Annotated in this window: 45 protein-coding genes (2 of these 45 only partly in view); 29 read left to right on the plus strand and 16 right to left on the minus strand. The window is 41.5% G+C overall.

All coding sequences use genetic code 11. The annotated features are described in order from the left end of the window. From NSQ57_RS02935 to NSQ57_RS02965, 7 genes are all read left to right on the plus strand, one after another. Positions 1 to 609, plus strand: the 3' portion of a protein-coding gene (locus NSQ57_RS02935; protein WP_340954055.1) for a metalloregulator ArsR/SmtB family transcription factor. 45 nt of this gene lie to the left of the window's left edge; the window shows 609 of its 654 coding nt (coding positions 46-654); its start codon lies off the left edge, out of view; it ends in the stop codon at positions 607 to 609. Positions 610 to 1,164: 555 nt separating this feature from the next. Further along, positions 1,165 to 2,661 (plus strand): MFS transporter, encoded by a 1,497-nt coding sequence (locus NSQ57_RS02940; protein WP_340954057.1) that lies wholly within the window; start codon positions 1,165 to 1,167, stop codon positions 2,659 to 2,661. 253 nt (positions 2,662 to 2,914) lie between these two features. Further along, on the plus strand, positions 2,915 to 3,337 hold the full coding sequence (locus NSQ57_RS02945) for a thioredoxin family protein (RefSeq protein WP_340957543.1): 423 nt from the start codon (positions 2,915 to 2,917) through the stop codon (positions 3,335 to 3,337). Positions 3,338 to 3,585: 248 nt separating this feature from the next. Then, the gene (locus NSQ57_RS02950; protein ID WP_341038640.1) at positions 3,586 to 4,677 is read left to right on the plus strand and encodes an FAD-dependent oxidoreductase; all 1,092 of its coding nucleotides are present in this window, start codon (positions 3,586 to 3,588) and stop codon (positions 4,675 to 4,677) included. Between the two features lie 165 nt (positions 4,678 to 4,842). Then, positions 4,843 to 5,805 carry a zinc-binding dehydrogenase gene (locus NSQ57_RS02955; RefSeq protein ID WP_340954059.1) on the plus strand — a complete coding sequence of 321 codons (963 nt, stop codon included), beginning with the start codon at positions 4,843 to 4,845 and terminating at the stop codon, positions 5,803 to 5,805. 478 nt (positions 5,806 to 6,283) lie between these two features. Then, positions 6,284 to 7,054, plus strand: a complete 771-nt coding sequence (locus NSQ57_RS02960) for an SDR family oxidoreductase (protein ID WP_342425607.1) — start codon at positions 6,284 to 6,286, stop codon at positions 7,052 to 7,054. A gap of 104 nt (positions 7,055 to 7,158) precedes the next feature. Then, the gene (locus NSQ57_RS02965) at positions 7,159 to 7,737 is read left to right on the plus strand and encodes a TetR/AcrR family transcriptional regulator (protein ID WP_340954062.1); all 579 of its coding nucleotides are present in this window, start codon (positions 7,159 to 7,161) and stop codon (positions 7,735 to 7,737) included. Between the two features lie 379 nt (positions 7,738 to 8,116). On the opposite strand, the gene NSQ57_RS02970 is transcribed toward NSQ57_RS02965, so the two are convergent. Beyond that, positions 8,117 to 8,785, minus strand: coding sequence for a metalloregulator ArsR/SmtB family transcription factor (locus tag NSQ57_RS02970; protein ID WP_340954064.1), 669 nt, complete (start codon positions 8,783 to 8,785; stop codon positions 8,117 to 8,119). 446 nt (positions 8,786 to 9,231) lie between these two features. Here NSQ57_RS02970 and NSQ57_RS02975 point away from each other — a divergent pair, with 446 nt between their 5' ends. From NSQ57_RS02975 to NSQ57_RS03005, 7 genes are all read left to right on the plus strand, one after another. Next, entirely contained in the window at positions 9,232 to 9,519 is a 288-nt protein-coding gene (locus tag NSQ57_RS02975; protein ID WP_340954066.1) for a hypothetical protein, read from the plus strand. Positions 9,520 to 9,822: 303 nt separating this feature from the next. Further along, complete coding sequence (trxB, locus tag NSQ57_RS02980; protein ID WP_340954068.1) at positions 9,823 to 10,749, plus strand: thioredoxin-disulfide reductase; 927 nt, start codon at positions 9,823 to 9,825, stop codon at positions 10,747 to 10,749. Positions 10,750 to 10,853: 104 nt separating this feature from the next. Next, positions 10,854 to 11,342, plus strand: coding sequence for an OsmC family protein (locus NSQ57_RS02985; RefSeq protein WP_340954070.1), 489 nt, complete (start codon positions 10,854 to 10,856; stop codon positions 11,340 to 11,342). 26 nt (positions 11,343 to 11,368) lie between these two features. Further along, a complete protein-coding gene (locus NSQ57_RS02990; RefSeq protein WP_340954071.1) occupies positions 11,369 to 11,710 on the plus strand; it encodes a thioredoxin family protein in 342 nt (113 codons plus the stop codon). Positions 11,711 to 11,995: 285 nt separating this feature from the next. Further along, positions 11,996 to 12,334, plus strand: a complete 339-nt coding sequence (gene ytxJ / locus NSQ57_RS02995; protein ID WP_340954072.1) for a bacillithiol system redox-active protein YtxJ — start codon at positions 11,996 to 11,998, stop codon at positions 12,332 to 12,334. A gap of 127 nt (positions 12,335 to 12,461) precedes the next feature. Continuing rightward, the gene (locus NSQ57_RS03000) at positions 12,462 to 13,025 is read left to right on the plus strand and encodes an OsmC family protein (RefSeq protein WP_340954073.1); all 564 of its coding nucleotides are present in this window, start codon (positions 12,462 to 12,464) and stop codon (positions 13,023 to 13,025) included. Between the two features lie 151 nt (positions 13,026 to 13,176). Then, entirely contained in the window at positions 13,177 to 13,851 is a 675-nt protein-coding gene (locus NSQ57_RS03005) for an SDR family NAD(P)-dependent oxidoreductase (protein WP_340954074.1), read from the plus strand. Between the two features lie 161 nt (positions 13,852 to 14,012). Here NSQ57_RS03005 and NSQ57_RS03010 read toward each other — a convergent pair whose 3' ends face one another. Together NSQ57_RS03010 and NSQ57_RS03015 are read right to left on the minus strand one after the other, a co-directional pair. Next, positions 14,013 to 14,888, minus strand: coding sequence for a DMT family transporter (locus NSQ57_RS03010; RefSeq protein WP_342425608.1), 876 nt, complete (start codon positions 14,886 to 14,888; stop codon positions 14,013 to 14,015). A gap of 15 nt (positions 14,889 to 14,903) precedes the next feature. Further along, positions 14,904 to 15,683, minus strand: a complete 780-nt coding sequence (locus NSQ57_RS03015; protein ID WP_340954076.1) for a PhzF family phenazine biosynthesis protein — start codon at positions 15,681 to 15,683, stop codon at positions 14,904 to 14,906. A gap of 113 nt (positions 15,684 to 15,796) precedes the next feature. On the opposite strand from NSQ57_RS03015, the gene NSQ57_RS03020 reads away from it, so the two are divergent. Further along, on the plus strand, positions 15,797 to 17,227 hold the full coding sequence (locus NSQ57_RS03020; protein WP_340954078.1) for a PLP-dependent aminotransferase family protein: 1,431 nt from the start codon (positions 15,797 to 15,799) through the stop codon (positions 17,225 to 17,227). Positions 17,228 to 17,519: 292 nt separating this feature from the next. Here NSQ57_RS03020 and NSQ57_RS03025 read toward each other — a convergent pair whose 3' ends face one another. Beyond that, entirely contained in the window at positions 17,520 to 18,527 is a 1,008-nt protein-coding gene (locus NSQ57_RS03025; RefSeq protein WP_340931276.1) for a hypothetical protein, read from the minus strand. Positions 18,528 to 19,672: 1,145 nt separating this feature from the next. Further along, positions 19,673 to 20,683, minus strand: coding sequence for a LacI family DNA-binding transcriptional regulator (locus tag NSQ57_RS03030; RefSeq protein WP_029515929.1), 1,011 nt, complete (start codon positions 20,681 to 20,683; stop codon positions 19,673 to 19,675). 1,300 nt (positions 20,684 to 21,983) lie between these two features. On the opposite strand from NSQ57_RS03030, the gene NSQ57_RS03035 reads away from it, so the two are divergent. Together NSQ57_RS03035 and NSQ57_RS03040 are read left to right on the plus strand one after the other, a co-directional pair. Continuing rightward, the gene (locus NSQ57_RS03035) at positions 21,984 to 25,796 is read left to right on the plus strand and encodes a GH32 C-terminal domain-containing protein (protein ID WP_340931277.1); all 3,813 of its coding nucleotides are present in this window, start codon (positions 21,984 to 21,986) and stop codon (positions 25,794 to 25,796) included. An 883-nt stretch (positions 25,797 to 26,679) separates the two neighbouring features. Next, positions 26,680 to 26,922: a hypothetical protein gene (locus NSQ57_RS03040; protein ID WP_069010903.1), complete on the plus strand. Its 243-nt coding sequence runs from the start codon at positions 26,680 to 26,682 to the stop codon at positions 26,920 to 26,922. Positions 26,923 to 27,159: 237 nt separating this feature from the next. Here the strand turns inward: NSQ57_RS03040 and NSQ57_RS03045 are convergent, their stop codons facing one another. After that, positions 27,160 to 28,155, minus strand: a complete 996-nt coding sequence (locus NSQ57_RS03045) for a carbohydrate kinase (protein WP_029515926.1) — start codon at positions 28,153 to 28,155, stop codon at positions 27,160 to 27,162. 22 nt (positions 28,156 to 28,177) lie between these two features. Further along, positions 28,178 to 29,212 (minus strand): LacI family DNA-binding transcriptional regulator, encoded by a 1,035-nt coding sequence (locus tag NSQ57_RS03050; RefSeq protein ID WP_029515925.1) that lies wholly within the window; start codon positions 29,210 to 29,212, stop codon positions 28,178 to 28,180. A gap of 506 nt (positions 29,213 to 29,718) precedes the next feature. Here NSQ57_RS03050 and NSQ57_RS03055 point away from each other — a divergent pair. The 4 genes from NSQ57_RS03055 (at position 29,719) to NSQ57_RS03070 (ending at position 34,806) form a co-directional block, all read left to right on the plus strand. Next, the gene (locus NSQ57_RS03055; protein WP_230584986.1) at positions 29,719 to 30,603 is read left to right on the plus strand and encodes an ABC transporter permease subunit; all 885 of its coding nucleotides are present in this window, start codon (positions 29,719 to 29,721) and stop codon (positions 30,601 to 30,603) included. 14 nt (positions 30,604 to 30,617) lie between these two features. Next, a complete protein-coding gene (locus tag NSQ57_RS03060) occupies positions 30,618 to 31,499 on the plus strand; it encodes a carbohydrate ABC transporter permease (protein ID WP_029515923.1) in 882 nt (293 codons plus the stop codon). Positions 31,500 to 31,517: 18 nt separating this feature from the next. Beyond that, positions 31,518 to 33,137, plus strand: a complete 1,620-nt coding sequence (locus tag NSQ57_RS03065) for an ABC transporter substrate-binding protein (RefSeq protein WP_029515922.1) — start codon at positions 31,518 to 31,520, stop codon at positions 33,135 to 33,137. A 97-nt stretch (positions 33,138 to 33,234) separates the two neighbouring features. After that, positions 33,235 to 34,806, plus strand: coding sequence for a glycoside hydrolase family 32 protein (locus tag NSQ57_RS03070; protein WP_081317544.1), 1,572 nt, complete (start codon positions 33,235 to 33,237; stop codon positions 34,804 to 34,806). 2,266 nt (positions 34,807 to 37,072) lie between these two features. Here the strand turns inward: NSQ57_RS03070 and NSQ57_RS03075 are convergent. From NSQ57_RS03075 to aiiA, 5 genes are all read right to left on the minus strand, one after another. Continuing rightward, complete coding sequence (locus NSQ57_RS03075) at positions 37,073 to 37,684, minus strand: TetR/AcrR family transcriptional regulator (RefSeq protein WP_069010905.1); 612 nt, start codon at positions 37,682 to 37,684, stop codon at positions 37,073 to 37,075. 158 nt (positions 37,685 to 37,842) lie between these two features. Next, the gene (locus tag NSQ57_RS03080; protein WP_069010906.1) at positions 37,843 to 38,034 is read right to left on the minus strand and encodes a hypothetical protein; all 192 of its coding nucleotides are present in this window, start codon (positions 38,032 to 38,034) and stop codon (positions 37,843 to 37,845) included. Positions 38,035 to 38,063: 29 nt separating this feature from the next. Then, positions 38,064 to 39,452, minus strand: a complete 1,389-nt coding sequence (locus tag NSQ57_RS03085) for an amidase (protein WP_341038648.1) — start codon at positions 39,450 to 39,452, stop codon at positions 38,064 to 38,066. A gap of 45 nt (positions 39,453 to 39,497) precedes the next feature. Continuing rightward, on the minus strand, positions 39,498 to 40,820 hold the full coding sequence (locus NSQ57_RS03090) for an MFS transporter (protein ID WP_342425609.1): 1,323 nt from the start codon (positions 40,818 to 40,820) through the stop codon (positions 39,498 to 39,500). Positions 40,821 to 40,834: 14 nt separating this feature from the next. Next, positions 40,835 to 41,593, minus strand: coding sequence for an N-acyl homoserine lactonase AiiA (gene aiiA / locus NSQ57_RS03095; RefSeq protein ID WP_029515914.1), 759 nt, complete (start codon positions 41,591 to 41,593; stop codon positions 40,835 to 40,837). A 1,096-nt stretch (positions 41,594 to 42,689) separates the two neighbouring features. Between aiiA and NSQ57_RS03100 the strand changes: the two genes are divergently transcribed. The 3 genes from NSQ57_RS03100 (at position 42,690) to NSQ57_RS03110 (ending at position 45,866) form a co-directional block, all read left to right on the plus strand. Next, on the plus strand, positions 42,690 to 43,847 hold the full coding sequence (locus NSQ57_RS03100) for a serine hydrolase domain-containing protein (protein WP_342425610.1): 1,158 nt from the start codon (positions 42,690 to 42,692) through the stop codon (positions 43,845 to 43,847). Between the two features lie 81 nt (positions 43,848 to 43,928). Beyond that, positions 43,929 to 45,263, plus strand: coding sequence for an erythromycin esterase family protein (locus NSQ57_RS03105; protein WP_069010912.1), 1,335 nt, complete (start codon positions 43,929 to 43,931; stop codon positions 45,261 to 45,263). 324 nt (positions 45,264 to 45,587) lie between these two features. Continuing rightward, positions 45,588 to 45,866, plus strand: coding sequence for a 3'-5' exonuclease (locus tag NSQ57_RS03110; RefSeq protein WP_080658578.1), 279 nt, complete (start codon positions 45,588 to 45,590; stop codon positions 45,864 to 45,866). A 460-nt stretch (positions 45,867 to 46,326) separates the two neighbouring features. Here the strand turns inward: NSQ57_RS03110 and NSQ57_RS03115 are convergent, their stop codons facing one another. Together NSQ57_RS03115 and NSQ57_RS03120 are read right to left on the minus strand one after the other, a co-directional pair. Beyond that, entirely contained in the window at positions 46,327 to 46,899 is a 573-nt protein-coding gene (locus NSQ57_RS03115; RefSeq protein ID WP_165148181.1) for a DinB family protein, read from the minus strand. A gap of 452 nt (positions 46,900 to 47,351) precedes the next feature. Continuing rightward, positions 47,352 to 47,513 (minus strand): hypothetical protein, encoded by a 162-nt coding sequence (locus NSQ57_RS03120; protein ID WP_250273189.1) that lies wholly within the window; start codon positions 47,511 to 47,513, stop codon positions 47,352 to 47,354. Between the two features lie 129 nt (positions 47,514 to 47,642). On the opposite strand from NSQ57_RS03120, the gene NSQ57_RS03125 reads away from it, so the two are divergent. The 4 genes from NSQ57_RS03125 (at position 47,643) to NSQ57_RS03140 (ending at position 52,631) form a co-directional block, all read left to right on the plus strand. Then, positions 47,643 to 48,626 (plus strand): LacI family DNA-binding transcriptional regulator, encoded by a 984-nt coding sequence (locus tag NSQ57_RS03125; protein WP_029515909.1) that lies wholly within the window; start codon positions 47,643 to 47,645, stop codon positions 48,624 to 48,626. Between the two features lie 199 nt (positions 48,627 to 48,825). Continuing rightward, positions 48,826 to 50,061: an MFS transporter gene (locus tag NSQ57_RS03130; RefSeq protein WP_029515908.1), complete on the plus strand. Its 1,236-nt coding sequence runs from the start codon at positions 48,826 to 48,828 to the stop codon at positions 50,059 to 50,061. An 11-nt stretch (positions 50,062 to 50,072) separates the two neighbouring features. Then, a complete protein-coding gene (locus tag NSQ57_RS03135; protein WP_340954108.1) occupies positions 50,073 to 51,554 on the plus strand; it encodes a sucrose-6-phosphate hydrolase in 1,482 nt (493 codons plus the stop codon). A gap of 651 nt (positions 51,555 to 52,205) precedes the next feature. Then, the gene (locus tag NSQ57_RS03140) at positions 52,206 to 52,631 is read left to right on the plus strand and encodes a MarR family transcriptional regulator (protein WP_039270457.1); all 426 of its coding nucleotides are present in this window, start codon (positions 52,206 to 52,208) and stop codon (positions 52,629 to 52,631) included. Between the two features lie 271 nt (positions 52,632 to 52,902). Here the strand turns inward: NSQ57_RS03140 and NSQ57_RS03145 are convergent, their stop codons facing one another. Beyond that, positions 52,903 to 53,877, minus strand: coding sequence for a bile acid:sodium symporter family protein (locus tag NSQ57_RS03145; protein ID WP_029515905.1), 975 nt, complete (start codon positions 53,875 to 53,877; stop codon positions 52,903 to 52,905). 115 nt (positions 53,878 to 53,992) lie between these two features. After that, positions 53,993 to 54,874 (minus strand): helix-turn-helix domain-containing protein, encoded by an 882-nt coding sequence (locus NSQ57_RS03150; protein WP_165148193.1) that lies wholly within the window; start codon positions 54,872 to 54,874, stop codon positions 53,993 to 53,995. 136 nt (positions 54,875 to 55,010) lie between these two features. On the opposite strand from NSQ57_RS03150, the gene NSQ57_RS03155 reads away from it, so the two are divergent. Beyond that, positions 55,011 to 57,671, plus strand: the 5' portion of a protein-coding gene (locus tag NSQ57_RS03155) for a DUF5107 domain-containing protein (protein ID WP_342425611.1). It continues 696 nt past the right edge of the window; 2,661 of the gene's 3,357 nt are visible here — the first part of the coding sequence; the start codon lies at positions 55,011 to 55,013; the stop codon falls past the right edge of the window.

A 57,671-nucleotide genomic window follows, 5' to 3' on the forward strand; every position in this document is an offset into this window, starting at 1 on the left:
CAGCAATATGCCCGTATCGGAAAATGTTTGTCCAGTGACAAGCGGCTCGAGCTTTTGGATTTACTTTCCAACGGCCCTAAATCTGTTGAGCTTTTAGCCCAACATACGGGTATGAGTGTTGCCAACGTATCACGGCATCTTCAAATCTTGTTGGATTCGCGCCTAGTGAAATTCAGAAAAGAAGGGACCTACGCGATTTATAGTCTAGAAGATCCTGTAGTGACCGAGTTTTTAGTTGTCTTATGGAAGCTCTGTGAGAATCGGCTTTCCGATATACCTCGTATTAAAGAAGACCTGCTTCATCAATATGAAGGTATTCAGACGATTGCAAAAGAAGAATTGATCAAAAGAATGGCTTCAAACTCGATCGTTGTTTTGGATATCCGTCCTAATGACGAGTATGAGGCAGCGCATATAAAAGGTTCAATATCGGTACCGATGGAAGAACTCGATGCATACCTTCAAACGCTGCCTAAGCAAATAGAACTTGCAGTGTACTGTAGAGGTCCCTATTGCGTGAATACAACGGAAGCTGTGGAACATATAAAGAAGAAAGGATTTACTGCTTATAGGATTGATGAGGGGGTACAGGAGTGGAATTTGAATTAAATATTATTTGTGATGAACTAATTCAAAAAAGGTACTGGCTACAATATGAACAATCATTACCGATTCTTTTGAAGAACTAAATTTAAGGGAATTTTGAACACTTCGCCCATCTCAATAGGGATTGATATATTAATAGAATCACTTAACCTTGCTTGACATATGGAATACCTAACACTATAATTCAATTATTCAATTGAATATTTCGATATATTAAAAAAATAAAACATGAACAAGTCGATGATTTGATTGAAGGAATAGGTTCTGAGGACTGACGCAGCTATTTTTCTGTCTATTGCAAATATAAATCTACTCGTCATTAAAGATAGAGAACCTGAGCAGGCGATTAACCACAACGACGGAAATTAGAACTCGAATAGATGGACAACATGCAAAACAGACCGAATGCATAAACTTCCCTCTATCTTCAATATGAAGTGTTTTTTCAGAGATTCGTGAAATTTGGGATCAGCTTAACTTTGTTTCAACATAAAGGTGGAAATTATGGATGTGATGATAGAAAGTTGACATCCACAACGGAGAAAAGGAAGTGAAATAATGTCAAATCAAAAATATAGAATTGATAAATCCATTATCAATGAAGAAAGGCAAATTAATCGTTCTGAACATTCTAATGAGACGCAAGAACATGGAACGATATGGAGCGTTAGGACATGGATACTCCTTTTGGTCGTATCTAGTGCACTTTTCCTTGACGGAATCGACCTATCGATGGTCAACATTGCTCTGCCCTCCATCGGAAGTGAACTACACCTTTCAACGGGAACACTACAATGGATTGTTAATGCGTATATCTTGGGTTACGGAGGATTTCTTCTCCTGGGCGGACGAGTTTCAGACTTAATCGGACGTCGCCAAGTTTTTCTCATCGCTGTTGCTGTATTTGGGTTAGCCTCGATCGTTAGTGCATTAATGAGCAACGAGATGACACTCATCGCTTTGCGACTCGTAAAGGGGATAGCAGCAGGATTCACGGTACCTGCGGGAATGTCGATTGTTAGCACAACGTTTGCCGAGGGACCCGCCAGAATGAAAGCACTAAGTATTTATTCGATTTTCGGAACAACCGGTTTTGCACTAGGCCTTGTACTCGGGGGTGTTCTCACTGAACTCGGCTGGCGTATTACTTTATTTGCTCCTGGGCCACTTGCTATCATCATTTTCCTTTTAGGATTGCGATTGATTCCACGTTCAACACGGGAACGTGTCACTTTTAAGCAATTTGATCTTTGGGGAGCACTTACTATTACAGGATCTTTACTGCTATTAGTATACGCCCTCGTTGAAGCTCCAATTCAAGGTTGGACGAGCTTTTGGACGATTGCATTACTTGTCGCAAGCGTAGCCCTGATGGTGGCCTTCGTTCTGGTAGAACGAAAACATCCTCACCCCCTCGTCCGGATTGGCATTTTACGGTCAGCAACACTTCGCAACGCGAATTTGGCGGCGATGACCTTGCTTGGTAGCTTTATGGCATTTCAGTTCATCGTGACCATTTACCTCCAAGATTCGCTGCGGTGGGCGCCGCTGTGGGTAGCTTTGGCCTTTCTGCCATCAAGCCTATTCCAGGTCGTTTTTGGTCCTCGAATCGATAAAGTAATGAAACGTCTTGGAACCGTCGTTGCGATACTGATTGGTCTGACATCGGTTTCCGTAGGTTATCTCCTGTTCTTCCGAGTTGATCCGTCGTTACCGTACTGGAACTTCCTTCTCCCAACGATGATCTTAATTGGTATTGGATTCGTTTTGGCCTTCCCTGCGGTGAACGTGCAAGGTACATTCGGGGTAGCCCCACAAGAACAAGGTCTTGCTTCTGGTCTAGTTAACACCAGCTTGCAAATTGGCGGAGCGGTTTCCTTAGCTATTATTACAGCTGTTCTTAACAGTTCGAATGAATCTACTCAGCAGAATCAACTACTGCCTAACATGCATACCGCAATGGCCATTGTTGCAGGCTTGGCATTACTGGGTGTGTTAGCAACGTTAATCCACCTGTTGAACTCATCGAGAGAAAATAAAAAAGAAATAAAATAAAACGAATTTGTGAATGTAATACTACACACCATTTTAAGGCGTCTGTATCGATTTAGGCAAACAGACATTTGGTTAAAAATTTTAAAACAAATCTATTTTGTTATTATTTGATATGTAGGAGAAAAACGACGGTTTTAATTAGACAAACCGTCGTTTTTTAAAATAATTTTCTTGATTGGATATAGTAGCATTATCGAATAGAGAAACCGCAATTTGCTTGGGTCGTCGTGTGACAGGACGGAATAGATCTGTGATGAAATCCATTATTTCTATAGGAAAAAAAGCTTTTGAATTAAATATGGATCGAATTCCACATACAGCAAGGGGATTAGAGATGAAGGATGTCCAAGAAATAACTTCAACGAAAGAAATAGATACGTTTATTCAAAGTAATCGATTAAGCATGTTATATGTATCGCAGGAGGAATGTAATGTATGCCATGCGATTTATCCCAAACTAAAAGAATTACTCAGTAATTATCCAGAAATAAAGCTTGCGCACATTAATGCCACCCAGGTAGAAGAGGTTACAGGTAAATTGTTGACTTTTACAGTTCCCACGATCATGTTGTTTTTTGATCAGAAGGAACATCTCCGCGAAGGACGATTTGTTCAATTTGAACAATTAGAAATAAGATTACAACAACTTTGCAATGCAATAAAACAAAATGATTAAAATAAAACGAATTTTAAATATACATCTCCTAAATTGGAATCATTTGCTTTCAGATTCTCTTTAGTAAAGATGCTATAGATATGATGATTTCCTTCAAAATTTCTTCTATCAAATATTAGAGAAAAAGAAGATCCACACTTGACTTAAAAAGCATAACGACCTAATATTCAATTGTTCAATATAATATTTGAAAAAAGTTTTGATACTCAACATGAACTTAAAATTATCTACAGGAATGGAGAACAGAAATGGAAAATCCGGTGATTATTATTGGCGCTGGTTTAAGTGGTTTGCGAGCTGCCACTTTACTTACAGCACAAGGTATTGAATGTAAGATTTTAGATGCTAGAGATAGGATTGGTGGGAGAGTTTTAAATGCTTTTCATCCAGACAAACCTGAAATGGGGAAATTTGATCTAGGACCCACTTGGTTCTGGCCGAGATATGAGCATGCTATCGCCAATCTCGTTCAGGAGCTAAACCTCGAAACTTTCGATCAGCACACCGAGGGGGCTATGTTATTTGAGCGATACGAGAACCAAGCACCTGAACGCCATATCCTTCCTGCTCACTCAATGGAGAGATCATCACGGTTTACAGGAGGAGTGCAATCTTTAATTGACGCATTATATAGTAAGTTACCACCTGAAATCTTTGATTTGGAAACACGTGTAACGACAATTAAATTAAACGATCAAAACTCTATCACGATAAGTGCAGTACTTTCAGATGGAAAAACAAAAGAATTTATCGCTCGGGCTGTTATTTTAGCATTACCGCCTCGTATTGTTGCACGACATATTACTTTTATCCCTGCATTCTCTCCTGAAATGAACCTAAACCTTATCAACAAACCAACCTGGATGGCAGGGCAAGCCAAAGCTATAGCTGTCTATGATGAGCCTTTTTGGAGAAAAGATGGACTTTCAGGTTTCGTATCGAGTTGGGTAGGCCCTTTGCAAGAAATTCATGATGCTTCTCCCCTTACAGGTTCAGGTGCATTATTTGGTTTCTTTGGTATGCCCTCGAAAGTCCGTCATCATTTAGGGGAAAAGCAGGTTTTAAAGCAGGTTAAAGAACAATTAATTAGGCTTTTTGGCTCTTCGGCAGAAAAAGTAAGGACTATTTTATACAAGGATTGGTCTGTGGACTCTGATACGGCTATATATGAGGATAGTATTCCACTTCAAGACTTCCCGAATTATGGAGAAATACCTGTAGTTGGTGAATGGAAAAACAATATTGTATTCGCTGGAACAGAAACAAGTACTGAGTTTGGTGGACATCTAGAGGGTGCTCTTCAGTCAGCTGAACTTGCAGTCTTAAAAATTATCAATTAAAGAATAAATTAGATGTTCTCAATAAACGATGAATTTCACATTCGTTATCAGGACATAGTAATAAAAAAATATTTATTCAATTATACAATTAAATAATAGAATAAATATTTTATTTGTTTTATACTAATGAAGTTCCGACATTTTAAAATTATAGGGGGTCTATTCATGAAGATGATGAGAGCTATGCAAGTACCGGCTAAAGGGGAAAAAATGAAACTGGTTGAGATTCCAGTTCCGCAACCTGCAGAAGGACAAGTGCTGATTCGTGTTGAGGCTTGTGGTGTATGTAACGGAGATTCGATGGCCATTGGAGGCGCTGCCTCGGAGTATCCTCGGATTCCTGGACATGAAGTGGTTGGAATCGTTGATGCGCTTGGAGCAGGTTCATCAAAGTGGAAGGTTGGAGAGCGTGTCGGGATTGGGTGGCATGGAGGACATAGCCATGTAACTGGATTAACAATTGACGGTGGTTATGCTGAATACATGGTCGCTTATGAGGATAATTTGTCCAGTATTCCAAGTGAAGTTTCGTCGATGGAAGCTGCTCCACTAATGTGTGCTGGGGAAACGACTTTTAGCGCTATCAAAAATAGTAAAGCTCGGCCTGGTGATCTGGTAGCTATTCAGGGAATTGGCGGTCTAGGTCACCTTGCTGTTCAGTATGCAAACAAAGCTGGATATCGTACCGTTGCCATATCCCGGGGAAGTGATAAAGAAACGCTTGTACGTCAACTTGGGGCACATCTGTACATTGATTCTGAAAAAGAAGATCCCGCTGCGGTTTTACAAGCTTTGGGAGGAGCCAAAGTCATTCTGGCTACAGCACCAAACGCTAAAGCCATTTCTTCACTGATAAACGGACTGGGTCAAGACAGTGAATTAATCATAGTAGCCGGTTCGGGCGACCAATTGGAATTGTCGGCAATGGACTTCTTGAAAGGTCCCAATACAGTAAGAGGTTCTTTTACAGGCGGAGCGAAAGAAATTCAAGCAACGATTAATTTCAGTGTTCTTACAGATATTCGCCCCATGATTGAAACATTTCCTTTAGAGCGTGCTGATGAAGCATACGATAAAATGATGTCAGCATCGACAAGATTTCGTGCTGTTTTGAATATTTCTGAATGATATAACTATGATGACCAGAGCATAATTTTGATTCCTTTTTGGTCTCCGTGATCATTAATAAATCACAGAATTCGTCCCCGTTAACTAATAAAATAAGCTCAAAACCGGCAATACCTATCGCATGGTGTAGCCGGTTTTGTAGTTATGAAATGAACATGCAATATTACGTAGTTGGATTCAATTACATTCTACAGGATGAGTCTTCACTTTTATCGATAGCGATCTTACCCTTAGTAAGGGACTCTATTGAACAAGAAGCTACTATAGAATAAAAAATACACTTGACTATCTACCTACTAGAAGGTAGAATTAAATCAATCCAGTGAGGTTCTTCTGGACTTGAAAATGATTTTAAGCTGTTTTTAATTCTGGGACTCAGAGTAGGTGGAAAAATAACAATTATTATCACAGGTGGCGGAAAAGACAAGACGAAGCTTTGAAGGATTTAAAATAACATGGATGAAGGAGATGTAACACAATGAAATTTGAAAATAAAACAGTAATCGTCACTGGCGGAGGAGCCGGTATTGGTAAGAAAACAGCACAACGATTTTTTGAAGAAGGTGCAAATGTGATCATCAACGGTCGTCGACAAGATGTATTGACGCAAACAGCTTTGGAGATTGACCCTTCAGGTAAGCGAGTACTGGCCGTATCCGGTGATATCAGTCTGCCCGAAACCTCGAAGAAACTGGTTCAAACCGCTGTGGATGCATTTGGTGGAATTGATGTCCTCGTGAATAACACAGGTAAATTTGTTCCAACTCCTGTGCTTGAGCATACACCTGAAGATTTGCAATCCTATTTGGATACGATCGTGAAGGGAACATTCTATCCATCTCAAGCCGTCATTCCGGAAATGAAGAAAAGAGGAGGAGGCGCCATCGTAAACACAGGTTCGATGTGGGCAATCCAAGCGGTTGAGTCAACGCCTTCTTCTGCTTATTCTGCTGCGATGGCAGGACGCCACGCTTTAACTCGCAACTTGGCTGTGGAACTCGCGGGTGATCAAATTCGGGTGAATGCTGTAGCACCTGCTGTAGTTGAAACACCGATTTACAACAGCTTTATGACGGAAAAAGAGGTTGCTGAAGTGCTGCCAACCTTTAATGCGTTCCATCCTATTGGACGTAACGGAACTCCGGGAGACGTTGCTGAAGCTATTCTCTTCCTTGCCAGTGACTCTGCTTCATGGATTACAGGTATTGTCATGCCGTTAGATGGCGGAGTTACAGCTCGCTTGAGATAAGTGGTTTCTTATGGGTCAATCACATCATGTGGTTGACCCTTTCTTAAACAGTAAAAGGAGGTAGCTGCCTTGACAGTATACTTACTGAATGGTAGATTGCTTTTATGAATACAAAAAAAAACACATTGCAAGAGATTATGGATGTAGGGCTTACATTAGTCCAGGAACGGGGCTATAACGGTTTTAGCTATGCAGATATCGCGGAGGCTATAGGTATTCGCAAAGCAAGCATCCATTATCACTTTCCTTCCAAACAAGATTTAGTGCAAGCCGTCCTTCTCCGATATCGCAAAGATTTTGTGGGTAGGCTTCAGGAAGTTACTGATCAAACGCTTAGTTCAATGAAAAAAATTCAACTTTTTTTTGGTCTATATCGCGAAACGTTGGAGAATAACACCAAGCTTTGTTTATGTTCAATGATGGCAGCAGAATTAAATTCTTTTCCACTGGAGATCCGCGAGGAGCTTAATTTATTTTTTGATGCAAATACGGCTTGGCTGGAACATGTGCTTGATCAAGGAAAAAAATCTGGAGAATTCACTTTTTCTAATGAGGCTCTTGAACAGGCCCAAACGCTTATTGCATTTGTTCAAGGTGCACAGTTATTATCTAGATCCTCTGGTGAAATTGGGTATTACGACTCGCTTGTTACTAATTATATGTCGATTCTGCGCCCAGTTTAATCTTTTACTCAACGAATATAACTTAACCTCATACGATACTATTCAGTGGTAGCGTAAGTTAGGGATCGTATCAAACACATGACGTATCCTAATTGCTTCCGTTCTAGCATTTCGAGGGCTACAACGAGGGTTAATGAATGGCTTAAGGCTCATCAACGTATCTACCGCAGCTTCACCAAAAAGAGTCATTCGACGTGTAAGCAGCTATGAATGATATTCTGTTAGAGGTTATTTTACGTTTAAGAATAATTGTCTTACATAAAAAAGACTTCAAAGCCCCTTAGTAATGGGTCTCGAAGTCTTTTTTATTACCTAATTGGAAAGTTGAGATTGTCTGAATGGGATAATTTTAGATTCAAATTAGTACCTAGAAATCAGTTTAATGCACTTGAAAATGTTCCTGCCACTCATTTAAGCCTTCCTCCATGCGATAAGCAGTGAACCCCTCCGATTGTAATTTTTGTGCTGCCAGGGCTGAATATACGCATAAAGGACCTCTGCAATATGCGATAATTTCCGCGTCTTTGGGCAACTCGCGCATCAACACATCCAACTCTTCCATCGGCAGCGAAATTGCTCCCGCAATATGCTCCCTTTCATACTCTTCTTTCGGACGCAAATCCACCAGAATCAAGGAAGAACTATTAAGTTTGTCCATAACCTCATCCATTGTAAGCGTCTGGACGTCATCAAGGTTGTTTAAGAAATCATCTTTCATCCTACTGATATCCGGAAGTTGCTTCTCACTGATCCGCCATAAGGACGAAAGAAATCCTGTAATTTCAGGATCAGCCAATGAGTAAATGACGTAAGTTCCTTTTTTCGTGAATTTAACAAGTTTTGCATCGAGTAGAATTTGAAGATGGCGAGATACATTTGCAATATTCATATCTGTGCAAGTGGCTATTTTTTCTACTGTTTTAGAACCATTGGATAACACATTCAAAATTTCAAGACGCTTGTCACTGGATAAACATTTTCCGATTCTGGCTAATTGTTTATATAAATCTTCCTTGAAAATTTTTGCAGAGTTCAGCATTTCCTCCATTATGATCAACCTCAATTCTTTTTCAAATTTAAAGAAAGGAATTCCTATGTTAACTATACCCTCTAAATCGATTTAAACAATGATTCATAACTGTTAAACATGAGTAGGAATTCTATTTTAGCGTTTTCCGAAAGCAATGTGTTCAATGATATTATCTAACTTCCATATTCAAAAGTTGACTTTGCTCCTCAAAAAAAGAAGTGTTAAGTCATTCAATTGATTAATAGAATTTTAACATGTACCTCAGTATAGTCAAGTAGAAATAATGTAATTTGATCAAATTACTAGGAATGAAATAGTTGACAAAATTATGAACATAGCCATCTGCTAGAGATTAAAATATCAGATATTGACTTGACGACTAGAAGTTTATTGTATAAGATTCAATTGATTGATTGATCATTTGATTTATTGATCATATAAAAAAAACTGGAGGTACAAATCCTATGCAAAAAGCTTATCTTCAAATTACATTGAAAGTGAATGTATCCGAACGCGAGGCAGCAGCTAATGTTTATACAACCTTTAAAGAGCCTTTTCTTTCAAAGATCGCTGGTGCTTTGTCAAAAGAATTACTAGTACGTGAGGAAGACGTTCAAGTTCTGCACGGCTTCAGTAGTGAATCTGACGCTAAAGCCTATCTGGAAAGTGATCTATTCAACAAGGATGTTGTCGTTGGTCTGAAAGATTTGCTTCAAGCTGACCCCGAAATTCGTATTTATAGCGCATTCTAAGAATGGTCAATATTGTTTGAAAAATGCAATTTAACCCATATGAAAAATCAATTCTCTTGTAAAAGCCGACACTGCAATATTGCTTTGTCGGCTTTTTCTCAAATTTATGTATGTTAGTTAGTCTTCCACATTTCTAATCTATACCCTCCCGAGCTAAAGTCTTTCTCAAGATCATTTCAAATAAATGTATAGACATATTACTAAACTTTAACTGACGTGTTGACGAAAAGATAATACAATGATACAATTCAATTATTCAATTGAATATTAAATGAAATATCATAAACTTTGGAGGGGTAGAGAATGTATAAATCCGTAATTGTTGGAACTGGTCCAGCCGGGCTAACTGCAGCGATCTACCTGGCTCGTGCAAATATGAGTCCTCTCGTTATTGAAGGACCTGAACCAGGTGGACAGCTTACAACTACAACCGAAATCGAAAATTACCCAGGATTTCCTGAAGGCATCATGGGCCCTGAATTAATGGATAACATGCGGAAACAAGCAGAGCGTTTTGGAGCTACATTTTTAACCGGTTGGGTAGAAATAGTAGATCTTGAGAAACGGCCGTTTAGATTACAAGTGCAAGGCAAAGGTGAGGTTGTTACTGAAACGTTGATCATCTCTACCGGTGCTAGCGCGAAATATTTAGGCATACCTGGAGAAGCGGATAACGTAGGGCGTGGAGTGAGCACTTGTGCTACGTGTGATGGATTTTTCTTTCGGAATAAGGAGCTGATTGTGGTGGGAGGTGGTGATACTGCGTTGGAAGAAGCAAGCTTCTTAACGCGATTTGCCTCTAAAGTGACTGTTGTCCATCGTCGAGAGGAATTGAGAGCCTCAAAAATAATGCAAGATCGCGCACGCTCGAACCCTAAAATTGAGTGGGCGTTTAACAAGACACCCCTCGAAGTTGTTGCAGAACCAAATGGCGTAACAGGATTAAAAGTCCAAAACAATATCTCGGGCGAAGAGGAAATCCTGCCTGCACATGGTGTTTTTGTAGCTATTGGCCACCATCCGAATACTGAATTTTTGAATAATCAAATTGAAACGGATGAAAACGGCTATATTGTAACAGTACCGGGTACATCCATGACAAACATCTCAGGTGTATTTGCTTGTGGAGATGTACAGGATCATCGCTATCGTCAAGCTATTACTGCTGCTGGAAGTGGGGCCATGGCAGCCATGGATAGCGAAAAGTTCATCGATTCTTTGGAACAATAATCACTTGAGGTATTCCAGAAGTAAAACGAATGTATCAAAGTTTCAAGCAGTTGCGTTTAAGCAGCTATAGTATAAAATAACATATTCAAAAGGAGTAGATTTAAATGGCAGATCAAAAAATTAATATGAATACGGTTTGGTACAAAGATGCAAAAGGCGATGGTCGTATAAAAAGTGACAAATTACAAACCCAAATTGCTATCCCTGCACCTAAAGGAGGAAGTGGAGAAGGGGCTGAACCCCAGCAACTCCTCATGTCCTCAGCTGTCGCTTGTTATACGATGACACTGGCATACATGCTCGATCGCAAGAAAGTACCCGTTACCGGACTCTTTATGGATACCGAGGGCAATATAACGAAAGGCGATCATCTAAGTATCACACATCGTCCGCACGTTGTGTTATCCTCGGGATCCTCCAATGAGGATATCACTATGGCAGAAGCCTTGATTCTACAAGCTGAAAAAGACTGCCATATCGGTCAATTGCTTATAAAAGCAGGGGTTCCTGTTGATACCGAGGGGAAAGTAACGATTGACTCCGGAGATGATGTGACAAGCAACTATATTGAAGAACACCAATTACAATGGTAAATCATTTTTGAAGAGGAGCAAAGAACATGAAAAAAATTTCATCGAAATCTGAGTTTGATGCAGCAATTAACTCTTCAAAACTCACGGTCGCTGTTTTTAAAGCAGACTGGTGTGGTGACTGCAAGTTTATTGATCCATTCATGCCTGAAGTGGAAGATAAATTTGCAAATGATTTGAATCTGGTCGAGGTGGATGTTGATCATGTAGGCACTGTCAGTGAAGAACAAAACATTATGGGTATTCCAAGCTTTGTCGCCTTCGCTGGCGGTGAAGAGCTTACCCGTTATGTCAATAAGATGCGTAAATCTCAGGAAGAAATCGAGCAATTTCTGCAACATGCAGTTGAAATAGGGAATATACGTTCTTGATAAACGGTGAGCTATGCTATCATATCATCTCTTAACAGCGAATCCTAGAGTGGAAGGAACAGATCATGTTGTAGGATAAGAATAAAACCGCTTCGTAAGCCGCCTGAATGGCGGCTTTTTCACCAAAACAATCTAGGAACATGGTTCATAGGATTCCGTTCTCTTCTCACGTAAAAAAGTGCTTGACTGAATTAATGAACTAATTTATTATTCAAATTATCAATTGAATAATTTTCATGGCATATACAACTAATAGTACATTTATTTGGAAGGAGGTAACTGAAGATGGAATGGAGAGAAGTTACGACTTTGGAGGATTGGGCTACTATTTTTGAAGAATCCATGGAACGAGGTCAAGTTGTTTTAAAGCACAGTACATCTTGTCCCGTCAGCGCAAATGCCCTTAAGGAATTTGAACAATATCTGAAAGAGATGCCTAATCGCAAAACGGACTACTTTCTTGTGAAAGTGATCGAGTCCCGTCCTATATCGAATAAGATTGCAGAAGATTTAAACGTTAAACATGAATCCCCACAAATTATTTTAATAAAGGATAAAGCAAAATACTGGGCAACTTCACACTGGGCAGTCACAACTGAACATATAAGAGCGGTATTGGATTAAATTGATTTGATATCGAAGAAAGATGTTTTAATCCGAATTTAAGCATGATACAAAACTACCTTCTAGTAGGTAGTTTTGTATAGTCTATTGCTATTTATAAAAGGAAAGAAAGATGAGGAGATATCCAATGAACAACAATAATCTCGAAACTATTAACGGACTCAACATAGGCGCTCTGAAACAGTTTGCAGGAGCTGTAGAGCAGAATTCAAACGATGGGATAGCGAAATTTCAAGTGACAACGGAGTGGACTGGGGGGACAAAGTCAGCCACGTCCGTTAAGGAAATGAAGCTTGGTGAGCAACAGCTTGAGAGGGATTTTGAGATTTTAATCGATGAACCAGCTGAGTTATTAGGTGAGAACCAAGCTGCTAACCCACAAGAGTTTCTCATGGCAGCACTGAACGCTTGTATGATTGTTGGGTATGTTGCAGCAGCTTCTTTAGAGAATGTCCACTTGAAATCGTTGAGGATTGAAACGAAAGGACAATTGGATCTTCGCGGCTTCCTGGGTCTGGATGAGAATATTAAACCTGGATATGAAGAACTCCATTATAAAGTGGTTGTGAATGGCGACGGGACGCAAGAGCAATGGAATCGAATTCATGAAACCGTCTTACGTACATCTCCTAACCGCTGGAACATTGCCAATGCGATCCAACTGAACAGCGAATTTGTTGTTGAATCATAATTAGGATACTGGTTCCAGAGTTCCCGCCAAGCAGCATAGTATTCTGCTTGGCGAGAATCACGAAATAAGTTTCAATACTTTCGACTAGTCCATTTCACAAAAAAGTTGTATCACAAAGTGGACTACGTCTTAATAAGAGGAGAATGATTCAATGAAGACAATGGTTATAGTTGGTGCTGGGCCTGGTCTTGGTTTCTCACTGGCCAAGACTTTTGGGAAGCACGGGTTTCGTATTGCTCTGATTTCAAGAACACAGGAGAAGCTCGATCAATATGCTCAGCAGCTAAATCAGATGGGGATTGAAGCAAAGGGGTTTGCTGCCGATATCACAAACAAAATGCAGCTAACTAGTGCATTTCAACAAATTAAAAATAATTATGGTACAATAAATGTTTTAGAATTTAGTCCTCATAATGGAAATGCCTCTGTGACACCTGTGCTGGATACGACAGATGAGAGCGTTATTCAAATTTTCAATAATGTGGTCATCGGAGCCATCAACTCTGCAAGACAAGTCATTCCAGAAATGATTGAACGAGGTGAGGGTGCGCTTCTTTTCACAAGCGACCTTTCAGCCATGAGTCCAAGCGCCATGTTCGGAAATTCAGGGATAGCCATGTCTGGATTGAGAAACTACATCCTTACTTTGCACGAACGTTTGCTTCCTATGGGGGTATTTGTTGGTCATTTATCCATCAGTCCTTTGATCAAGAAGGGCACGGGTTTTGATCCAGACCAGGTAGCGGAGGCTTGGTACAATATATATGAGAAAAGAGCAGAAGCAGAAGAAACTTTCCCTAAGAGTATTATGCAAGTATTGAATTAAATTAATTTTTTTGAAGACCAATCTATTTTTCAAATAGGAATTCAGGAAATGTCGACATTTTAGGGTTTTATTGTTTTAACGAAAAAATCAAGTTCTTTTCCCTCCTCTGAGGACAAGAACTTGATTTTTTTTGTTACTATTAAGATGAACAATAATAAACATTATTTGATACTTGCCAAAACTGCACCCATGAGTGCAATGAGGCCACCTACAAAAGACATAAAGGACACATGTTCTCCGAGTAAAACAATACCTAGAATCACAGTCCACACGGGAAGTAGGTTAATAAAGGGGGCTGCTCTAGAAGCACCAATCAGTTTAACCCCTACATTCCAGGCAAAATAGGCTGCTACGGAAGCAAACGTGCTTACGTACAGAATGCACACCCATGCCGTAGAGTTCATGTGTATGGTATCAACATTTACGTTGCCTATACAGCTAATGGCACTAAATATGCTTCCATATACAGCAGCTCCAGCGGTTAGGGTCAGCGGGCCTGTAGACTCTCCATATTTCTTTCCTTGCACCGTGTAGAGACTCCAGGCCACACATGACAGAAGTATCATTATATCCCCTGTAACTGATGTGTCGCCGGCTGAGTTAGAGGCTTTACCTTGAAATAATATAATAATCCCGACAATCGATACCGCTGACCCAATCCATGCCAGAGGTTTAACTTTCTCTTTCAATATCAGAGGTGTGCAAATGAGAATAAGGATCGGAATAATCGCTGAAATCATACCCGCTCTGGAAGCACTAATCAACTTCAGTCCCTCATAATTAAGCGTAGAAAAAGCAAATATACCCAGAAATCCAAGTACAGAGAACTCTTTCCATTTCGAAAAGAGCGGAAGCTGTTGTTGTCTGAATTTCACCAATCCCCACAGAATGATAGCTGAAAGAAACCAGCGTATCGTATTAAGAAGTGTTGCTGGTAGAGTTGGACCAAGATATCGACCACAGATGTAATTTCCAGCCCAGAATGACGTGGCGGTAAACAGTAAGATTAGACCTTTATTTATATTAGATTGCATCATGTTTTCACAAGGTGGTTAATTGATTTGTAATTCAGCTATGGAGTACAGGACTGCCGTTCCGCTGATTTTCACTCTTTCTTTTTGCAGTTGGCAGTAAAGTATACCTCCACGTGAAGACCATTGCTTTGCTACCATTTCCTGCTTACCCAAGCGCTCTTCCCAGTATGGAATCAAGTTACAGTGTGCTGAACCGCAAACGGGATCTTCATTTACATTCAGCTTAGGGAAAAAGCTCCTAGATACAAAATCATAATTAGAGCCTTTAGCCGTTACCGTCACTCCTAACCCATCCGCTAAGCTCTTTAACTTGGAGAAGTCCGGTTTCAGGTCCCGAACCTGATCCTCAGTCTCCAGTACAAACATCAGATCTCTGCTTAGATATGTCTCCACTGGGGTAACGCCAAGAGCCTCTACCATATCAGGAGTTAATGTGGCCAACGCCGGCATCCGGCTTGGGAAGTCCATCTCATATAACTCGCCCTTTTTAATGACAGTCAATTCTCCGCCTAGACTGTGGAACGTAAAGTGCTCCGAACCAGGTTCATAAAAATTGGCTATGACATAAGCGGTAGCTAGGGTGGCATGACCACAAAGCTCAATTTCTTCTGCGGGCGTAAACCATCTTAGACGGTAATGATCTCCTTCTTTAACAGCAAAAGCAGTTTCGGAAAGGTTATTTTCTATTGCGATGTGCTGCATCAAGTCATTCGAAATCCAGTTCTCCATAATGCATACACCTGCAGGATTCCCCTCAAAAACCTTCTGTGCAAATGCATCTACGACATAATATTTCATCTTTTTTGCCCTCCCTGCTGATAGTTTGTTGACTGATATGCACCACTGTAACACTATATATTGTATGGCTACAATGTTAAAATTGTATGTAAGACAATCTTTGGAGGATGCTTATGCCTGTGAATTCGTTTGAAAATTATCCGATGAGTTGGACACCGGTTCGCAAAAAGCTTAGTTCACCTATTTACCGCTCTATTGCCAGTCTACTGGAGTATGACATTATCAATGGATTTCTGGCACCGAATACTAAGCTGCCGCCTCAACGTGAACTGGCAGATTATCTGGATGTGAATCTGAGCACAATTACGCGTGCTTTCAAGATATGTGAAGTCAAAGGGCTGATTTATGCTGTAACAGGTAGAGGGACTTTTGTAACGCCTCATGTTCGTAACGCTATTTTTCTCGAAGAGCATGTAGAACGCAACCAGTATATCGAAATGGGGATTATACAGCCGTTAGATCATTGCAATGACCAGGTAGCTGAAATGGTTAAACAAGTTGCGAGTAAAGATTATCTGACGACCCTGCTGGATTATAGGCACCCGCTTGGAATTCCCTATCATCAAACCGCAGCAAGAACATGGATGCATCAGTTTGGAATGGAAGCCGAGGCAAAGAACATCATGATTGTTTCCGGCGCACAGAATGCACTTGCTCTAACACTAATGTCCCTGTTTCATCCAGGCGACAAAATTGCCGTAGATATACACACCTATCCTAACTTTATTGAACTAGCAAACCTTCTGAATATTCAACTTGTGCCTATAGATGGAGATACAAGTGGCATGCTTCCAGAAAGTTTGGAGAAGTCTTGTAATACTAATCATATTAAAGGAATTTATCTCATTCCATCCTGTCATAACCCTACGGCGATCGTCATGGACATGGAGCGTAGACAAAATCTAGCCAAGATCATCAATCAACATGGAATCATTTTAATTGAAGATGATATCTATTCATTTTTGTCTCCTAGCGGTTTTTTGCCGGTTTCTCACTTCGTTCCGGATCACTTTGTGTATATTCTGAGTACTTCGAAATCGCTCAGTTCAGGATTGAGGGTAGCGTATATGACATGCACAGAGTTACTAAAGGAAAAGATGCATTACGGGGTATTCAACGTGAATATTAAAACGTCTTCACTTAATGCAGAGATCATAACTGAAATGATACATTCAGGAATCGCTGAAGAAATCATCAGGCAAAAGCGGGCAATCGCCTTGGAACGGAGCAAGCTATACCAGAGTTATTTTCATCAGTACACGCAAACTGAGAATCCACTCAGCTTCTATAGATGGTTACCATTATCTCATCATTACCAACTAAAAGAACTGGAAAATAAGGCTATGGATTATGGAATTCATATTTATCACTCGGCACGTTTCTTAACAAGGAAAGATAACGGGGATCAGTTTCTGCGAGTTTCTTTATCCTCGTCGCTGGATCAACTGGAACTAGTCATTGGACTCCAGCGTTTGCAAAGGTTACTATCGAATATCGAACCTGAAAATCAATTTATCAAAATGAGTAACAGTATAAATAGATAAAAGATCGTTGATGATAAATTAAATAAGAGTTACTAGAAGGATGTATAGTAACTACAAGAAAAATTCTTAGCTGTAAAATGAAAAAATAAATATATTCAGATAGATAAGTCGCCAAAATGGCGGCTTTTCTTGTTTTAACGATATAAGTTTTTGTCTTTAGCATGTCCTTAAGGAATTTTAACTCCATTTCATAATCAATGAATGGGAGATATTATAATTGATGCAGTTAAACAGCCAGACGAGGATGGCCACTACGATCCTATTCCTAATAAAGTGCCAGCTCCTGAGCCACCTACTGTATTAAGTAAACCTGCACCTGTAAACAGCCCAACCTGATTGTTTTAGATGGTAATTTCTCAGCCCAAGTATTTGCATTATTAGCATTAAAGTATTCCTGTATTAAATTAGCTTCTGGGGGTAAATCACCAATAAACTCCTTGAATTTTCTACTATTTTCATATATAGATATATACTCTGAAAAAGTCTTTTCCCCGGAATTCAAAACTCCTCTAACATTTCCAGTTTTCAGTACAAAATTATTAAATGTTTCTATACTATTACTTCCACTAACGATTTTGTTATAAAGGGAATCAAATCTGTTCGCAATTAAGATAGAAGATGATGGGCTTAATTGGAAATCCGATGAGTGCTTTGACCATACTTCAAAGCTAGAAAAAGTCGAAAAATAACTTCCTAGAAATGAGAGAGGGTCAATTATCTCTTTACTAATATTATGTTCTAATTCATATCTTTTTAAAAGAGCATCATCTTCTATGATGTGTAATTTTAACTTAATATCTTTTGGAAGTTTCTTTAAAAGTAAAGGATTGGTCTTTATAAGGAAATTTTCTAAGTAATTTATGATTTGTTCTTCAGATTCCATTTCTTCTGCATACTTTTTTGTTGTTTCAAAATAAATATCATCTCTACTCATTAATCTGTAAAGTTTTCTTGCCAAAGGTAAGTCTGTAAAATGCCCATTAGGACTATTCAACCCACCTTTTTCCCACAAGTAATCTAAGTATGGGTCTACATCATCTTCATCCATTGAGGTAAACATTATTTCTGTTTTATCATCGTGGTGGAAAGTTCTAGTAACTGGTACAACCCAGAAATAAACTAATTCAATATTTTCTTTATGTTCTTCTAAAAATGGAATAAATTCAGCGGGATGGACTTGTGAAAACAAACGATTTAACAGATTCTCATTGACGATTATTTTTACCTTATCATAAAAAATTGCTTTCTCTGCTATTGTCCCTAAATCGCAATCACTAGAAACACATATACTTTCAAACATTACAGCAACCTCCATATAATCCACATGGTATAATCTACCATTACTAATCTGCTGCATTAATTCAAGTACATTTATTCACAATCCATATAGTAATTTTAACATAAAGACTCAATAATAAATCACTCCCCCCTTATGAGGGATCAATATTTTTAACAATGCTACAACCATACTAGTTATTGAAATCTCATGGTTAACCTATCTGTCCGTTAGCTTAATGAAGCATCGTCAGTCTCTCTATTCCCTCAGTCTACAACTTTATTTGCTGAGTCTAACACTTTATTTTTTAGTCTAGAACGTTATTTTCTCCTGACAATTAAAATGCGCTGATGTTATTGAGTATTGTGGTACTACTGATTCTTTGGGATGGCTAATGAGTACAACAGGTTCAATACTAAAAGAAGCCAGGAGAATGATGGGCTCGGAGTCTTAAGTAGGATAAGAAAGTAAATAATATGTAATTTCTCCGAATAGGTAGGTTCAATTGCGAACCTACCTTTTTTCATTGAATACAGTTATAGCTATTTCTATAAATAAAAAAATTATTTGTATTATGCGACATAAGGACAATTTATTTTTAAATATATCTTTTAAGAAAATCTAATATAAACGTATTATTTATATCAGATTCATTTAAGTATAAACTGCTACTTATAAGCCTAACTTTACGCAAATGCAATAATTAGAAAGGAGATAGGGCTGAATTGTGAAGAGGTTTTTCGTCTTTTTAAAAATGAGATCTACGCTAAATGCTTCTCTTAACTCATTTTAATTTAGTTACCAAAATACCTTCTACAGTTCGGGCGCTTACTCATCTGAAAAATTCATTACACATCAAAACTTAATTAACGCGAAAAACATAACTTATTTGGAGGAATATCATTGAAAATCAAAGTGCTGATTCAATTTCTTATTTATTTATTTATGTCTATATTGTAATGATAGAAGTACACTATGGTTATTAACTATAAGGAGCAAAAAAATAAAACATAAGAATGTGAGAAAGATTAATTTTTTAGTTTTGCTATCTCTCTCATTCATACTACCTTGGTATCTGAAAATCTTATTCATCTTACCTTGCTTAAAAATAACAGTGTATATGCTCTGAATAAAAATGGTTCCCTGTATCTTTGTTACATACAACTTGATTAGGAAGACTTCGTGGAGCCTCTATGAACGATGCATGTCTCAAGATGAATGGTCTCATTCCGTCGATCCGGCTGCTCCAATCGAGCCAACAAGGACTCAACGACGCGTGTACCGAGTCCGTACGGATAAGTATGTACGGTCGTGAGCGGAGGATCGATAATCTTGGCATTAGCAATATCGTCAAAACCTGTTACCTCGATTTGTCCAGGAACATCGATGTGCAACTCCTTTAGCGCACGAATAACCGAAATTCCAATATCATCGTTGGCACAAACAAATGCTGTCGGAAGCTTTGGAAGCTGCTTCAACTGTTCAAGCATCCACTCAACAGATAGATAAGGATTGTTGTCCTCAAGCTTGATGCTGAACGTCTCTCCAGATGAAGCGCGATGCATCCGGAGGGCTTGATCGTAACCAAGCCAACGCTCATAGAAGCTTCGACAGTGATTGTGGTCTCCGATAAATCCAATCTCCGAATGGCCGCGTCCAATGAGAGAACGAGTAAGATTGTATGTCGTGCGGTGATTCTCCATCAAGAGGATGTCGAATTTGTGTGGAGAGTTCAACGACTCTGGCAAAAAATCGATAAATACCGTTGGAATGCCCGTGTTTAGAATAGTTTCAATATAGGCTTCTTGGAAGATCTCAATACAAACAATTCCGTTCACATTTGATTGGTTAATATTGGAGGGCAGTGTGCATGAATGGATATCCTCAGGATTGACAAGAGATAAGATCAGATTAAAGCCTTCAGCGCGCAGGGAGGTTTCCATTCCTTTAATCGTTTCAGAGTAGAAGCTGATGGCGTTAATGTCCCCTCGTGTAAGAAGAGCAATATTGCCTCCATTCATAAAACTGTAGTTTTTGTATTTCATCTCCGCTGCTTTTTGGATTACTCTCTTTTTTGTGCCCTCTGGAATTTGCGGATGGTTGTTGAGGGCTTTGGATATGGTATTTCGAGACAGCCCCATTGCATCCGCGATGTCTTGAACCGTTACTTTCTCAGCCATAATAAGCTCCTTTTTATCCTGCTTCATAAAATCTTAAATGATAAACAAAAATTTATTCAAATGTAAATGTGAATGTGGTTTTTAGCTTGAAAACAATTCTTTGATCTTGCATACTGCTAATAAACATTCCCCTCTTATACTACACTACTCTTTGCCTTTTTTGTAGTAAGAGTTAGATAAAAAAGATTCTATACTATTAGGATAAATCGGTGTTCTTCTAAGAAAAGAAAGAGAGCTAGACCCCTTCTCGTGAGGGTTTGCTATCAAGGAAATATATAAACTTAAACAAGTAACAGAGTGAGTGGGATTTTCATTGCTTTTTATTTTTGAAAGCGCTATACTTTTGGTTATATAAATTAATGTTTATAAATATTGATTATAAATGTAAACTTGATGAACAATTAAATGCACAAGTATAAGTATTTTGAGGGTAAGGATGGAGGTAAACTAAAATGAGCTCTGTATAACCGGCTGTGATTTTATTGAGCTTTTCCGCCGGATAGCCAAATTACAGATTCGCTACACAACTCCTAAGACGGGGTCGAAAATTACAAACACTGAGTATTCTGCGGCGGGTCTTGCCGTTCCCGTTGGCTGGGAAACCGATGTCAATGCAGCAGTTTATAGCGAGATTTAAATGGGGTGCTGCGTAAGGATTCCTACTGCTTGTAATATATCGTAGGTACGGGGGGGCGGTGTTAGTGTTTATTCGGAAGGTGAAATTATACATATACTTGTATATCCGAAGAGTGGACAAATGCTGACCAGACGGCATTCTGAAGATGAATTCGTTAACATAGGGACGCCTTGAAGGCCATTGAAGCCAGATGAGAAAAAGGACCACGAGCTGCCGTTGAACCATATCGCATTAGATATGGAAGCCTTCTATATTGCTGGTCCATAAACCCGTGTCATTTTACTTTTGTCAACTCACAAAATTTTTTGGGCGGCGTTATGCAGCTGCTGCTGATTTTCCCGCTGAACCGGTAGGTTGTGCTCCGGAACCTGAACGGTTATTTCAATTTAAGTGCCATCTTGGAGCATAAGGATGAGTATAGTGTTCCACCGGGCTCGGATATTATTGAAAATTAACAAAAAGGGAAAGAGAGAGGGGAGTCGGAGTTTGAACATTCCCAATAGTCTCGTTCAGATCCTAAAATAGAAATCACAAGTTCAAGCTCTATATATTTTATAACAAATTTAATATGCTATCCCGGCCAGTTACTGTGCTGTAACTGGCCGCCTTCTACTTTTTTGGTAGAAGATGATTATTCCGTAGAGTAGAAATGGAGGGTAATCGATGAAAAAGAAATTCAAAGCTGTGCTGCACATCCTCATGGTGATGGCTATTATTATGACTTCATCTGGAGTTTACGCCGCTAGTCCTGATACCGGCTGGGCTGCACGGGCGGTAGGTAACACAGGAAAATCGGAAAAGGAGGGTCTTTCTATTTTTGAAAACGTTATAAATCTAAATACAAATTTGACAGGATGGCAGGTAAAAGGAAATGGCAAGTGGGGAGATGCCGCAGAAGGGCTCCTGCTGACATCTGATCCGCAGGAGGACGTGATGGCCATCTCAGAAACAATAGCAGATGATTTCCTGTATGAAGCCGATGTTATGATCAAGGATATGCAAGCGGATGCTTCTTTGCTCTTCCGTTCCAATGAAGACGGATTGAATTCGTATATGCTTCAAATTGCACCGCAGTCCGGTATTATCCGTTTAAAAGATGCGGGCAGTGGAGCAGGTAAATTAAATGAAGAGCATCCGGTTTCGCTCAAGAAAGGGGAGATCTATCATCTCAAGGTAAAAGCTGAAGGGGCCTCGCTGAAAGTATATTGGGGAACTCAATATAAGCCTGTGATTGATGTTCAAGACAGTTCATACCGATCTGGCCGCCTTGGACTTCACGTCTGGGATGGGTCAGCCTTGTTCCAAAACATAACCGTTAGCGATCTGAAAGGGAATCTGGGTTTGGTACTTGTGAAAAAAGGACAGTGGCAGCCTGACCTCAGCGGCCAAAAAGGAACGTCTGTGAACCAGAGCAAGGCTCAGCAAATCTATAGCAGGCAAGCTGCTGACTTTGTATATGAAGGAACAATCGTTTTCCGCTCCGATGCTGCTGCCGCTCTAGCTTTCCGGTCCTCTACCGATGGAACACGTGGATATGAAGCTACTCTGGTGAAGGAAGGAGAGCAGGTCCGCGTATCGCTGACGAAAGCGGATGGAACTGCAATTGCAGGCTCAGAGCGACCTTATCCGAGCTTAGCGGGGGCGAAGCATTATGTGGAAGTAAAGGCAATGGGTAACCGGATTCAAGTTTTCGTGGACGGTTATACTCCACCAGCAATCGATGTAACGGATCATTCGTATTCAACAGGAAACGCCGGTCTTGTTGTGAAAAAGGGAAGCGCTTACTTTCAGGATGCTTATGTCACGGAGTCTAATAATTATTATACTGAAACCTATCGTCCCCAGTATCATTATACACCGATCCGTGGGTACGCCAGTGACCCGAACGGGTTGGTCTATTTCGAAGGTGAATACCATCTTTTCCATCAGGATGGAGGCACATGGGCCCATGCCGTCAGCAAGGATATGCTGAGCTGGAAACGTCTGCCGATTGCACTTCCGTGGAATGATTACGGGCATATCTGGTCCGGATCTGCTGTGGCGGATGTAACGAATACTTCAGGCTTATTTACGGATTCGGGCGGCAAAGGTCTGATCGCCTATTATACTTCCTATAACCCAGATGGTCCTAATGGCAACCAGCGCATTGGCCTTGCTTACAGCAAGGATCAGGGGCGTACGTGGCATTATGCCAAGAATCGTCCGATCGTGGTTGAGAACCCCGGCAAGAACGGGGAAGAACCGGGGGGATGGGATTTCCGCGACCCTAAGGTGATTCGCGATGACGAGCATAATCGCTGGGTCATGGTAGTGTCCGGTGGTGATCATATCCGGTTCTTTACATCGGCTAATTTGCTGGACTGGACGTTGACCGACAATTGGGGTTATGGAGATTATGTTCGTGGCGGTGTGTGGGAATGCCCTGACCTGTTCCCACTGGTCGTGCAGGAAACGTCAGAGAAGAAGTGGGTTCTCATGATCAGTACAGGGGCGAATTCGGCAACAGGAGGATCGGATTCTGAATATTTTGTGGGAAGTCTGACTGCAGAGGGGAAATTCGTAAATGACAATCCGGCAGGAAAGGTGCTGAGAACGGATTTTGGCAAGGAGTATTATGCATCCATGTCTTTCTCGGACATGACGGATGGGCGCAGAGTGATGTTGGCGTGGATGTCCAACTGGGATTATCCGTTCGCTTTTCCGACTTCGGGCTGGAAGGGGGGACTGACTGTTCCGAGAGAGGTTGCTCTGGTCATGACCCCCGACGGACTCCGTCTCGCCCAGGGTCCGATCAAGGAGATGGAACATCTGCGCAGCAGGCTGTTCTCTGTAACTGACAAGATGATCAATCCATCTTCTCCAAACCTGCTGAAGGGACTTGTTTCTGGAGCATATGAGATTGAAGCCGAACTGGAGATTCCGGCTGGAAGTAACGTAACAGAGTTTGGTTTTAATCTACGTGAAGGTGCGAATCAGAAGACTGTGGTGGGTTATAAGCCAGGCGAAAGTAAATTGTTCGTGGATCGCTCTGCTTCCGGAGCTACGGATTTCTCCAATCTGTTTACCACAAGACATGAAACGGGGATGAAAGCCGAGAACAAGCGGATCCAGATGCGGATTTTGGTGGATGAATCCTCTGTTGAGGTCTTCGCTAATGGAGGCAAGGTGGTTTTCTCCGAGGTCATATTTCCTGATCCGGCCAGTAGGGAGATGAGCTTCTATAATCAGGGTGGCAATGTGAAGATTGTTTCTCTGTCGGTAAACAAGCTTGGATCAGTGTGGAATTCGGATAACGATTCGCCACTACGGATTGCAATGGACACGGGTGACCGTGAACTAGGGATAGGGCAAAGCGAAACGCTGCGGGCGGCAGTGGAGAATGGGCCTGGCAATGGTGTTCACCCGCTGGAGTGGAAATCCAGTAATGCCAAGGTGGTAGGCATAAAGGGAGCCGGCGCTTCTCAGGCAACTCTTATGGCCAAAAAAGAGGGCGAGTCCGTCATTACTGTATCCACCCCAAATGAAAAGGCATCCGCCAGCCTTCTTGTAAAAGTCTCTGGCGGCGAGTTTCATACCAGTCTCAGCGGCTGGACCCCAGATCCGTCAATGGCTTCATGGGTACTCAGCAAGGATGGAATTCGTGGAAGATACTCAAGCGACGCGAATTATATGGCCCAGGAGCAGGCTGGGGATTTTACTTATGAAGCTGAACTGAAGCTTGGCACGTCCGGCGGGGCTGGTTCACTTCTGTTCCGTGCAAGCGAGGATGGGCACAGCGGCTACTACCTGAATCTAGATCCTAACATGAAGTCTATTCGCCTGTTCTACAAAATAGATGGACGATTCGAGGAACGACAGGTTCTGGCGAAAGTCCCGGTCTTCATCCAGCGAGGCCAAACCTATAAAATAAAGATTCAAGCGGAAGGCCCGCATATCGTGGTACATATGGGAGGACTGAAAATAATGGATCTGAAGGATGGGACCTTTGCCGAAGGTCATTTCGGACTTCATGTCTTTGGCGGCTCTGTCTCTTATCAGAATGTAAATGTGACAGGAGGGAAACCGGCCAAGTTGAGGGTATCAAGCCTCGTGAACGTAGCATTCCAAAAATCCATATATACAGCCCGCCTGGCAAATGGCGAAGCAGTTAGTGTACAGGATGCAAATGAAGCCTCGGATCAAAAATGGGTGTTTGTGCCGACCGGAGATGATGCAGGTTCCTATTCCATCCGAACGACCTCCGGACAGGCGCTGGATCTGGACGCGGAGCACAATAAAATTCAGCTCTATTCTTATTTGGGCTACAATAATCAGCGGTGGATTGTCCACAAAAATAGGGATGGTTCGGTTGTCATTATCTCAGTTTATCATAATAGGGCTTTGACCATATCCGAGGATGGTTCAAAGCTTACGTTAGAGACTCCTCCAACGGATGAAATGCGACGAAATAGGTGGAAAGTAAGCTCTGATTTTTAGTTCTATCTTGTAGAAAAGCCCCTTCGCTTGGCGTAGAGGGGCTTTTGGCAAAAGGCGGATTTGTTATTGTGTTCATGCAGCTTCAGCTTACTTCTGTCAGGTTAGGAAAATCAATTTCTTGCTGGTCAGGAAAGCGTCGAGCTTCTTTCGCTTTTCGTATCGCCAGCGAGTGATAGAGACTGAGTGATAGAGACATATGAACAAGACCCGTTGAGATGTCCATGCTGCAAGCACCAGATGTTGCTTGTGGTGATTTGGCATGCCGATTTGGACGGATTTATTATTATGTGCAACGAGAATATAAAAAATCAAAAGAAATGGTGAATAATAAATGATGATAAACCACGAGGCCAAGGGAACGAATAGGATAAAATGAAATGGATTTGTAGGAGCCAAGGGAAAAGAGCTTTAGGTATGGATAGACTTTGTGTGGAATGTGGGACGGAATCGAATAAACCAAACATAACTTAACGATGGGGGCATTATTAATGAATATGGATGATGAGAAATTACTGTAGTGCTTTCAGAATGAGACTTTTCCCCTTGTAAGAAACAATTTTTAGACAGGGGAATGATGTACTTTGAAAATTTCAGATCGAGTATTAAGGCTTTATCTAAATCACATTTGCTTGGATTTGTGGCGGGGGCCTTACGGCGGTAAAAAGCACTATGACTAAGACGAAAGCCTCCAAGTGGGGAGTATTATTCTTCTGATGACCATACCTTTGATTATCAGGGCAAAGCTAACCCTCAGGACCATCCGGCAATTTTAAGTCACTTTATCGATTGGGAGTGGTTTTTCTTAGGTTGTGGGAACGATAGAGTCAATGGTTCTTCGGTCTTTGATGAAAGTGTTGAGTTCATTATTTTAGAGTTATAACAAATGGGTAAAAAGAAGCCCATTATCGTCGATACCTTTATGGAACCAGCATTTTTAAGAGGAATTTCTGCCTACAACCAGGTTTTCTTTGTGTTTGCCGAAGATGGACTAATTCGATCAGAGTATTTAGATCGAGATCACCTGAGAGGCATGGAGGATTTATTTCCTGTTTTATTTGATCCACAATGTACAAGGAGTGAAACACTAAATACAGTTGTTAAAGCTTCAAATCACTACCTACAATAAGCACAGCAATGTGAATTAAAATGTTTTATGAAAACATCTGAGTCAAATAAAAATGGAATATTATCGGCAATCGAAAACATTTTGGTCTGTCTTAAATACAAGGAGCTACTACATAGGATAGTAGTAGTTTCCTTTTGATTAAACTCCCTCGATATGATTTAGTTTCCTCACTTCACTTTCCAAGTAACTAAAAAGGTGTCCAGCGACCCTAGGATCGTCGGGACACCTTTGCTGTTCTTACAGTTCGATTTTTGTTTCACCCTGTTGCTCTATGAAATGCTTAACTTCTTCCAACGATGGCAAGGCTGCAATCGCTCCAACTTTAGTGCACACGATAGCGCCGACTTGATTGGCAAGTGTTATAAATTCCTGCTGTTGCTCCCAATCGGAGGTAAATGCCTTGGGCTGACTCAGCTGGCTGATTTGATACAGCATAGCTCCGACGAAGGCATCACCGGCACCGGTAGAATCGATCGATTTAACAGTAATACTGCTGATTAGCGAACGGGAGGTACCGCTTGAGATGAGAGTACCTTCTTTCCCCAAGGTAACTGCCACCGTTTTGGCTCCCAACCCATGCAAAAGATCCAATGAAGCATTGCGGTCAGTCAGCCCCGTAATGATATTTAATTCCTCTTCGCTTACCTTTACGAAATCTGCATTGTGTATTCCTCTTCTGGACAATGTTATAAACTCCTCCAGCCTATCTTTCCAGAGGTCCCCCCGGTAATTGGGATCAAAGGAGGTAAATTGCCCATTGGCTTTCGCTTCGTCCAATAAAGACAAATACGCTTCCCGGAAAGGATCGGCGAGCAAGGCCGTTGCCGAGCCAAAATGCAGAATGGCAGCCTGTCGAGTCCATTCTCTATCAATGTCCTGCAGAGACAGCTGACGGTCAGCTCCGCGGTTGAATACGAAATCTCGTTCGCCGTTAGCGGCAAGGGAAACAAAGGCCAGTGTAGTCGGTGTTTCCGGATCAAAAAGAAGCATGGAAGTATCCACATGCTGCTCCTCCAGCGTTTGCTTCAGGTAGATACCGAAGGGATCAGCACCGATTTTCCCCAAGAATGACGCTTTTCCTCCGAGTTTGGCTACGGCTGCGCTTACATTTGCCGGAGCACCGCCAGCCTGCTTGGAGAAATGCTGACCCTTGGCAAGATTAACATCAATATCCGTGCAGAAAAAATCAATGAGCAACTCGCCCACACAAAGAACCGTTCTGTCATTTTTCACTTTGATTCACCTCTTGGTAGATTTAGTTTAGAACAGGGGTCGAGTCCCGGTATACGATATCCGTTGCAACATGAGTCACTCGGTATGGCATGGTATTGTCTTTGATTCTGGACAATAACATTTCGGCTGAAATAATACCCATCTGACTACTGTAAATATGCACGGTTGTAAGATGAGGCTCGACAACCCGGGATTCCGAAGCATCATCGAACCCGCAGACAGCAACATCTTCTGGGACTTTAATCCCTTTGTTTTTTAAAGATTTGATCACGTTGATGGCAATGAAATCATTGGCGCAAATAAAGACGGAGGGACACTCCCTCAGAGCATCCAACTGCTGTTCCATCCAGTTCTCCTCTATAAAGAAGTTGCGGTCAGGCGCTACAATGCTATGGGCAGGATCTACGGCGATTCCTGCTTCTGCTAAGGCCCTATTAAATCCGGTCCAGCGTTCATTGAAGCTTTTGCAGTGATTGTAATCGCCTACAAAACCGAAGCTTTCATAGCCATGATCGATTAATTTCCGGGTAACACAGTATGTGCTGTGTTCATTTTCCATTAATACCAGATCCGCCTTCAATTCTGGATACATCATATCCGCAGCGCAATCAATAAAAATGGTTGGGATGCAAAGATCTGTGATCAGCTTGCTGTATTCCTTGCTGAACATTTCGATGCAGAAAATGCCAGCCACATTCGAAGGTTCAAAATTGCCGGGTAGGGTCATCGAATTGATATCATTCTCACGGACAAAATAAATGGATAAAGTATAGCCCTGTTTGCTGATTTCCTTCTCCAGTCCGCTGATCAACAAAGATCCAAAGTGTGAGCTATTAGGAAGATTACAGGTCAAAAGTGCGATATTGCCTTGTTTTTCAGAAGCTGTTTCCATATAAGAAAATTGTTTGTATTTAAGCTCCATTGCTTTTTTGACCACCTTGTCCCTAGTAACGGTGGGAATACTCTCCACTCCATTAAGCGCCTTGGATGCAGTGTTTCTGGAAATTCCCAAGGCATCAGCGATATCTTGTATCGTAACCTTTGACTTTCTCGTCATATTGTTCACCTTATTCTCCGAATTAAGATTCTTCATATTTCTAAATATATAGTATTTTCATGTTTTTAACAATGTATTTATTCAAATGAACAATAATGGTTTACGTTTGTTTATTTATATTGTGTATTTTTGATGTATTTTTGCTAAAAACATTATAATTATCTTGAAATACGCTTTTTGAATGAATTTTTCACCCGAATTATATTGACTAATTAAATGTACATCTGATAAATTGTAAGAGTGAAATATGTTCAAATGTAAATTGTAAGCCCATTCATTTTGGGAATGTGTAAAATTCTCGTTCTGTTGGAGGTGTGGATATTACAAGCAAGTATTTGAAAAACATCTTGGTTAATTATGTCAGAGAGATGACATAACATGGCTTATATTTTGTGTCGTATAACAAGCCGTGAACAGTAGGAGGGAAAATATTGGCAAATTCGATCGTTCAAAAAAGGGGATTAAAGGCTTCAGAAACAAAAAAAAGAAACCATTGGTTAAGCTATATGCTTCGAAATTATATATTGTATTTGTTTCTGCTTCCGTCCATAATTCTTACCGTCATTTTCAAGTATGTTCCCATGTACGGCTCGATCATTGCGTTTAAAAATTTCAGCCCAAGAAAAGGCATCCTCGGCAGCGAATGGGTTGGATTTGAACATTTTCAGCGGTTTCTTTCATCACCAAATTTTTATGACATATTAATGAATACGCTTAAATTAAGCGCTTACGGTCTTATTCTCGGCTTCCCAGTACCCATCATTCTGGCCTTAATGCTAAATCTGGTCAGAGGAGCGAAGTTCAAGAAGAATATTCAGCTTATTGTATACGCACCTAACTTCATCTCGGTTGTTGTTGTTGCCGGTATGCTGTTTGTTTTTCTATCGCCAGCTGGAATAGTGAACGCTTTGGTAACAACCTTCACCGGCAAGCCGATTGCTTTTATGACTGATCCTGCCTATTTCCGAACGGTATATATTTTGTCTGGTATATGGCAAACAGCGGGCTGGTCCTCTATCATTTATGTGGCCACCTTAGCCAATGTGGACCCGCAGTTGCATGACGCTGCAACAATTGATGGTGCTTCATTGATGAAGAGAATCTTCCACATTGATCTGCCAGCTCTTAAACCCGTCATGGCCGTCCTGTTCATTCTCGCTGCAGGAGGTATTATGTCGATCGGCTATGAAAAGGCTTACCTAATGCAGACGGCTCTGAACACACCTACCTCGGAAATCATCGCGACTTACGTATACAAGGTGGGGTTGCAATCCGGCGATTATGCTTATTCTACGGCAATCGGGTTGTTCAATTCCGTAATTAATGTATTCCTGTTGATTTTCGTAAATACCGTCGTCAAGAAGCTGAACGAAGGAGAAGGGCTGTATTAAAGAAGGAGGTATTTATGGATATTCATTACACCGGGAAGGACCGGATTCTGCTCATCATCAATTATATTCTACTTGGTTTGTTTGTTCTCGCTATTCTGTTACCGCTGGTTTATGTGGTGCTTTCGTCCTTTTTAACTCCAAATACCCTGATTACCAAAGGGTTTGCCATTACATCATCAGACTGGACACTCACGGGATATGCCAAAATCCTAAGCAACAGTGCCATGATCCGCGGTTTTTTTAATGCTATTTTTTATTCAGCAGCCTTTGCGTTCGCAACCGTATTATTTTCCGTCTTCGCGGCTTACCCGCTTGCGGTTGAAGAGTTGGTAGGGAAACGGTCCATTATGATCTTTTTCCTGATAACGATGTTTTTCGGTGGCGGTCTGATTCCTACCTATCTGGTGATTAAGGATTTAGGCATGTTGAATACGGTCTGGGCCATTATTCTGCCCGGCTCGATCAGCGTATTCAATATTATTCTGGCAAAGACTTATTTCCAGGGACTTCCGAAAGAACTGTTCCAGGCGGCGAGTATAGACGGAGCTTCCGAGCTCAGTATTTTCTTTAAAATCGTCCTGCCGCTTTCCAAGCCTATTATTTTTGTTCTAGCTTTATACGCTTTTGTCGGACAGTGGAATTCTTATTTCGACGCCATGATTTATCTGGATGATCCGAAGCTGTTTCCGCTTCAACTAGTACTGCGCTCCATTTTGATACAGAATCAGGTTCAGCCCGGCATGATTGCCGATGCGATGGCACAAGCGGAGCTTAAGAAATTGTCTGAAATGATTAAGTACTCTGCCATTGTCATATCAAGTTTGCCTTTGATTGTCATGTATCCATTCTTCCAGAAGTATTTCGAAAAGGGTGTCATGGTAGGTTCGATCAAATAACAAATCGGGGGAATAGAGATGAAAAAAACATTACTAACCTTGTCTGTGTTGGCACTTTCTACTTCACTGCTTGCCGGATGCGGCGGTTCGGGCAATAATTCTGCGGCATCCGAAGATTACAAGCTGGAAAATGTTACTCTGCCGCTTAAAGAGAAAGTTACTTTGCATTTTATGACTCAAAGCTCGCCGCTGGCACCTTCCGATCCAAATGAAAAGTTGATTTATAAAAGACTGGAAGAAAAAACAGGGGTGCATATCGATTTTACCAACTTCACCTCCGATTCCTTCATTGAAAAAAGAAACCTTGCTGTTGCCAGTGGAGATCTTCCAGATGCCATACTGGATGCCGGATATTCCGATTACGATTTGTTGAACCTCGGAAAGGATGGAACTATTATCCCTTTAGAGGATTTGATTCAAAAATATATGCCCAATCTGCAGAAGGTATTAAAGGAAGCGCCTGAGTACAGATCCATGATAACCGCACAGGACGGGCACATTTATGCCTTTCCTTGGATTGAAGAACTGGGTTCTGAGAAGGAGAGCATTCATTCTGTAAACGACATGCCATGGATCAATGTGGAGTGGCTGAAAAAGCTGGGACTTAAAATGCCAAAAACCACCGAGGATTTAAAAAAAGTTCTGCTCGCATTTAAAAATGGCGACCCTAACGGAAATGGCCAAGCGGATGAAATCCCGCTGTCCTTTATGCTCAATAACGGCAATGAGGACCTGAATTTTCTGTTCGGATCATTCGGTCTTGGGGACAACGGCGATCATACGGTAGTGACCAATGAGGGGAAAGTGGTCTTCACTGCCGATCAGGACGGTTACAAAGAGGGGATTAAATATCTTAATGAGCTGTATAAACTGAACCTGATCGACGAGGAATCATTCGAGCAGGATTATAACACGTATCTAGCCAAAGGTCAGAGTGAAAGATATGGCCTCTACTTCCAATGGGATAAGGCGAATATTTCAGGAGACAACGATAAATATGAACTGATGAATCCGCTCGCCGGACCAAGCGGTGAAGTCAATGTGACCCGCACGAACAATCTCGGCTTTGACCGGGGGAGAATGGTGATTACCAGTGACAACCAAAATCTCGAGCTTACGGCAAAATGGATTGACCAGCTGTATGATCCTATCCAGTCCGTGCAAGACAACTGGGGTACCTACGGCGACAAAACTCAGCAGAACATTTTTGAATACGATGAAGCGAGTCATATGCTGAAGCATCTTCCGCTTAAGGGAACGGCCCCTGTCGAGCTACGGCAAAAAACGAACATCGGTGGTCCATTAGCAATTCTTGACGAGTATTACGGAACGGTTACGACTAAGCCCGATGATGCAGTGGGACGGCTTAAGCTCATGAAGGAAAGACTCGTTCCTTATATGAAGGCTGACCATAATTTCCCGAAAGTCTTCTTCTCTCTGGAGGATCAGAAGCAGATCTCCACATTGGAAACCGATTTGTTTGCTTACGTTAACCGCAAGCGGGCGGAATGGATCAAGACGGGTAAAGTGGAAGAAGAATGGGCCGAATATAAAGCCGAGCTGTCCAGACTGGGGCTAGATAAATGGCTGGAAATCAAACAGAAAGGCTATGACAGATATCTCAAAGATCAAAGCTGAAACATTTAATTGGTAGTATTTCAAATTCATTTGCAAACGAGCAACTCAAATTATTATGTTAAATACCTTATCAACAATCAAGAGGAGAGCGGATACTATGAAAGAATTAAACCTAACGGACGACTATAGCGGCAGAAAGAGAAAAAGTAACTATAGTGAGACGTACAGGCCTCAATTTCATTATTCACCGGAGAAAAATTGGATGAACGATCCCAACGGCATGGTTTACTTTGAAGGAGAATACCACCTGTTCTACCAGCATACGCCCCATGATACGCAGCCTGATTTTGGCAACATGCATTGGGGGCATGCGGTAAGCAAGGATCTAGTGCATTGGACTGAGCTTCCACCAGCGATTCCACCTGGGGAGGACGGAGCGATCTTCTCGGGGAGTGCGGTGGTGGATAAGAACAATACCAGCGGATTTTTCAAAGAGGAAGGATCAGGATTGGTGGCCATTTATACAAATGAGGGCAACAAGGCTCAGCCTGGAAAACCGCAGGTGCAAAGCATTGCTTACAGCAAGGATAAAGGTCGAACCTGGACAAAATATGAAGGTAACCCGGTTTTATTTCCAACGGACACGCTAGACTTTCGTGATCCGAAGGTGATTTGGCATGATGAATCATCAATGTGGATCATGGTTCTTGCCGTAAGGGACCGTGTAGAATTTTACACATCTCCAAACCTGAAAGAATGGTCTTTTGCAAGCGAATTCGGTTCCGACATTCCACATATACACCGAGGGATATTTGAATGTCCTGATATATTTCGAATCCAAGTGGATGAGGATCCTAATACCACGAAGTGGATTCTGATGCTAAGCGTCGGGGATAGAAATGGTGTGAATCCAGACGATCCGGAACCACCGGCAGGCGGTTCTGGCATGATGTATTTTGTAGGCAACTTTGACGGTAAGTCGTTCACGCCAGATGAAGCGTTGGAATCCATCGATACTATCAAATGGGTAGACTATGGATCAGACTTTTACGCGGCCGTGTCCTGGAATGGCATTTCGAACGAAGACGGACGAAAGATTTGGATCGGCTGGATGAATAATTGGCGTTATGCTACCACGCTTCCTTCAAAGGAATGGCGTGGCAAGACATCAATTCCCCGGGAGCTACAGCTAAGGACTTATCCCGAGGGACTTCGCCTAATCCAAACACCCATAAATGAATTAAGTCAGCTAAGAAAACCGATTTTGTCTCTACAAGACTTGACGATTAAGCCAGATATGAACGTGTTGTCTGATATTTCCGCAGCCAAGGCAGAAATTATTGCAGAATTTGAAATCGGTACTGCTATGGAATTCGGGTTTAAAGTACGGAAGTCCGCCAATCAGGAGACGATCATCGGATATAATATCTCGAATGAGGAATTGTTCGTCGATCGGACGAAGTCGAGCGCCACTGATTTTCATTCAGATTTCACAGCAATACACAAGGCCACTATGAAGCCAGAGCATGAGAGGATACAGTTGAGCATTTATCTGGATTGGTCAAGTGTCGAAGTCTTCGGCAATCATGGAAAAACAATCATTTCAGACATGATTTTCCCGGACTTCGAAAGTAAGGGACTAGAACTCTACGCCATTGGTGGAGAACTGAGGGTCGTGTCGCTTCAGATCAATGATCTGGTAAGCATTTGGGGAAATGAGAATGTTTAGACAGTAGTTATGATTATCATTCCAATTGAAACGTTCTTACAACAGAACCCGTTAAGCAGCGGCTTGATTCGACGAAATGGTTACAGCCCGATTGCTTATATCCGTATCTAAACTGGTCTCCAAAACTAATTAAAGTATTATCTTATGCCTGGACACGTAACCTCCCGTCGGCTCACAACCGTACCGGGGGTTCGTATCCTTAGAAGTTAGCAGAAATCGAAAGACTAACACGGAGAATTTCATAATATAGTTTTACAGTGGTAAGAGGGCGTAAGAATCTTTCCTTGCATCTTACCTATAATAATATGATGATTGACAATAAGATCATATTCTTTTCCCAAGGGGGTACCTAGTTCTTCTTCTCAGTTCGGGACAAGAACTTGCAGTGGTTATGAAGTCGCCAATTTGGCGGCTTTTTGTTTTACAGATAAATGATATTGTCTCGTGTTAAGACAAGGGCAATTAAGCGTTTGAATTAAAATAATGGGGCTGGGTATGCTAAATTAGCAAATATGGAATTTCTTGATTTTCATGAAAGGGTGAGACCGTCATCATTCTGCAAAAGGTACTAACTTATCTTATTAAACCGGATATATGGTTAGGAACTTTTTTCCCATTTGCTCTTCCGTTTGGAGTATCAAGAGTATTTCAATGGTTGCATACAGGGAACGGGAGAAATTTACACTGGTTCAGCTTTGATCAAAAAAAGTTTCATGAAACAAGAAATACCTCAACTAGTCGTTCCTTTTACAGCAGATCTAAATCAAAATTTGCTGGTGATGAAAGAAATCATCGGGCATAACTCAGAGAGCCTCTGAAAAGAAATATTACTAAAGTTGAAACTGAAAGAAACCATCTGGCTAGACGTGAAGTTGAACTGTTGAAAGAGATAGATACTCTTAGAACGCAAAGAACAGAATACAGAAGAAAACTAAGAGCTAGATCCAAAGAGTTTGGGGCAGTTTTACAGTTCAGTCACAATTCCTAAGTTATTAACCCTTCTCGATGAAAGGCCTAAGCTTAGCAATGTGTTTGCATTCTATCAGTTAGATAAATTCAATAGAAGGTACAATAAACTAAAATTAGCAGCTAGAGAGGTATTAAAACAGGAAAGAATAAAAAGACTACGTGATGAAGCTTATAAGGAGAAAATGGCTGCTGGCTATAAAAAAGTTAACGGATATATCGTAAGTGATGAGAGATGACTGGTACCTCTATGATCCAAACAATATTGTATACCTCATAACAGACTCAAAAATTAAATTAATTGAAGATTTACCAGCTACTGCATCTTTGTATTTAATGATGGAACTGCATATGTTTTTTATATCCATTTTGAAACGGAGAATAAAAAAGAAAATGAGAAGTATATTGTAGCGATCGGTGAAGGATTAACCGAGATTCATAAATATATGTTGAACAAAGAAAGTTGCCAACCGGCATTTTTTGTGCCCTTTTTTGTATCTTTAGGGTTACTCGATGGTAAAATAATGTATACAAGCGGATGTATTTTTATGCATTTAAGCAATGTGGATATTCTCATTAATTATGACACCACACAGTGAGTAACGGTAATAATTGAGACTGATTTGGTTGATAACCGAGACATTTTTGGGTATATGTTTGAGACATTTTTAAACCAGTAGAAACAAAGCCCCTTGTTTCTATTGGTTTTTTGTGTTTCTATTTACTCTATATATCCTATAAATGTTAACATATGGTATTATCGATATCGAATCCAAATTACGATCATAATTGATACTTTTCGTAAAGGTGGTTTGGTTATGGATTGGAGAAGTTGGACGTGGAGTTTGGAAGATGAGTTAATAAAATCCCCAAGTGTTGTACAAATCTCTTCAACTGCAATTTTGGAATACATAAGATGAAAACCTGCTTGTCTCCATGGATTCTCAGGCTACTAAGCCTGCTGCTACGAAGCCTACAGGAAGTAGACGAAAGAGCGCTGCTGATGATAAGAAGACCGAATAAGGAGAGCGTGCCATGGAAGTCCGATCCGGACAATTCGCGTAGCAGCCATTGGCAGAAAAAAAGGGTTGTCCCATAAGTCATAAAAATGACTAGGGACGTCCTGTTCTCCAATTGTAAAAAAATAAGAAACCGTTCCTGGGTAAAATGGAGGTACCACCCGACCATTTGAAAGGATATGGTTTCTTTGTACATTCAATATACCATTATGAGATAAAAAGAGGAGTTACGCAGGACTATTCCTCATCCATGTTATGTGGCTTTGTGGCCAGCCCCTCAATTAATGTCTATTAGCTCTTAAACCTTCAATAAATATGCGGTGTAATCCATCAAGAACTCGTTGGCTTGTAAAGCCTTCATCTTGGAGATGGTAATCGATATTGTGAAGCACGGCCAGCAGGGCTTCAATAGTATATGAAATGTCCACCCCGGATACGTCTCCCTGTTCAACGGCCTCATTTAGCAGATTTCTGCTTATATTGCGCATCCATTGACATAACGGGGATTGTAACGGACGATGCCCGGTTGAGGCCCGGCTGACCTCACAGAGCCAAGGAACTTTCGCCTCTAAAAAAGAGACATATCTTACGATTACATGGTAAAGCCGGTCCAAGGCAGCGGTTTCTGGGGATTGATCAAGAAATGCTTGAACTTCATCAAACAAAGGTTGGTATTCTTCATACGCGATCTCCTGACATATGTCGCCCTTATCCGAGTAGCGGCGGTATAGGCTTGCTTGTCCTACTCCAGCAGTCTTCGCAATCTGATGCATATTGACATTGTCAACGCCTTTTTTGATGAAAAGTTCTCTAGCCGCCGCCAAAATTCGTCTTCGGTTTAACTCCTCTCTGGGAATTTTCAGAGAGACAGATTGCGATTCTGAATTCACCATAAACATCTCCCTTCATCATTAATTTAACTGTTATTTAACACGAAAAACGGACAATATGTCCGTTTTTCGTGTATAGGACATGTTGTCCGTCTTCATAATTATAATACATTTCGTGAAAAATTAAAAATACATTCATTTGGGTGACCGATGAGCTTTTTTTATCTCTTGGTATAGTGCTTTTTGTAAATTGGAGGCAAATGCGGTTCAATGCCCGATAGGTCCAGTTCCTTTAAACTTGCGATCGTATGAATAAACTGCTCGTATGCTTTTTTCTTGTCGCTCGTCGTATCTGTTCCGGTTTCGGTTGATGCTCTCCTGCTAACTTCAGAGTTAAGTTGCTTTTGATCCATAGATTACCCTCCATCAAATATAGTCAGGCTTACAAATCCGGATGTCTCTTGTGCCAGTCTGTATTCATTTCATAAGTATTGCCGATACCTAGTACTGTCGCTTCTTCGAAGGGGCGGCCAATCAATTGCATATTAATCGGCAGACCGGAAGGTGAGAAGCCGCAAGGCATGCTCAAGCTAGGCAAGCCAGTCAAATTGGTCGGAACCGTAAATGAGTTCAATCTGAATACACTAGCTTCATCATCTGCACGCGGCGCAGTGATCGGTGTTGCCGGCGTCAACAAGATGTCGATTCCGGACAATGCATTCAAAAAATCATTGACAATTAGTTGCCGGGCCCGCTGAGACTGAAGGTAAATGGAAGCCGGAATATCTCTACTGCTTTCAAGAAACATTCGGACGTCCGGTCCATACTGTTCCAATTCTGTCTCAAGCCACTTCTCGTGGTACGAGTACATTTCCGTCATCATAATGGCCATCGTCGCACTTCTAACATGTTTGATCAGGGGCAGGCTAACTTCGATGATTTCTGCTCCCAGTTCTCGGAATTTATTGATAGCGGCCTTCATCGCAGCTTCCACTTCTGGCATCAAATCCTCGTAATAGTAGCTTGTCGGCAATCCGATACGCACACCCCTGAGACCATTCGGATACATCTTGATACCTGGCGCAGGCAGATCGACAGTCGATTCATCCTTTGGATCGAAGCCAGACATCACATCCAAGCACAGGGACGCATCCATGACACAGCGGGTCAACGGACCCGAGTGGTCCAATGACCAGGCCATTGGAATGATACCATACCGACTGACCCGACCGTACGTCGGCTTCATCCCTACGACACCGCACAAAGCAGCGGGTATGCGGATCGAACCTCCGGTATCCGAGCCTGTGCCCAGATAAGTAAGTCCAGCCGCTAAGGCAGAAGCCGAGCCGCCGCTTGAACCTCCCGTTACAAGTTCAGTGTTCCACGGATTGAGGCAAGGACCGAAGTGTGGGCTAGTTGTTGTCAATCCCGCAGCGAACTCGTGAGTCTGTACTTTGCCTAGCAGAACTGTTCCAGCCTCATGTAGCTTAGCTGCAACCGTCGAATCGTAATCGGGGACGAAGCTGTTCAATATTTTTGAACCGGCAGTTGTTCGGATCCCTTTAGTGTAATATAGATCCTTATGAACGATGGGAATCCCGTGAAGGGGCCCTTTGTACCGACCATGCATAATATCGCGTTCCGATTGCTTCGCTTGTTCAATCGCCAGTTCGGACGTTTGGGTAACGAAAACGTTCAGTTTCGGATTCAAACGTTCGATGCGGTGAAGCGCATGTTCTGTAATCTCTACCGGGGATATTTTCCTTGTTCGGATCCCCTCGGCCAGCTCATGAATAGCAGCAAAGGACAGTTGGAAATTTAATTTACTCATCTATTCATCCTCCGTATCTTTCGGACATGTCGTAAGTCTACCAAACTAATTACCATAGCTTCCGCTAGGATTTGCTTTTCTTGCGAATAAGTATGTCAGGATTGCCAACAGGGAAATGGTAAAATAAACAACAGAAAAAGGCATCTTTAGATCAATCAGTCGGCCGACCAGCGCAGGGCCGAATGCTCCGCCTAGGAGATAGGTCAGTGTGAAAATACCCATCCCCACACCCAGCTCAGCCGAACGGAGTGTCGTCGAAACTAAATTGCTGCTAGAGGTGAGGACACCGTTGAATCCAATCATAAGGATAATGATCAATAAAGCGTCGATCCATGGCGGCAAATGTACGGATACCCCCAGTAGTATAAATCCGCTGATGACGAGACTTTGCGATATGACAAGCACACGGGAGCTTCCGAAACGATCTGTCCAACTTCCGATCCGGGATCCGAGCAAGGCTGCACAGGCGGCACCGGGAAGCATCAGCAGACCGATTTTACTAGTTGGTAAATGAAAGGAATTCTTCATCATGACAGGAAGAGTAAAGGTTAACCCCGTGTTGCATACGAAGGTAAGGAATCCAATCCCTAGAATTCGTCGGTAAGGAGCATTTTTCATGAAAGATGCATCGATAAATGGATGTTCTTTTTTCTGAATATGAGTACCGAACCATAGAAGAACTGCTGCTCCTGCAATGAGCATAAACCAATAGTTCGTAACCCCTAGCAATACCAACGCCAGTCCCGCGGAGAACAAAACAGCTCCGAGAAAATCGAATGAACCGCGGTCGTGTTTCTTGTCAGGAACATACTTGAATATCAAAGGGATAACAAATAGGCTTAGACTGGACACGATGAACAAAGCACGCCAGCCAAAGTATTGCTCTACGAAACCGCCGAACACAGGCCCGAAGCCGGAAGCAAAGGCAATTGTGGCGGATAAGGTTCCCAGCACCCGTCCCTTGACTGTAGGCTTAAAATACAGGGTTACTGCCGCATAAGACAGGGGAGAGATGGATGAGGCCCCTGCTGCCTGCAGTAGTCTTCCAATGATGACTTGCAAGTATGAAGCTGCAAAAAAGCCGATCATAGAGCCGAAAGCTAAAAGGATTAAACCAATGACATACAGCTGGCGAAAGGAAAAGGACTCCGTTAACCTGCCGTAAGTACCGGCGCCGATAGCCATCAAAATGCTGTAACCGACCATAACCCAGCTCACCTGCGAGGAGGTCAGGGCAAAGTCAGCGGAAATCGAAGGTATAGACAAATTAAACATGGTCATATTGATGTTTCCGAAAATAATGAGCAAGCAAAGTGTCCCCATTAATTTCCGCTCATTGCCGGATAAAGCCATTGATTGAGTATCCATAGCCTGTCTCTCCATTACAGGAAGTCAGGAAAGGTGCGGCATTTTTGCGCCTGATCTCTATCGTGTCCCAAGAAAACATAGGACGGCCGAACATCCTGAATTAACTCCTGCATGCGAGTAATCGATTTGGCAGCCATCTCTTGATCGAATGTCAAGAACGGTACGCTATTCTCGAAGTTCTCCCGAGTATAAGCAACATCAATTGTCAGTAGCACTGGACCCGACTTTTCCGTTGTGACAAGGACTGATTGATGGCCAGGGGAATGACCCGGAGTGAATAAAATTTGAACCCCCGGAATCAATTCATGGTCACCCTCAATGATTTGATATTGTAAATCGGGCAGCCTGCACTCTAATGGAGAGTAATCCTCATTGTTTATGGCCGCATCATACTCTGCCCTTTGAATAAGGATCGGCGTATTGCGGAAATGCCCGTTTCCCCCAGAATGATCCAAGTGTAAATGGGAGCTAATGACCATTTGAATATCGTCAGGTCGATAACCGACACGCTTTAACACATTTACGATCGAGTCGCCGTCAGACATGTTGGGGACGACGCGCCCTTCACGTCTAGTCCCCTTGTAGTAATCGGGATTGTTGATAAAAGCGTCGGGCATTCCCGTATCGATGAGTATCGGCCCGCTGGTCGTTTCCAATAGAAAAGACCACACAGGCATTCCGACTAATTTCCCGGGGGCAAGGGTTCGATTAACTGCCGATTGATCTAGGAAACATTCACCTACAGATAAAAAATACAATTTTTTGATATGCATCCCAGTTTCACCCTTCGTATTATAAATTCGGACAGTTTGTCCGTTTTATTTTAATTATATCGGACAAATTGTCCGATGTCAATTTGTCATCGGCGGTTGGGCATCGGCAAAAGCCTTACACCTGCAACAATACGCCAAGCTAAAGAATGTCGCCTAGGTGGAGTGCAAAGAAACAACGGGGCTGCGTTTGTACCAAATGCTAACGAGAGCACGACAGGAGATTACTGTTGTAATCTATAAAAACAAGGATATGCTGAATGCCTGTTTGAAGATAATGGGCTTAAAATGATTGATTGTAGTCAGGAGATAACAATGTTTCGGTTCAGCCATCAATCCGGCGGTAGAGGAGAACATCCGGTTTGAAGTGTTGAGAAATGAATCGGGATTTGAAATTAAGGTTTTTGATCGATTGGTAAAGTTAGATAAGGAACCTTTTTCGACTGTAGATCAAGGGGACTGACCCCATAACGTGAGACAAATCAAAACACCTTCAAGAGAATCAAGCCATGTCGTAAGATATGGAGATAACCTTGGAGGTGTTTTTACGTTGGCAACGAGAGTGAGTTACCCCCTAGAAAAATGCAAGCGATTGAATTGAGATTGGCAAGAGTTCCGGTAAGAGAGGTTATGGAGCAACTGGGAATACGAATAAGACACAGCCAAATCACCAGCTTCACTGACAGCGACATCTGGATTGAGATATTCACTCCGAATAATATTAGGATTTTTAATAGTGTGACATTTTGACACTACTGTATGTGACAGAAAAATACTTAGAATCATAGAGGCAGTTTAACACATTAACAATAAACGAGGAGGGGAGATTTTCATTGTGTATGATAAAAAAATAAAGAGGCGTGAAAGGGGAAACAGGTATGACCTATTTATGAAAAACAAACCAGTAACAAGAGTGTTTTAAGGAAAAGAAGTAATTTCTAGGGTTAACATACATGTGAAAAAAAAGGAATTTACCGTTTGTTAGGACACAATAGCGTTTGTGAAAATAATAATGAGTAAAGATAATTGCAAATCCACTCTTGCCCTAAAACAGCAAATAACTGCCGATACAATATGAATAGAGGAGAAGAATATCTTTATGAAAAAGCATTGTCAAATTGCATCTACAGGTTTAGTCCTTATAATGGCTGGAAGTTCTCTGTTATACACAACACCAACCTCAATTGTAAAAGCGGAGTCCATTCAAAATGTATCTAGTCCGTTACAAACAAGCACTCAAAGTGAACGTAATTCCGTCAAAGAGGCAATGCGGGATACATTGCAACTTGGATATCCTGGGATACTTGCTAAAACTTCTGAGGGTGGAAAAACATGGAGTTATGCCGCTGGGTTAGCGGACCTGAGCACCAAGAAACCAATGAAAACAGATTTTCGCTTTCGCATTGGTAGTGTAACGAAGACATTCATTGCAACAGTTCTACTTCAATTATCTGAAGAGAACCGCTTGAATCTAGACGACTCCATTGAAAAATGGTTGCCTGGTGTCATTCAAGGAAACGGATATGATGGTAACCAAATTACTATCCGGCAGATATTGAATCATACAAGTGGTATCGCTGACTATGTAAATTCAAAAGACTTTGATTATACGGATACAAAAAAATCGTATACGGCTGAAGAATTCGTAAAGATGGGGATTTCTCTTCCCCCAGACTTTGCCCCAGGAAAGGGTTGGTCTTATTCAAACACAGGATACGTAATACTGGGGATCCTTATTGAAAAAGTAACTGGAAACAGCTATGCGGAAGAGGTTGAAAATCGGATTATTGAACCGCTTGATTTGTCAAATACATTCCTACCTGGCAATTCAAGCGTGATTCCAGGCACCAAGCATGCCCGTGGCTATTTCCAACTAGACGGAGCAAGTGAGCTAAAAGACGTTACTTATATTAACCCAGGTAGCTCGGATGGAGATATGATTTCTACTGCTGACGATTTAAACAAATTCTTCTCTTACTTACTCAGTGGTAAATTACTGAAGGAACAGCAACTAAAACAAATGCTTACTACAGTTCCTACAGATAGAGAAGGAACCGGATATGGTCTTGGGATCTTTGAAACTAAGCTTCCAAACGGTGTCTCGATATGGGGACACAAAGGTAGAGTTCTAGGGTTTACCACTTTTGCTGGTGGCACACTTGGAGGCAAGCATACATTGGTCGTCAATTTGAACAGCTTTAAAGCTGATAGTCCTGATCCATTTAAAAATATTTTACTTGCTGAATTTAGCAAGTAGGAAAAAAGGAAAAAAATGGTTTAAACTGGGCTCCTTAGAGCATGTCAAAAAACTAACAAGTAAGTATTTTAGGAGGGTATTATGAAAAAGAAAATGATTATTGCACTTGGTGTTTTTGCTATAATACTGACTAATTTTGTAGGAAGTACTTATGCAGACTCGAAAACAGGAGTTTCTGTTACAGCTCCCTACAATACAAATCAAATAACGGAATGGTTAGAAATGCATGCAAAGCCTTTAAAAACAACTAATCCAACTGCATCTTTTAATGATTTAAAACCACTTAAGAATATGGTAGGTTCAGCTTCAATTGTAGGTTTAGGTGAAGCTACGCATGGGGCTCATGAAGTTTTTACAATGAAACAACGCATTGTTAATTATTTAGTATCTGAAAAGGGATTCATCAACTTAGTTTTAGAAGAGGGATGGGACAGAGCTCTGGAGCTTGATCGATATGTTCTTACTGGTAAGGGAAACCCAAGCCAACATCTATCACCTGTATTTAACACAAAAGAAATGTTAGATCTACTTAGTTGGATTCGACAATATAATGCTAATCCAGAACATAAATCTAAAGTGCGTATCATTGGGATGGACATTCAATCAGTAAACGAGAATGTTTATAATAATATAATAGAATATATAAAAAGAAACAATTCAGATCTTGTGCCTAGAGTAGAAGAGAAGATAAAAGGTCTCATTCCTGTAACAAAGGATATGACTACTTTTGAGGGCCTTACAAAAGAAGAAAAAGAAAAGTATATTTCAGATGCTAAACAAATCAGTGCTTTATTAGAACAAAATAAAAGTTATCTGAACGGAAAATCCAAAGAGTTCGCATGGATAAAACAAAATGCTCGTATTATTGAACAGTTTACTACAATGTTAGGAGGAACATCCCCTGATAAACCATCGGATTTTTATTTGAAACATGATATTGCAATGTATGAAAATGCGAAGTGGACTGAAGAACATTTAGGGAAAACCATAGTTTGGGGACATAATGGACACGTTTCGAAAACAAATATGATTCCATTTATATACCCTAAAGTAGCTGGGCAGCATTTAGCAGAATATTATGGAAAACGGTATGTATCTATTGGAACATCAGTTTATAAAGGACAATATAATGTTTATAATAATGATGGTGAATTTGGCCCATATGGAATATTAAAATCAGATGATCCAAACAGTTATAATTACATTTTTGGACAGGTCAAAAAAGATCAATTTTTTATTGATTTACGTAAGGCGAACGGAGTGACAAAAACTTGGTTAAACGAACAACATCAAATTTTCGCTGGAATAACTAAAGAAGGCCCTGCTATACCAAAAACTGTTGATATATCATTAGGTAAAACGTTTGATATACTTGTTCAAATTCAAAAAGTGAGTCCATCTCAACTACATCAATAAATTTGTAATAATGTGGCTTAACGAAGTGTTGTATTGATGATAGTGTTAAGTGTCAATAGAGGTGTTTAAAAATGTCAGCTAGGTTATTCCATTAAAAGATCATTAGATGGAATAAATGTTTTCGAATTAGAGACGATGTTGGGTAGAAGCACATTATTATCAAGTTAACAAAATAAATCCGAATTGAAACAGCCTCTATCCTGCAGGTTCAATCTGACTGAGCACAACTTGCACGAGTCTGTTCATTTGTATCGGGTCTGCCCAAGGGCAGACTCTTTTTTGTACAAGAAAAAGTCCATCTTATAATCGTCAGCTTGGTTTTTTGTGAAAATAAGAGAAACAACTAGCAGCAATACAAAAAGCTCGAACCGTTCAGTTAGCCAAAGAAAATCAGAATATATCATTTTAGATGTGAAAACCACCGGTTTAGATGGCGACTCTGAGATCGTAGAGATTGCAATTATTGATCTTGACGAAAATCCTCTTTTTGAAACGTTAATCAAGCCGGTATCCCTCATTCCAGAAGAAGCGACCGCCATCCACGGAATCACAAACGAAATGGTTGAAAATGCTCCAAGCTCATCGCTAAAAGAAGAGTTGTAAAAGAGGATGCTAAAAATACGGGTTGAAGGAATACCTGAAGAGATTGATCAGTTTTTGGAGCACTTCGAGGACTATTACAGAGTGCTGAAGCGTTCAAAGGCTTATCAGAACAGAAACAGTGAATATGTTCGTGTTTATGTTGATGTAAGCAGTCCAAACGATCAGCCTCTAAAAGCTTAGAGGAAACAAATAGCCACGCCTTAGAGAAAGACCATTATTACTCCACACACTTTGCGGTTTGTACCATTTTCGCTGGTATTACCCCATTTTAACGTACATATTTTTATATATTGATAAAAGAATCAAAATTACAAATGTTGGATTTCGGTATACAACTTTATTGTCCGAAGAAAATAAAGTTTTAGACTGATCCGATAAATGCAACAGCGGCAGATAAGGACGCGAAAATAAATTCCTAGACTGGCCGCTGTTGTGGTCAACATTCAACTATCGTGTCCTGTTAGCCTAATAACTCTGCAGTTTGTAAGAAAGCGTCCAGCCGCTCCTTTTGAAGAAGATGATGACGGTAATGCATCTCCACCATCGTGAACCATTCGACCGCGTTTAACGCGCCGAAGGCTACGGCCGGATGAGTCGCCTTTCGCTGCAGCCGCTCTGGGTCTATGTTCTGTAGCGACGCCCCAATCTCATGCATGCGGCGCCTTGCTTCCTCCAGCTTGGCGACAAGCTGCTCCTTGCTTTCTGGCTGTGGGGGCGTATATTGCAAGTCGGCCGGTACTTGAATGCGAACCGGTGGGAAGCTCCCTTGCTCAAACACGGCATGACCGGCCTCCGTCTTCCCGTCGCCCTCCTCGTTGCCGCCACCGAGCGCCATGCACTGCTCCGCAAGACGGAGCTGCAAGTTCAGCGTGGAATGAGGCAGATGCAGGTACATTTGCCCAAGCGACCATTCGTTCTCGCTTGGCTTGCGACACAGTTCCGCCAGACTATACTTGTCCAGCTCCCGAACATAATGCTTCGAAATCTCGTCGAACCTTACCAAAGTATCCTTAATCCCTATGTTCTTGTTCATCAAGACCATCTCCTCGAATACTGAATTACTCTCATCATATGAGAGGGTTCAAGAAAAAAGCATATTCGTAGTTTATACCTTTAATACTTTAATTTCCAGTCTAAGACTATATTTTCTAATTACACGGGCGCAGTCGCTAGCGCGCCGATCGCAAAGCTGGACTTCATTCCGGAAGAGATGGGGAGCGCAACTGCAGTCGCGCATGCGGGCCGCGCGTCGCCAGTCTATAACTTATCTCAGTCTAGTTCTTTATTGTTTAGTCTAAAACATTATTATTCGCTAACAATTGACAATGAAGAAGTAGTATAACTTCGAGTCAATGAGTTCTCACTAATTATGAAGATGATCGTTGAATTATCATCTGACATGCATCTGAGGAAATGAGACTGCTTAGACTTTAGTTTACCATTATCATTAAAATTGAAATTGAAATGAATTTACGACAGAGCCTATTAAGCAGTGGCACGATTCGACGAAATGGTTACAGCCGCAGGCAATACGGTGTAAGCTTCTTCAGGAGGATTTTTGCTCATTTCTATGATGTAATAATCAACAAATTCGCTATCATATCCTTGTTTTTTAGCGTCTTCTTTGACCAGTTCTTCTGTCGCCAAGGAGATTCTTAGAGGGAGACAAATCTGAAGAATAATCCATAAGAATGCTCAAGCATGTTTTTTAACATTTAACCATGTTAAAATGAAAAAAATTAGAGATATGGCATGAAGAGAAGGCAGGGAGAATCAATGAAACCAAAACTTAACGATGTTGCACAATTAGCTGGAGTTTCACCGACTACGGTTTCTCGCGTACTTAATAATCGTGGCTATATCAGTCAAGAAACGAAGGATCAAGTTCATAAAGCGATGCAAGAGCTAAATTACTTTCCAAATGATGTGGCTCGGTCATTATTTAGTAAACGAACAAATCTGATTGGATTAATCATTCCAACTACAAGCAACCCATTTTTCGGAGAGCTGACTTTTCATATAGAGAATATTTGTGCGTCATTAGGCTATAAGCTGTTGCTTTGTAACAGTTTGAATCAGCTGGATAAAGAGGAATCATATGTGGATATGCTTATGCGAAATCAAGTTGACGGTATTATCGTTGGTACACACAATCGGGGTATCGTAAATTATGAACAGAAGAACATTGCCGTCATTGCGATCGATCGCTTCCTATCCGATTCAATCCCAGTTGTAGGATCGGATAATTATATGGGTGGAAAACTGGCGTCAGAACTACTTATTGAAAAAGGGTGCAAGCATATCTTACACATAAATGGCCCTGTTGAATTGGAAACACCAGCAAGCTTAAGAAGAAAAGCATATGAAGATGTGATGGAGCAGTATGGTCGAAAGGCAATTACCTATGAAGTACATGATCCCTTCCACCAACAGAATCACGACGAACCGATTAAACGCTTGCTCGATGAACATCCTGAAGTAGATGGATTGTTTGCGAGTAATGACTTGGTGGCTGCGTCTTTTATTGCTAAAGCAAGAAGAAGAGGAAAACGTGTTCCTGAAGATATTCGCGTAATTGGATATGACGGAACAGAAACAACCCGCAATCTTCTCCCTGAATTAACGACAATTCAGCAACCAATACAGGAGATTGCGAGATCTTCCATAGAGTTACTTATTAAAGAAATTGAAGGTGGATTCAGTGATGTCCCGCGAGAAACCTATCTACCAGTGAAACTGATTGAAGCTAGTACGGCTTAATACAATTTCCATAGTTTTCAGCATTGTGATAGAAGGTGGAGCTATCCTTATTAGAGTAATTGAAATCAAAGAGGAAAGCTCTTTTTCTTTCGAAAATATGTCAAGCGGTTGACATATGAAAGCGGTTGACATATAATCGATCTGTAAATACGAAAGTGCTTTCATTTACATTAAATGTTCAACTTGAGGAGCGTTCGATATGAGAAAGTCAAAGAGCATGTACTGGAAACTAAGTGCCTATTTCTTCTTTTTCTTCTTTACTTGGTCAGCAAGTTATTCATTGTTCTCCATCTGGCTAGGGCAAGAAATCAGTCTGAATGGTGCTGAAACAGGTGTTATCTTTACTGTAAACGCTATCTTTGCGCTATGTATGCAACCGCTTTATGGCTATATATCTGATAAAATCGGATTAAAGAAGCATATTTTATTTCTAATCAGTTCTTTGCTCTTATTTGTTGGTCCTTTCTATATCTTTATCTATGGGCCGTTACTTCAATACAATGTATTTCTCGGTGCCATTGCAGGTGGATTATACTTGGGTATTTCTTTTTTGGCAGGGATTGGAGCCATCGAATCTTATGTCGAGAAAGTCAGCCGAAAATATGACTTTGAATACGGAAAATCTCGTATGTGGGGCTCGCTAGGTTGGGCAGCAGCAACGTTTTTCGCTGGTCAGCTCTTTAATATCAACCCTAACATTAACTTCTGGATTGCATCAGTATCTGCTGTCGTTCTGTTTATCATTATGATGACAATTAAAGTTGAAATGACAGATTCCGAGATGGAGCGAGCAGAATCCGTTAACTTTAAGCAAATCGGCCATTTGTTTGCAAATAAGCATTTGTGGTTCTTCATTTTATATGTTCTTGGTGTTACCTGTATTTACAATGTGTATGACCAGCAGTTCCCGAATTACTTTTCATCGACGTTCTCAACGGTTGCATTAGGCAATCAAGTTTACGGTTACTTAAATTCCCTACAAGTGTTCTTGGAAGCAGGCATGATGTTCTTAGCGCCTTTCATTGTCAACAAAATTGGAGCAAAAAAGGGTCTAATATTGGCAGGGTTCTTGATGGCGTTCCGGATCATGGGTTCAGGCTTAGTTATTGGACCTTATGGAATCTCAGCTATGAAATTGATTCACGCATTGGAACTGCCAATCATGCTGATCTCCGTATTTAAGTACTTGGCTGCAAATTTCGATACGCGTCTGTCTTCGATCTTGTATCTGGTGGGATTCCAGTTTATGAGTCAGGTAGGAGCTTCGATCTTCTCGCCAATCGCCGGTATGTCTTATGACATTAGAGGTTTTGCAAATACGTACGTGATTATGGGTGTTTTCGTATTTGTCTTTACAACAATCTCAATCTTTACCTTAAAGAAAGAACCGAAAAAGCTGGATCCCAAGCCTAACAAGCATATTGAAACAGCATAGGAGGAAGAAAGATGAACACATATAATAACAATACGAAGCAAGCTGAGGAAGCATTGAAACAGGCAGAAGCGAAAATGAACAAGCGGTACCGATTAGGTTATCATATTATGGCACCAGCAAACTGGATTAACGACCCAAATGGATTAATTCAATTCAAAGGTGAATATCACGCCTTCTATCAGCATCATCCTTATGATGAGAACTGGGGCCCAATGCATTGGGGCCACGTGAAGAGTAAAGACCTTGTACATTGGGAGCATTGTCCGATTGCATTAGCGCCTGGAGATGCGTGTGACCTTGATGGTTGCTTCTCAGGAAGCGCAGTAGATAATAACGGCGAACTGACATTGATCTATACTGGTCATCACTATATTGATCAACCAAACAATATCTTTTTCCAAAATCAAAATGTGGCAGTAAGCACAGATGGCATTCATTTTACAAAACTAAGGCAGAATCCCGTAATCGCTGAACCTCCGACTGATAGCTCACAGCATTTCCGTGATCCGAAGGTATGGAAGCATGAGGATACATGGTACATGATCCTAGGTAACAGCACGAAAGAAGATCTGCCGCGTGTTATTCTATATACATCTCCTGATCTTAGGACTTGGACCTATCATGGTGTGCTTCTGCAGGGAGATAAGAATATGGGCTTCATGTGGGAGTGCCCTGATTTTTTTGAACTGAACGGTAAGCATATATTTATGTTCTCCCCACAAGGTATTGATGCGCAAGGAGATAAGTACAATAACTTGTTCCAGACGGGATATTATGTTGGCGAATATAATTATGATAGTAATGAATATAAGCATGGAGAGTTCATCGAGTTGGATACTGGTCATGACTTCTATGCTGTTCAAACTTTTCTAGATGATCAAGGTCGCCGCATAGCGCTTGGTTGGATGGATATGTGGGAATCGGATATGCCGACGAAAGCAGACGGCTGGTGTGGAGCAATGACGATCCCACGTTTAATTACGTTGGGTGACAATAATAAAGTACTGATGACTCCAGTTGAAGAAATGAAGTTACTTCGTCAAAGTAAACATGTTTTGTATCAATATGGCGCTATTTCTGGAAGTTACTTCAAGGAAGTTGAAGAAGACTTGCTTGAAGTTAAGGTAGTGTTCGACCTCACGAAGTCAAGTGCAGACCTGGTAGGCTTGAAGTTTCGTGGAACAGGTCGAGAAGAAACGGTTATCACATATTCTATTCCGGAGCAGAAACTAATGCTTAATTGTTCTAAATCAGGTAAAAAGACAGATGGAGTACGTCAAACAGCCTTCAATGCTGAGGGACAGCTGACATTGCATGTATATCTGGATCGTTCATCCATTGAAATGTTTGCGAATGAAGGGCAAGCTACGATGACAAGTCGCATCTATCCGGGTGAGAAATTGCTAGGCATAGAAATCATAACAGAGGGTGGAGAGGCGCTAGTAAATGGGCTGACATATTGGAAATTGAAAGATATATGGCAAGCTGAATAACTCAATGAAAAGATTGCAGTTCATATTATGTATACAGTAAAAGGATATGGAATCTATATATATCTTGATAGAGTGGTTGAAGGGGGAAATTCCCAAGGGACTGGTTCGAGAAGTCTTCAGGGTTCAGGCCAAGAGTTTTATTTGCAAAGTTCACCTTATTAAGTTGCTTTGAAACAAAAACAATTAAAAATAACACTAACAAGACGACACTGGATATGCAGTGTCGTCTTTTTGAAAGGCTACATGTGAAAATTGGTTGTCTGACTTCCTTTTGCTACGATCTACGTTGTTCTTCCATTTCGTCATGATGTTGTTACCGCTCACTTTGAAAATGCTATTCCTTTACATTCAACAGGTCGATTATGGTTAGATATCACCATGATTGACCTGTTTTTTGCTATCTTCACTTTCTCACATTATATAAGCTTAATTGCAGCAATGTATGTACATAGGAAGATAGTTAGGGTGGACTACTGTCAATAAAATCGACACTCTGAAACGAGAATCATTATGCTGCATTTGCATGCTGGTTCGGTGACGACGGATTGTAATATTCAAAATAGGTTATGGGTTTTGACCATTCCATTTAAGCTTGTTACAATAGGATAAACTTACTGGAAATACTTCAATATAGAATGGTGTGGTCTAAACTTGCAACATGAAAACGAACTTTTGGATGTATGGTTGTCTTTGTCTCACATCCATTCCACTTTAAATGATAAGTTAGAACAAGCCCTGCTACAAAATTATGATTTATCTTTGAAGGAGTTTTATGTTTTAGGTTTTATATCCAATTCCGAGGAAAAAAAATTACGACTGCAGCAACTTCAAGAATTGGTGGGATTAAGTCAAAGTGCGACATCGAGACTCGTAGTGAGAATGGAAGCCAAAAACTGCGGGGCTTTACAAAGACATACATGCGAGGATGATCGACGAGGTGTGTATACTCGGATTACGGAATTTGGTGAAAATAAATTCCAGCGTGCACTTCAAACCTTTAATCAGGTGTTACAATCAGAACTTCAGAAAGATGGAGTGAAGTCACAATTTCAAAATCTTACGCAAAAGCTGTTTTAGACTTTGCGACCTGTGTATATCGTTCTTAGTTTCCTTAGGGTAATATATGGCTTGAACGTTGTGCCGCGAAAGGCTCTTTACGGAAGCTAAGTTTATTACCCTACACGATTCAATAGTAATGTTATGAAGTGGAAAGTGACCATTTACATGATTGTGCATGCATATTTGAATTAGACTTTCAACCATGTACGTATAGAAACGCCCTTCCGAAACTAACTCCTCCTCATAAGGAGGAGTTTTATCATCTGGAACCACCGCTAACCCCCTTTGCTTAAGAAACAGAGGCCGTATTGCGCTTTTCCTTGGCGTTGCCGCGGTCGCGACGACTCAGCAGAAACCCGACCAGAGATGCTGTGGATTGTTGGAAAATCATCCCCAGTACAACCGGCAATGCTACCGGGGCCGGGAAATAGGTGATGGCAAGCACGGCTCCCGCGCTAATATTGCGCATGCCGCCGTTAAAGACAAGCGCCGTACGGTCTGCATTATTCCACCGCATCAGTCCTGATATCAGATAACCGATCGCATATCCAGTGGAGGCAAGGACGATTATGGATAGGCATACTCCGACAAGCTTAAGATTAAAATCGACCAGATAAGGCGCAATGACAGATCCGTTAATCATGACGACAAGAGCCATAGCCAGCTTGGAGAACGGTCCTAGCCGTGGTCCCCATACCTGCTTGATCTTCCCTTTGGTCCATTCGTTCAACACCATGCCGATTAGCGAAGGAACGACAATCATCCAGAATAGGCTCTGCATCATCGCCCAGGTATCGAGCTGCACATCCGCTCCGATCAGTAGGGACATGATGCCCGGCACGGCAAATGGGGCCAAAATCGTATCAATTAAAATGATCGCCAATGTCAGCGCTGTATTGCCTTTATAGATGTTGACCCACACGAAGCTGGAAATGCCCGTAGGGATAGCTGCACCAAGAATAAGTCCAGTAATCGTGTAAGGATCATCACTGAAGGCCAGATGTCCCAGCATCATGGCGAGAAGCGGCATGGCCAGGTGAAGAATAAACAGACAGGCGATCAGCGGACCAGGATGCTTGATCACATGGACAAAATCCTTAAACCCCATACTGATGCTGCCCGCGAAGGTCATGAATGCAAACAGCCAGGGAGAGAGTTCGGTATATTCTGACAACGGCGTACCGATTAGGACGCCAATTAGAATGCTGATTGGTGTAATTAGCGGCATAGCTGCATTTAGTCTACGATTCAACGTGAGGAGCATACAAAACTTCCTTTTTTAACCTTAAGTATAGACCTTGCACCCGTGATTCGTAAATGATCTGTGACCTTGCGGTAGCCCGATAGAAGCAAATTTGAACGCTCCTGATGAACATAGATTAACCCTTCAAATTATTTCGATATTCCAAAGGAGAGCAGCCCATTATTTTTTTGAATAGTCTGGAGAAGTAGTAAGGGTCCCTAAAACCGAGTTGTATGCTAACTTCTTTAATAGAGGCATTCGTCAAATCCAAAAGCTGACTGGCCCTCTGTATCTTCATTCTTAAATAGTAATCGACAGGAGAGTAGCCGGTGGATTGCTTGAATATCAGGTTCAGATGCTGCTTGGATACCTGAACATGCCGACTAAGCTGCTCAAGCGAAACGGTGGATTCCAATTGTTCACTCATATAGCGTGTTGCCTTATCCACATGACTCTGGTACGTACTGTCTTCCTTGCGAAATGCAACCGATACAACAAAACTCAGCAGATAACGGACAGTTTGCGATACTTGAACTAAATGTATAATGGAGTATGATTTATTCAATAAAAGGTCGTAACACTGATGAAATAGCTCCAGTAGTTTGACTCCATCACTGGCAGATATCGAAATATACGTTTTAAAAGGCTCAAACAATGCTATAAAATCATCCATTTGGTCCCCTTTAAGATGAAACCAGTAAATTGTCCAAGGATCTCTATCGTCAGCCCCATAAGCATGCGGCATGTCTCTGGGAATGTACGCAAAGCCTCGCTCTGTCATGTCAATCGTTAGGCCATCCTTTGTTCGTATCCAACCTTTTCCGCTGGTACAGTAGATGAATATATGAGAGTCACATCCGTGCATTCTTTCACGAAAATGATGGCGGGCATGGCTGAAGCAGCCTATATCCGTAATATATAGATTTTTTGTAAGCGGATTCATATTTAATTTATCCAGTATATAGGGTGGAACGACATATAACTTTTCACCCTCAAATCCATCAGCTTTCTTATTCATAATCTATCCATCTCCTAGCCTTAGGCGGCTCTAATGATGAAATACGTATATAGTCCATCATAAACAGTAGATTGTCAATTGTCTGTAATGTCGCTTACTTGTAAGCTCTGAATATAAGAGCGACTATGAGGGAGTGATGGAATTGAGCATTTTCGACGCTAGGGCACGCGTGTGGGAGCAAACCGTGCAGATCCCCACGTATGGAATTGGCAAACCCGACAAAAATCCAATGTTTCTGGAGAAACGTGTCTATCAGGGAAGTTCCGGTCGAGTGTATCCGCATCCGGTCATTGATAAAATTGAGGATGAGAAGAAACTTGAAAATTATCAAATAGTTTTCCTAGAAAATAAATATTTGCGCATTGAGATCATGCCAGAGCTGGGAGGACGCATTTATCGTGCGGTCGACAAGACCAACGGTTATGATTTTGTTTATTATAACAGGGTCATCAAACCAGCGCTTGTGGGCTTATTGGGACCATGGATATCTGGAGGCATTGAGTTCAACTGGCCGCAGCATCACCGTCCCAACACTTACGGACCCGTTGAATACAAGTTGGAAGAACACGACGACGGAAGCGCAACGGTATGGGTGAGCGAAATTGATCGTATGTTCGGCACGAAAGTAACAGCTGGTTTTACACTTCAACCGGATAAGGCATACCTTAAAGTGGGGGCCCAGCTATATAACCGGACTGCCGAGCCTCAAACATTTTTATGGTGGGCCAATCCAGCCGTAGCAGTACATGAGCATACGCAATCTGTTTTTCCTCCAGACGTATCAGCCGTGTTCGACCATGGAAAGCGAGATGTATCCCGTTTCCCGATTGCTACAGGCACTTATTATAAAATGGATTATTCTGAAGGCGTAGATATCTCCCGATACAAAAATATTCCTGTTCCCACTTCATATATGGCCTATAAATCGGATTACAATTTCATAGGTGGTTACGACCATATGAAACAAGCTGGGCTTTTGCATGTGGCCAACCATCACATCTCTCCCGGGAAAAAGCAGTGGACATGGGGAAATGGCGAATTCGGCCAAGCTTGGGACCGCAATCTAACAGATGAAGACGGCCCCTACATCGAGTTGATGACGGGAGTGTATACCGATAATCAACCAGATTTCACTTGGCTTCAGCCGTATGAAGAAAAGACGTTCTCGCAGTATTTTATGCCTTACAAACATATTGGTATGGTCAAAAACGCTTCAATTGACGCAGCCGTTAGTTTGGAATTAAATCGCAGCGAAGGGACAGTACAGATTGGCGTCTATGTAACTTCGTCATTTTGCGAGGCTGTTGTGGAATTAAGCAGCCAGCGGGAAGTTTATATTCAAGAAACCTTGGATCTGACACCTAATAAGGCCTTGATACAGAAGACAGTTATTTTGGCTGAGGATGAGGATTATGATCTATGCTTAAGCGTCAAAGACGCGACCGGAAGGGAGCTGATTAGCTACCAGCCTAAGCAAAAGGAAGTTGAGCAGATGCCGGCTGCTGCCGACCCCCTGCCACAACCGGAGGAATTAAGAACGAACGAAGAATTGTATTTAGCAGGACAACACTTGGAGCAATACCGTCATGCTACCTTTGAGCCTGAGGCGTATTACCTTGAGGGCCTGAAAAGAGATAAGAATGACAGCCGTATAAATATGGCATATGGTACGTTGCTTCTTCGCAGAGGGTTATATGCAGAAAGTGAAGAGTGCTTTCGTAAAGCCATCTCGCGGGTAACCTGGCGTAACTCTAATCCCTATGATGGTGAGGCCTACTACCAGCTTGGTTTGTCGCTAAAACACCAAGAGCGGATGGATGAGGCGTTCGCTGCATTTTATAAATCAGTATGGAGTGCGGCATGGCAAGACAGCGGGTATTTCTCACTGGCACAGATTGCAACAGAACAAGGGAACTATGAAGAAGCCCTGGAACTCGTGGAGCGCTCAATAATCCGAAATGCTCGCAATTACAAGGCACGCAACCTGAAGTCGGCTATTCTTCGTAAGCTTGGCAACTACGAAGCGGCAATAGCCTTTTCCAAGGAAACGATGAAGCTCGATATCGCCGATTTTGGAGCTTACCGTGAGCAAGCATTATCTTTAGAGGCTCTCGGGTTACGAGATGATGCTAAAACGGTCTTTGAAGAGCTGGAAAAATGGATGCGTGGAGATGTGCACAACTATATAGCGGTAGCATCGGACTATGCGGCGGCAGGACTCTATGAGGATGCAGCATGTGTGCTGGAAGAAGCTCCAGAGCAGGCAAAAACATACCCTATGCTGTATTACGTTCAGGCCTTCTGCTATGCTAAAATCGGCAAGCCTGAGCAGGTGAACAATGCTCTCGCTCAGGCCGCAGATGCAGTACCCGATTACTGCTTTCCTAACCGTCTGTTTGAGTTGGATGTGTTACAATTTGCAATTCGAACAAGACCGAAGGATGACAAGGCGCATTATTACTTAGGTAATTTACTCTATGATAAGAAACGGCATCGGGATGCCATTTCCAGCTGGGAAACGTCTCGTTCCATTGACGATACTTCCCCCGTTGTACACCGTAATCTTGCTCTTGGATATTTTAACAAACAAGGCCAAGTAGAGAAGGCTCGCCATTCGTTAGAGCAGGCCTTTGCGTGCAATACTTCAGACGCACGTATTCTTTATGAGCTTGACCAGCTGTATAAGAAGCTGAACATCAAGCCCAACGACAGATTGAATCTAATGGAGAGTTATCCGGGAATCATAAAGCTTCGCGATGATCTGTTTTTAGAATATGTAACCGTTCACAATACGATG

The organism is Paenibacillus sp. FSL L8-0502, from assembly GCF_038593055.1.
GTDB classification, from domain to species: domain Bacteria; phylum Bacillota; class Bacilli; order Paenibacillales; family Paenibacillaceae; genus Paenibacillus; species Paenibacillus polymyxa_D.

Coding starts and splice junctions, on each gene's coding strand:
- NSQ57_RS02940 (WP_340954057.1), top strand. CDS start 1,165: ATGTCAAATCAAAAATATAGAATTGATAAATCCATTATCAATGAAGAA.
- NSQ57_RS02945 (WP_340957543.1), top strand. CDS start 2,915: ATGAAATCCATTATTTCTATAGGAAAAAAAGCTTTTGAATTAAATATG.
- NSQ57_RS02950 (WP_341038640.1), top strand. CDS start 3,586: ATGGAAAATCCGGTGATTATTATTGGCGCTGGTTTAAGTGGTTTGCGA.
- NSQ57_RS02955 (WP_340954059.1), top strand. CDS start 4,843: ATGAAGATGATGAGAGCTATGCAAGTACCGGCTAAAGGGGAAAAAATG.
- NSQ57_RS02960 (WP_342425607.1), top strand. CDS start 6,284: ATGAAATTTGAAAATAAAACAGTAATCGTCACTGGCGGAGGAGCCGGT.
- NSQ57_RS02965 (WP_340954062.1), top strand. CDS start 7,159: ATGAATACAAAAAAAAACACATTGCAAGAGATTATGGATGTAGGGCTT.
- NSQ57_RS02970 (WP_340954064.1), bottom strand. CDS start 8,785: ATGGAGGAAATGCTGAACTCTGCAAAAATTTTCAAGGAAGATTTATAT.
- NSQ57_RS02975 (WP_340954066.1), top strand. CDS start 9,232: ATGCAAAAAGCTTATCTTCAAATTACATTGAAAGTGAATGTATCCGAA.
- trxB (WP_340954068.1), top strand. CDS start 9,823: ATGTATAAATCCGTAATTGTTGGAACTGGTCCAGCCGGGCTAACTGCA.
- NSQ57_RS02985 (WP_340954070.1), top strand. CDS start 10,854: ATGGCAGATCAAAAAATTAATATGAATACGGTTTGGTACAAAGATGCA.
- NSQ57_RS02990 (WP_340954071.1), top strand. CDS start 11,369: ATGAAAAAAATTTCATCGAAATCTGAGTTTGATGCAGCAATTAACTCT.
- ytxJ (WP_340954072.1), top strand. CDS start 11,996: ATGGAATGGAGAGAAGTTACGACTTTGGAGGATTGGGCTACTATTTTT.
- NSQ57_RS03000 (WP_340954073.1), top strand. CDS start 12,462: ATGAACAACAATAATCTCGAAACTATTAACGGACTCAACATAGGCGCT.
- NSQ57_RS03005 (WP_340954074.1), top strand. CDS start 13,177: ATGAAGACAATGGTTATAGTTGGTGCTGGGCCTGGTCTTGGTTTCTCA.
- NSQ57_RS03010 (WP_342425608.1), bottom strand. CDS start 14,888: ATGATGCAATCTAATATAAATAAAGGTCTAATCTTACTGTTTACCGCC.
- NSQ57_RS03015 (WP_340954076.1), bottom strand. CDS start 15,683: ATGAAATATTATGTCGTAGATGCATTTGCACAGAAGGTTTTTGAGGGG.
- NSQ57_RS03020 (WP_340954078.1), top strand. CDS start 15,797: ATGCCTGTGAATTCGTTTGAAAATTATCCGATGAGTTGGACACCGGTT.
- NSQ57_RS03025 (WP_340931276.1), bottom strand. CDS start 18,527: ATGTTTGAAAGTATATGTGTTTCTAGTGATTGCGATTTAGGGACAATA.
- NSQ57_RS03030 (WP_029515929.1), bottom strand. CDS start 20,683: ATGGCTGAGAAAGTAACGGTTCAAGACATCGCGGATGCAATGGGGCTG.
- NSQ57_RS03035 (WP_340931277.1), top strand. CDS start 21,984: ATGAAAAAGAAATTCAAAGCTGTGCTGCACATCCTCATGGTGATGGCT.
- NSQ57_RS03040 (WP_069010903.1), top strand. CDS start 26,680: ATGGGTAAAAAGAAGCCCATTATCGTCGATACCTTTATGGAACCAGCA.
- NSQ57_RS03050 (WP_029515925.1), bottom strand. CDS start 29,212: ATGACGAGAAAGTCAAAGGTTACGATACAAGATATCGCTGATGCCTTG.
- NSQ57_RS03055 (WP_230584986.1), top strand. CDS start 29,719: ATGCTTCGAAATTATATATTGTATTTGTTTCTGCTTCCGTCCATAATT.
- NSQ57_RS03060 (WP_029515923.1), top strand. CDS start 30,618: ATGGATATTCATTACACCGGGAAGGACCGGATTCTGCTCATCATCAAT.
- NSQ57_RS03065 (WP_029515922.1), top strand. CDS start 31,518: ATGAAAAAAACATTACTAACCTTGTCTGTGTTGGCACTTTCTACTTCA.
- NSQ57_RS03070 (WP_081317544.1), top strand. CDS start 33,235: ATGAAAGAATTAAACCTAACGGACGACTATAGCGGCAGAAAGAGAAAA.
- NSQ57_RS03075 (WP_069010905.1), bottom strand. CDS start 37,684: ATGGTGAATTCAGAATCGCAATCTGTCTCTCTGAAAATTCCCAGAGAG.
- NSQ57_RS03080 (WP_069010906.1), bottom strand. CDS start 38,034: ATGGATCAAAAGCAACTTAACTCTGAAGTTAGCAGGAGAGCATCAACC.
- NSQ57_RS03085 (WP_341038648.1), bottom strand. CDS start 39,452: ATGAGTAAATTAAATTTCCAACTGTCCTTTGCTGCTATTCATGAGCTG.
- NSQ57_RS03090 (WP_342425609.1), bottom strand. CDS start 40,820: ATGGATACTCAATCAATGGCTTTATCCGGCAATGAGCGGAAATTAATG.
- aiiA (WP_029515914.1), bottom strand. CDS start 41,593: ATGCATATCAAAAAATTGTATTTTTTATCTGTAGGTGAATGTTTCCTA.
- NSQ57_RS03100 (WP_342425610.1), top strand. CDS start 42,690: ATGAAAAAGCATTGTCAAATTGCATCTACAGGTTTAGTCCTTATAATG.
- NSQ57_RS03105 (WP_069010912.1), top strand. CDS start 43,929: ATGAAAAAGAAAATGATTATTGCACTTGGTGTTTTTGCTATAATACTG.
- NSQ57_RS03115 (WP_165148181.1), bottom strand. CDS start 46,899: ATGAACAAGAACATAGGGATTAAGGATACTTTGGTAAGGTTCGACGAG.
- NSQ57_RS03125 (WP_029515909.1), top strand. CDS start 47,643: ATGAAACCAAAACTTAACGATGTTGCACAATTAGCTGGAGTTTCACCG.
- NSQ57_RS03130 (WP_029515908.1), top strand. CDS start 48,826: ATGAGAAAGTCAAAGAGCATGTACTGGAAACTAAGTGCCTATTTCTTC.
- NSQ57_RS03135 (WP_340954108.1), top strand. CDS start 50,073: ATGAACACATATAATAACAATACGAAGCAAGCTGAGGAAGCATTGAAA.
- NSQ57_RS03145 (WP_029515905.1), bottom strand. CDS start 53,877: ATGCTCCTCACGTTGAATCGTAGACTAAATGCAGCTATGCCGCTAATT.
- NSQ57_RS03150 (WP_165148193.1), bottom strand. CDS start 54,874: ATGAATAAGAAAGCTGATGGATTTGAGGGTGAAAAGTTATATGTCGTT.